The sequence below is a fragment of the Rhodovibrio sodomensis genome (assembly GCF_016583645.1).
In the GTDB taxonomy this organism is placed as follows: Bacteria; Pseudomonadota; Alphaproteobacteria; order Kiloniellales; family Rhodovibrionaceae; genus Rhodovibrio; species Rhodovibrio sodomensis.
Window position 1 is genome coordinate 1 of the sequence record NZ_NRRL01000025.1, and the last position, 52,807, is coordinate 52,807.

Consider the following 52,807-nt stretch of genomic DNA (forward strand, 5'->3'; position numbering starts at 1 on the left):
CCAAGCTCCGCCAGGGCTCCTACTTCCCGAGCTTCCTGGAACCGCGGCGCGCCACGGAAAAGGCGCTGGTCGCCGTGATCCAGGAAGCCTACGTCCACGGGATCTCCACCCGCGCCGTCGACGACCTGGTGCACGCGATGGGCGGCACTGGCGTCTCGAAGTCGGAGGTCTCGCGGCTGTGCAAGGAGATCGACGAGCGCGTCCAGGCGTTCCTGAACCGCCCGCTCGAAAGCGACTGGCCATTTGTCTGGCTCGACGCGACCTACGTCAAAGCCCGCCGCAACCAGCGCATCGTGTCGCTGGCGGTGATCATGGCGGTGGGCGTCAACACCGACGGCCGGCGCGAGGTGCTGGGCATGAAGATTGGCCTATCCGAGGCCGAGACGTTCTGGACCGAGTTCCTGCGCGAGCTCACCAGCCGTGGGCTGCGTGGCGTTCAGCTGGTCGTCGCCGACGAGCACCAGGGCCTGAAGGGCGCTGTGGAGAAGGTGCTGGGAGCCACGACGCAGCGCTGCCGCGTGCACTTCATGCGCAACGTGCTGGCCCGCGTGCCCAAGGCCCAGAAGTCCATGGTCGCCGCGATGATCCGCACGGCGTTCACCCAGGAGACGCCGGAGGATGCGCACCAGCAATGGCGTGAGGTCGCCGACCGCCTGCGTCCGCAGTTCGACAAAGCCGCCGAACTGATGGACGCCGCCGAGCACGACGTCCTCGCGTTCATGCAGTTCCCCAAGGAGCTGCGCACCAAGCTGCACAGCACCAATACCCTCGAACGGCTCAACAAGGAGGTGAAACGCCGGACCAACGTGGTCGGCATCTTTCCGAACGAAGAGGCGGTCGAGCGCCTGGTCGGCGCCGTGCTGCTGGAGCAGCACGAGGACTGGGCGGTCACCCGCCGCTACATGCCGGTGGAAACGCTCCAGGCGCTATGCCAGCCTGAGGACACCAACACTCCCCCGGCGCTCGCCGCGGAGTAGCCGCGCCCAACCCGCGGCGACATCCAGATGGCTGCCTCTGTTACACCACCCCACTGGACGCAATCTGTCTTGGTGGTGAACCGGCCTACGTATTGCCGAAGCCCCAGGCGATCAGGTTTCGCGCAGGCGCTCGAGCGCACTGTCGACCGTCAGACCGCCGTCGACCAGTTCCGCGAGTGCGAACGGGCAGGTCTCGTCCGGAAACGGGCCGGCGTCGCCGTAGTCGGCCAGCTGGTCGCGCGCGTCGCTGAGCGCGGCCTGCCACAGCCGGTCGAGGTCAATGTGCTGGCGCATGCCCGGCGAATAGGCGTCGCGCGCCTGACGCAGCTGATTGCGCACCTCCGCCAACCAATGGCCGCGCGGCTGGTCGTCCGGGCTGGCGAGCAGCTTGATCAAATGGACGAAGGCCTGCAGCAGGTGCTGGCGGGTCTTGTTGAGTTCGCTCTTGCCCAAGTCCGCCACCTCGTCCGCCAGATGCGCGACATCGAGGTCGTTCCGCCCGGCCAGACCGCGCAGCCGTGCCGCCTGATCCTGCGTCCACGTATAGAAGTCGCGCTCGTAAAGATCGCTTCTCATGCCTGGCTCACCCGCCGGACTACTTACCTGAAGGGTAGCCGGTCGGCACGGAACGTCAACTCGGAACGCGCTTCGACGGTAAACGCAGATACACCACCAAGACACGAAGCCATCGCGGCACAGAGCACGAGTATCAGACACTCGCATTTCTTTAAATTGTGTTTATACGAAATGATAAGCGCGACGCGTGCATCCATTAGGGTAGAAGGTAACTATGGCCGAGATACCGCTTACAAAATTCGTTGATTTCGTTGCGAAAGCCGGCACTCCGAAATATACGGTGGTAAAGAAAACAAAACAACTCATTGACGAAGGCTATATTCCATCAAAAGATATGTGGAAACAATTGCGAGACCGTATTGTCGAAATACATAGGAACGGGGAGCCCGTAGATGAACTTAAAAAAATCAGCGGCTACAAGGCAAACGCGAATAAGGCAAAACACTATCCAGACGCTATCAAAAACTACATAAAATGGGCTAAAGGAAAAAATATAAAATGGTTTGAACCACCAAAATCTGTCGTTAATCTATCAAATCTGAACATAAGATCTAATCCCGAGTTGGGATTAATTATCGATGGAAACTATTATGCAATAAAACTGTATTTTAAAAGCGAATATTTACCCAAGAACCGGGCATCTGTCATCAATGAAATACTACATGAGCAAATATCATATGAAAATATGCATAATTGCACACCAGCTATCTTAGACGTAAGGAAACGCAAACTCACAGATAGTGTGAGTTCAGATCCTACGACACGCACGATGTTGTACGGATAGGCAGCATCATTTCTGCACATTTTGAACAACCTCTAGTTTTCTACTTGTCGCCAAATCCCCCACCCCCCGGCGTCTCGATCACGAACACGTCGCCTTCCGCCATCTCCACGCGGTCGGTGCCGGACAGCTCCTCCACGGACCCGTCGGCCCGCTCGACCCAGTTGCGCCCGAGGGCGCCCGGTTCGCCGCCCTCCAGGCCGAACGGGGCGACCTTGCGGTGGTTGGACAGGATCGCGGCCGTCATCGGTTCGCGGAACCGCAGGCGGCGGTGGGTGCCGTCGCCGCCGGTGTGCCGGCCCTGGCCGCCGGAGCCTTGGCGGATGTGGAAGTCTTGCAGCAGCACCGGGAAGCGCCATTCCAGCACCTCGGGGTCGGTCAGGCGGGAGTTGGTCATGTGGGTGTGCACCGCGCTCGTCCCGTCGAAGTCGGGGCCGGCGCCGGAGCCGCCGCAGATCGTTTCGTAGTACTGGTAGCGGTCGTTGCCGAAGGTGAAGTTGTTCATCGTCCCTTGGGCTGCCGCCATCACGTTCGTGGCGCCGTAGAGCGTGTCGGTGATGGTCTGGCTGACCTCGACGTTGCCGGCGACGACGGCCCCCGGGTACTTGGGGTTCAGCATCGACCCCTCGGGGATCACCAGCTCCAGCGGCTTCAGGCAGCCCTCGTTCATCGGGATGTCGTCGGACACCAGGGTGCGGAAGACGTAGAGCACGGCCGCGCGCGCCACCGCCTTTGGCGCGTTGAAGTTGTCGGGGCGCTGCTGGCTCGTGCGCGAGAAGTCGATCCTGGCCGTGCGCGCGGTCTTGTCGATGGTGATATCGACCGCGACTTCCGAGCCGTTGTCGAGCGGATAGGTGAAACTGCCGTCCTTGAGCGCATCCAGCACCCGGCGGACCTGCTCCTCCGCGTTGTCCTGGACGTGGCCCATGTAGGCGTGGACGACCTCCAGGCCGAAGGTCTCGACCATCCGGCCGATCTCGCGCACGCCCTTCTCGTTGGCGGCGATCTGGGCCTGCAGGTCGCCGATGTTCTGGACGACGTTGCGCACGGGGTAGTCGCCGCTGGCGAGCAGGTCGCGCAGCGCCTGCTCCTGGAATTCGCCCCGGTCGACCAGCTTAAAGTTGTCGATCAGCACGCCCTCTTCCTCCACGCGGGTGGAGTTGGGCGGCATCGAACCCGGGGTGATTCCGCCCACGTCGGCGTGGTGGCCGCGGCTGGCGACGTAGAACAGGATCGTCTCGCCGGCCGTGTCGAACACCGGGGTGATCACGGTGATGTCCGGCAGGTGGGTGCCCCCGTTATACGGGTCGTTCAGCATGTAGACGTCGCCCTTGCGCAAGGTCCCCGCGTTCTCGCGGATCACGGTGCGCACGCTCTCCCCCATCGAGCCCAGGTGGACCGGCATGTGCGGGGCGTTGGCGACCAGGTTGCCTTGGGAATCGAACACCGCGCAGGAGAAGTCGAGGCGCTCCTTGATGTTCACCGAGTAGGCGGTGTTCTCCAGCGTCGAGCCCATCTGCTCGGCGACCGACATGAACAGGTTGTTGAACACCTCCAGCATCACCGGATCGACTTGCGTGCCGACCGCGTGTTCGCGGCTCTTCGCCTTCACGCGGTTGAGCACCAGGTGGTTGCGCTCGGTGAGTTCGGCGCGCCAGCCGGGCTCGATCGTGGTGGTCGAGTTCGGCTCGATCACGATCGCCGGGCCGTCGACCGTCTCGCCGGGCAAGAGGTCGGCGCGGTCGTAGACCGGCGTGTCGTGCCACCGGCCGTGGGTGTAGAGGCGCACGGTCTCCAGCGGCGCCAGCGGCTCGACCTCGGTGTCCGGGGTCACCACCGGGTCCTCCGCCTGGTCGGTGCGGCCGATCACCTCGGTGGAGACCGCCTCCACGATCAGCGGCTTGTCGGGCAGGACGAAGCCGAAGCGCTGCTTGTGCGCGGCCTCGAAGCGCTGGACCAGTTCGTCGCGGCTGCCGTGCTCGACCACCAGCGCGCTGTCGGTGCCGTCGTAGCGCAGGTGCACGCGCCGGACCGTCTCGATCCGGCTCTCGTCCACGCCCTGGCGCTGCATCTCCTTGCGGCCGTCGGCGCCGATCTCGTCCAGCGCCGCCTCGACCTCCGGCAGGACGTTCTCGGCGAAGCGCTTCTCCACCGCCTGCTCGCGCATCACCCGCAGGTCGGCCAGACCCATGCCGTAGGCCGACAGCACGCCCGCGAAGGGGTGCAGGAAGATCCGCGTCATCCCCAGCGTGTCGGCGATGTCGCAGGCGTGCTGGCCGCCCGCCCCGCCGAAGCAGTTCAGGGTGTAGCCGGTGACGTCGTGGCCCTGCTGGATGGAGATCTTCTTGATCGCGTTCGCCATGTTCTCCACCGCGATCCGGCGGAAGCCGTCGGCGACCTCCTCGGGCGCGCGCCTGTCGCCGGTCTCGCGCTGGATGCGCTCGGCCAGCTCGTGGAATTGCGTCTCCACCGCCTGGCCGTCCAGCGGCTGGTCGGCGCCCGGGCCGAATACCTTGGGGAAGAAGGCGGGCTGGATGCGGCCCAGCATCAGGTTGGCGTCGGTCACCGTCAGCGGCCCGCCGCGGCGATAGCAGGCCGGCCCGGGGTTCGCGCCCGCGCTGTCCGGACCGACCCGGTAGCGGGTGCCGTCGAAGTGCAGGATCGACCCGCCGCCGGCCGCGACGGTGTGGATCTGCATCATCGGCGCGCGCATGCGCACGCCCGCGACCTGGGTCTCGAACGCGCGCTCGTAGGCGCCGTCGTAGTGCGCGACGTCGGTCGAGGTGCCGCCCATGTCGAACGAGATCAGCTTCCAGAAGCCCGCCATCGCGGCCGTGCGCGCCGCGCCGACGATGCCGCCGGCGGGCCCGGACAGGATCGCGTCCTTGCCCTGGAAGAAGTGCGCGTCGGTGAGCCCGCCGTTGGACTGCATGAACATCAGCTGCACGTCGCCCAGCTCGCCCGCGACCTTGTCGACGTAGCGGCGCAGGATCGGCGACAGGTAGGCGTCGACGACCGTGGTGTCGCCGCGGCTGACCAGCTTCATCAGCGGGCTCACCTGGTGCGAGGTCGAGACCTGGGTGAAGCCGATCTCCCGCGCGACCTCGGCGACCAGGCGCTCGTGCTCGGGATAGCGGTAGCCGTGCAGACAGGCGACCGCGAGCGCGCGCACGCCCTTGTCGTAGACGGCCCTCAGGTCGCGCGCGATCTGCGCGCGGTCGGGGGCCTTCAGCTCCGCGCCCTCGGCGGTGACGCGCGCGTCGATCTCCACGACCTCGCCGTACAGCAGTTCCGGCAGGTCGATGCGCATGGTGAACAACTGCGGGCGGTTCTGGTAGGCGATCCGCAACTGGTCGCGGAAGCCCTTGGTGATCGCCAGCGCCGTCGCCTCGCCCTTGCGCTCCAGCAGCGCGTTGGTGGCGACGGTGGTGCCCATCTTGACCGCCTCGATCTGGTCGGCGGGGATGTCCTGGCCGGGTTTCAGGCCCAGGAAGTCGCGCACGCCCTGCAGCGCGGCGTCGTCGTACTGCTCGGGATTGTCGGACAGCAGCTTGTGGGTCTTGAGCTCGCCCGCCGGCGTGCGCGCGACGACGTCGGTGAAGGTACCGCCGCGGTCGACCCAGAACTGCCAGCGGCCCTCTGCCGCGCTGCGTTCACTCTCCTGCCCCGGCAGGGTCCCGGCACGCTCGCTGCGCGAGGCCATGCGCCTTGCTCCTCTCCGCCAATCTGGGACGCGTGCGGCACTCGCGGATGGCGCGGGCCACCTCCTCACCCTAGCCCTCTCCTCCCATGCGGAGGAGAGGGAACCCGCCGCGGCGCTCTGCCCGATCGCGGCGAGCGTAAACGGCCGTTACGGAGGGTCCCCGCGCCTCCAATGGGAGGAGAGGGACAGGGTGAGGAGGTTGCCGCGCCTCATGGAGAGATCGCGCGCGTCCGTTAAACCTGCGGGCTAACGGAGCAAGCTTTACGCCGCGGGTCAACGCCCGCCGGAAGGTGGCGGGATCAGTCGACGCCGACCGGGCGGCTGTCCAGCGGGGCCCACTGGTCGAACGCGGCGCCCAGGAACCCGCCGCCGTGGATCGCGTTCTCCTGCGCCACCGACCAGGCACTCGGGTGCGGCAGGTCGACCGCCATTTCGACCTCCTGGCCGTGGCTCAGGACAAAACCGCCGAGCTTCCGGGCGATCCGCTGCATCGGCACGTTGTCGGCGACGCACATCACGATCACCCGGCGCATGTGCCGGTTGGTCGCGATCGTGAACGCGCGGCGGGTCAACTCGGTGCCCAGGCCCTGGCCGCGCCAGGACGGCTCGACCGACAGACCCAGTTCGCCGGTCGCGCCGGAACTCCCGGCCGGTACCACCTCGGCGACGCCGCGCAGCGCGCCGCCATCGATCCGGCCCAGCAGGATGGTGTCCGTGAAGTCGAGCGTGTCCGCGTGGGCGGCCGCCGCCTCCGGCGTGATCGGATAGCCGAAGCGTCGGCGCCGGGACTCCGGGTCGAGCCGGGCCAGGTGGGCGCGGATCGCGGGACGGTCGGTGGGGGTCAGCTTGCGGATGTACGGCATTTTGGGGAGCGCCTAACAGCTTTTACCGGTCTCTCGTGCCCGACACCGCGGTGACCCGCGGCCGGCAGCCCTTCATGCGTCTCGGCGTTCCTCCCCAGAAACGCGCACCGGCGGGGCGCCCTTGTCGCGGCATCCGCCCCGTTGGTGGCAGGTCTAAGATAGTGTTTATTGTGCACTGCACAAGTGACCGCGGCGTTAACGTGTCATGCCCGCTGCGAATAGCGTCCTTGCTCCGCGTGTCCCGGGCGTGGAAGATGGCCGGACAGGGCCTTACGCGGCACGGCGGCCGCGGCGGATGCGCCTGGCCGGGCGCCACCGGCAGGGTCCTTGGGTAGCAAAGCACGGCGGCATGAGCATCTGATGAGCATCTGGGGCAAGATCGTGGGCGGCACCGCGGGCTTCGCGGTGGGCGGACCGCTGGGGGCCATTTTGGGCGGCCTGGCCGGGCATGCCGTCGACCGGATGCGGGACTCCACGCGCGCGTTGAGCGATCAGGACGCCGATGCCGCCGAGCCCGGCGGCCCGGAGCACCCCGAGGCCGATCACAACGCCGACGACAACACCAAGAAAATCGCCTTTACGATCGGCGTGATCGTGCTGGGCGCCAAGATGGCCAAGGCCGACGGCGTGGTCACCAAGAACGAGATCCAGGCGTTCCGGCAGGTCTTCCAGGTGCCGCCGGAGGAGATCAAGAACGTCGGCAAGGTGTTCAACCAGGCCCGGCGCGACTCCCGTGGGTTCGAGCCTTACGCCAAGCAGCTTGGGCGGATGTTCAAGGACAACCCGATGGTCCTGGAGGAGGTGCTGGACGGCCTGTTCCACATCGCCCGCGCCGACGGCGACGTGACGCAGCCCGAGCTCGACTACCTGGAACAGGTCGCCTTCACCTTCGGCCTGGACCAGGAGAGCTGGGAGCGTATCCGCGCCGCCAACGCCACCGGCGACGGTAAGGATCCCTACGAGATCCTGGGCGTCTCCCGCGAGGCCAGCGACGCCGAGGTCAAGAGCGCCTACCGCCGGCTGGTCCGGGAGAATCACCCCGACACGCTGGTCAGCCAGGGCATGCCGCAGGAATTCATCGACATGGCGAACGAAAAGGTCGCCGCGATCAACGGCGCCTACGAACAGATCCGCAAGCAGCGCGGGCTCAGGCGTTAGCGCGCGGGCGTTGGACGCCGCCCACCCCAATCCGATATGTGTGCACGGCACTGAAGCGCGTCCCCTCTCCGTCGCTCGAAGGAGACGGCCAGAGTGAGGTAGGTCTGCAGGGCCGTGCAGCTCCACGGCGCCGCTTTGACGGCCGTCGCAACGGCGGGGCCGTGAGCTACCTCCTCACCCTGCCCCTCTCCTCCCATGGGAGGAGAGGGAACGCGCGGCTGCGCCCTGCCTCCTCACCGTGGAAGAGCCGCCAAGCGATGGCGAGCAACCCGCCGCTGGTACAGTTCAAGGATGTCCGCCTCGCGCTTGGCCACGAGGTGCTGGCGGAGCATGTCGACGCGACGCTGGCGCGCGGCGACCGGGCGTGCCTGGTCGGGCGCAACGGCAGCGGCAAGTCGACCCTGCTGCGCGCGCTCGCGGGGGAGGTCGAGGTCGACCGGGGCGAGCTGTTCATCCAGCCCGGCGCCAAGACCGCGTATCTGCCGCAGCAGCCCGACCTGCCTCCGGAGCAGACGGTGCACGCCTACGTCACCGGCGGCCTGCCGGGCGACGTCGCGCACGAGGAACACCGGGTCGACCAAGTGTTGGCGCGCCTGGACCTGGAGGCCGGGCGGCGCCTGGGCACCCTGTCGGGCGGCGAGGGCCGGCGCGCCGCGCTCGCCCGCACGCTGGTGAGCGAGCCCGACGTGCTGCTGCTGGACGAGCCGACCAACCATCTCGACCTGCCCACGATCGAGTGGCTGGAAGGCGAGCTGAAGCGCTTTCGCGGCACGCTGATCCTGGTCAGCCACGACCGGGCGTTCCTGCGCGCGGTGTCGAACTGCACGCTGTGGCTGGATCGCGGCACCTTGCGGACCACCGATCGCGGCTTCGAGAGGTTCGATCAGTGGGCCGAGGAGGTTCGCCAGGCCGAGGCCGAGCAGCTGTACCAGCTGAACAAGAAGATCGCCCGCGAAGCGCACTGGGAGCACGGCGGCATTTCCGGCCGGCGCAAACGCAACCAGCGCCGGCTTGCGGAACTGCAGGAGCTGCGCCAGACCCGCGCGGAGATGCTAAAGGCCAAGCCGGGTGAGATGAGCCTGCAGGTCGCCGAGGCCGAGCGCTCCGGCAAGACCGTGATCGAGGCCGAGCGGCTCTCCAAGGGGTTCGAACGCGAAGACGGCCAGCGGGTCGAGGTCGTGCGCGACTTCTCCACCCGCATCCGCAAGGGCGACCGGATCGGCGTGATCGGCCCCAACGGCGCGGGCAAGACCACCCTGATCAAGATGCTCACGGGCGACCTGAACCCGGACAGCGGCCAGGTGCGCCACGGCACCAACCTGCAGCCGATCTATTTCGACCAGCGCCGGGAGAGCCTGGATCCCGAGAAAACGCTCTGGCAAACGCTCGCCCCCGGCGGCGGCGACACGATCGACGTCGGCGGCAAGGCCCGGCACGTCGTCGCCTACCTGAAGGACTTCCTGTTCGAGGAGGGCCAGGCCCGCCAGCCGGTCAAGGCGCTCAGCGGCGGCGAGACCAACCGCCTGCTGCTCGCCCGCCTGTTCGCCCGGCGCTCCAACCTGATCGTGATGGACGAGCCGACCAACGACCTGGACGTCGAGACGCTCGACCTGCTGGTCGAGGTGCTGGGCGACTACGACGGCACGCTGCTGCTGGTCAGCCACGACCGCGACTTCCTGGACAAGACGGTGACCAGCATCGTCGCCATGGAAGGCGACGGCCGGGTCGAGGAGTTCCCCGGCGGCTACACCGACGCGCTCAGCCAGCGCCGCGGCCCCAAGGGCGGCGCCCGGATGGGCGACAAGGCCAAGGCGGACAAGAAGGCCGGCGGCCAGAAAGCCGGTAGCCAGAGGCGGGGCGACCAGAAGGCGCCCGGCAAGCGCGGCTCCGGCGGCACGCAGGGCAAGCTGTCGTACAAGGAACAGCGCGAGCTGGACGAGCTCCCGGCCAAGATCGAGAAGCTGCAGCAGGGCATCGACGAGCTGCAGGCCAAGCTCGCGGAACCGGACTTCTTCACCCGCGATCCCGACGGCTACCAGCAGGCGACCGAGGAGCTGCAGCGCGCCCAGCGCGCGCTCGACAAGGCGGAAACCCGCTGGCTCGAGCTGGAGGAACGCCGGGAAGCGCTCGCCCAGGGCACGGGATCCTAGCGCGCAGGATCTTGGGGCACGGGCAGGGTCTGGCTGGGCCCAGCTGTGGGCTGTATCCGCGGCCCAACAGCGGTGCGGCTTTCGGATTTGGCGAAAAAACATTCTGAAAGTAACGACGTATTCTATCGAATATACGGCACTTCTTCTATTAAATGCCGTCTCAGTCATTTACGGATACTTAAATTGCGCGCGTTAGCTTTGTCCTCCCCAGCGCGGAGGATGATATGCGAGCGAACCGTTCCAACCTGAGGTCGAAACTGTTCCAGACGGTTGCGCGCTGCCTGCGGGCGCGCGACGGGGGCGCCGGTATCGTGATGGCGCTCAGCACGATCCCGCTGGTCGGCGGGACCGGGCTGGCGATCGATACCGCGCGCGCCTTTGTCGTGGAATCCCGGATGGGCAAGGCACTCGACGCCGCCGGGCTCGCGGCCGGCCGCGTGGCGCTGGAGGACCGGGTCGAGGCCGACGCCCGGGCGTTCTTCGCGGCGAACTATCCCGACGGGCTGATGGGCAGCGACATCACCGCCGCCGACATCGACATCCAGATCGATAGCAACGCCGAGTTCATCACGGTCACCGCCCAAACCTCGATGCCGACGACCTTCATGCGGATCTTCGGCAAGGACAACGTGACCGTGTCCGCCCGGTCGGTCATCCAGCGGGTCACCTCGGGCTCCGAGATCGCCTTGGTGATGGACAACACCGGGTCGATGAACGGCAGCAAGATCGACGCGATGAAGGCGGCGGCGCAGGATCTGGTGGACATCGTGTTCGGCGATGCCGAGCGCTACGACGAGCTGTGGTTCAGCCTGGTCCCCTACACCTCGACCGTGAATGTCGGGGCGTCGAACGGCGGCTGGGTCGACGGGGGGCCCAGCTTCAGCCCAACCAGCTGGAAAGGCTGCGTCGAGGCGCGCTGGGTGAGCGGCCGGGACGAGACCGACGACCCGCCGACGACCGAACGGTTCGATGTCTACCACTACCCCTCGACGCGCTGGGACACGGATCCGGACGCCGACGGCAACGAGTGGCCGGGCATCGACGACTCCCAGGCGGCCCGCAACGCCGGCACCGGGCCCAACCTGGGCTGCGGCCCGGCGATCACGCCGCTGACGCGCGAGCGCTCGGAGATCACCGACGCGATCGACGAGATGGCGGCTTGGCACCGCGGCGGCACCACCAGCAACCTCGGCCTGGTCTGGGGCTGGCGCACTCTGTCGCCGCGCTGGCGCGGCGTCTGGCCGGGCAGCGTCTGGCCGGTCGACTACGGCGACGAGCAGGTCAGCAAGGTCGCGATCGTGCTGTCCGATGGGCAGAACCAGTTCTTCGACTACGACAAGGACGACGACTACGTCTCCGACTACACCGGCTATGGCCGGATCGGCGAGACCTTCATGCCCGGCGCGACCGACGAGGACGACGGTCTGAGCACGCTCGACGGCAAGTTCGCCAAGGTCTGCGACCAGATGAAAAGCCAGGGGATCACGATCTACACGATCACCTTCGGCGGCGGCGCCAGCGGCGGGCCGATCCGCGATCTGTTCCGCACCTGCGCCAGCGACCCGGGCAACTACTTCCACGCCCCCGACAACGCCGATCTGGCGCCGGCGTTCCGGACGATCGGCCAGGAACTCGCCAACCTGAGGATCGTGGAATGAGACGGCCGGGCCGGCGGTTGCGCCGCCTGCGCCGCGTGCGCCGCGACGACAGCGGCGCCAGCGCGCTGGAGTTCGGTCTGATCGCCCTGCCCATGGTGCTGCTGATGGGCGGCCTGCTGGAGTTCGCGGTCCTACTGACCACGGCCTCGATGCTCGACAGCGCGTCGCTGCAGGCCGCGCGGTACGGCGCCACCGGCGCCCAGCCAGCCAGCGGGACGCGCGAGGAGATGATTCGCCGGATCATCGAGCAACGGACCTTCGGCCTGGTCCGCATGGACCGGCTGCGGATCGACACCAAGGCGTATCAGAGCTTCGAGCGGATCGATCAGGCCGAAGGCTTCGACGACGCCAACGCCAACGGCCAGTACGACACGGGCGAGACCTTCAACGACGTCAACGGCAACGGCGGCTGGGACGCAGACCAGGGCACACCCGGGCTGGGTGACGCAGAAGACATCGTGGTCTACGAAGTCCGCTACCCGTGGCCGGGCATCACCGGGCTGATGCAGCCGATCGTCAAGGATATCGAGCTGTCCAGCTCCGTTCCAATCCGCAACGAACCCTACGACATCCAATGACCCGGAACCTGCGCCGATTGCTGAGATCGACGCGCGGGGCCGCCGCGATCGAGTTCGCGCTGGTTCTGCCGATCCTCGTGATCACCGTGCTGGGCACCGTGGAAATCGGCCGGTACGTCCAGCTGTACATGAAGGTCCAGAACGTCGCCGGCAACGTCGGCGACATCATCAGCCGGCCGGAGCAGGTCTCGGCGAGCGACCTGTCGTCGCTGTTCTCGGCCTCGCCGGTGCTGATGAACCCGTTCGAGGCCGGGCCGAAACTGCGCATCATCGTCAGCGGCGTGGTCGTGCCGTCGCAAAACGACCCGCCCGAGGTCGCCTGGCAGTCGGCCGGCGGCGGCAGCCTGCCGGCGGCGAGCACCGTCGGTGCGGTCGGCGGCGTCGCCAACATCCCCGGCGGGCTGGTCACCTTCGGCGGCGAGGCGCTGATCGTCGCCGAGACGGTGTACGACTACGACCCCTGGCTGCTGGGTATCGTACCCGACCAGCTGGTGCGCGAGACCGCCTATTTCCGGCCCCGGCGCGGCACGCTCGCGACCATGAACTAAGCCCGTGCGAACTGGGCCCCTGCGAGCCGAGCTTCGGCCAACCGGGCCCCGGCCGGATGCCCTACTCCGCGGCGACCTGGCCCGGCAGCTGCGGCCCCTCCTCGATCGACAGCAGGGAGGCGTTGCCGCCGCTCGCGGTGGTGTCGACCGAGAGCGCACGCTCGTGGACAAAGCGGTGCAGATAGGCCGGGCTGCTCGCGACCGGCTGGCCGGCATCGGCGGCGCCGTCGCCGGACGGCGTCGGCCGGAAGCAGACCAGCGTGCGGATCGCCCCGTCGAGCTCAGCCAGCCGGGCGTTCACCGCGGCCGCGCTCGCCCGGTTGCCGGCGAGCGCGGTCAGGTGCACCGGCTCGGCCGTCAACAGCGCCTCCAGCCCGGCGTCCTGGCCCGGCTCGATCGCCTGCACGGCGTAACCCGGCACGCCGGCGTCGTGCAGCACGCGGGCGACCGCCGCCGCCGCGCCCTCGGCCTCGGCCCACAGCAGCGCGGTATTGCCGGCGGCAAGCGCCGCGCCCGCCTGCGCGATCAGCGCACTCAGCTGGGACGCCGTGTCGTCGCCGGCCAACGCCAGGCAGGCGACCGTGCCGCGCGGCCAGAACGCCAGCTCGTTGCGCTCCCCGGTCGGACCCGGCATCTGCCGCGGCTCGGCCAGCTCGTCGGCCGCCTGCGCGGCGTAGACCCGCAGGTAGGCCGCGCCCGCCTGGGCGTCGCCGGCGTCCTTCAGCTTCTGCAGCGGCTTGGCGCCCGCATCGATCGCGTCGGCGGCGCGCTCCAGCACCGCCGCGCGCTCGGCGACCGGCGGCAGCCATTCGTGGCCCTGCTTGCCGAGCGTCCTGACCGCCTGGTCGAGCGACTTGCGGGCGATCAGCGGCGCCTTCAGATCGACCGGGGTACCGGCCGCATCCGCAGGTGTGGCGACGGCGCCGTCGCCCCCCGTCTCGCGCACGAACCGTTCCAGATAGAGCGGGCCGCCCGCCTTCGGGCCGGTGCCCGACAGGCCCTGCCCGCCGAACGGCTGGACGCCGACGATCGCGCCGATCTGGTTGCGGTTGACGTAGCAGTTGCCGACGCGCGCGCGCTCGTACACGCGCTTCCACATTTCGTCGATCCGGCTGTGCACGCCCATGGTCAGGCCGTAGCCGGTCCGGTTGATCGCATCGACCACCTGGTCCAGCCGGTCGGCCCGATAGCGCACGACGTGCAGCACCGGGCCGAACACCTCGCGCTCCAGCCGGTCGATCCGGTCGATCTCGAACGCGGCCGGGGTCACGAAGCTGCCGTTGTCGGTGCCCTGGCCCAGGCGCGCCCGGCGGACCTCCTTGGCGTCGCCCAGCATCCGCTTGATGTGCTTGTCGATGGTCGCCTGCGCGCCGTCGTCGATCACCGGGCCGACGTCGGTCGACAGCAGCTGCGGATCGCCCACCCGCAGCTCGTCCATCGCGCCGGAGATCATTTCCAGCGTGCGTTCCGCGACGTCCTCCTGCACGTAAAGCACGCGCAGGGCCGAACAGCGCTGGCCGGCGTTCTGGAAGGCGGAGACGACGACGTCGCGGGCGACCTGCTCGGTCAGCGCGGTCGAATCCACGATCATCGCGTTCTGCCCGCCGGTCTCGGCGATCAGCGAGGGGATCGCTGCGCCGTCGCGGCCGGCGAGCGTGCGGTTGATCCGCCGCGCCGTCTCGGTCGAACCGGTGAAGCAGACGCCGGAGATCCGCGGGTCGCGGGTCAGCGCGCCGCCGACGCGCGCGCCGTCGCCCGGCAGCAGATGCAATACCTCCGGCGGAATGCCGGCGCGATGCAGCAGCCGGACCGCGCGAGCGGCGATCAGCGGGCTCTGCTCGGCCGGCTTGGCGAGCACGGCGTTGCCCGCCACCAGCGCGGCGACAACCTGGCCGTTGAAGATCGCGAACGGCAGGTTCCAGGGGCTGATGCAGGTGAACACGCCGCCGCCCCGCATCGAAATCCGGTCGCCAGCGCCCGCGGGGCCGCGCACGCGGATCTCGCCGGACAGGGTCTGGCGCGCCTGCAGGGCGTAGTAGCGGCAGAAGTCGATCGCCTCGCGCACCTCCGAGACCGCGTCGTTCAGGGTCTTGCCGACCTCCGCCACGAGCAGGCCGAGGATGCTCGACATCTCCTGTTCCATCAGGTCGGCGGCGCGCTCCAGGCAGGCGGCGCGTTCGCCGACCGGCTTGGCGGCCCAGTCGCCCGCCGCCTTCTGGGCGGTGGTGAGCGCACGCTCGATCTGGTCGTCCGTCGCTTCCGTCACCTCGCCCAGCACCCGGGCGCGGTCGTGCGGCATCACGGTCTCGCGCCCATCCCGACCGGCCGCGGCGTCGCCGCCCACGATCGGGCCGGCGGTCCAGCGCTCGCGCAGGACCTTCTGCATGTCCTGCCTGAGCGCATCCAGCTGCACCAGGTCGGACAGGTCGACGCCCTTCGCGTTCACCCGGTTCCCGCCGTAGATGTCGCGCGGCAGCGGAATCCGGGGATGCGGCGCGCGCGCGAGGCCGCGCACCGCGCGCACCGGGTCGGCCACGATCTCCTCGACCGGCAGGGACTCGTCCTGGATGCGGTTGACGAACGAGCTGTTGGCGCCGTTCTCCAGCAGCCGCCGGACCAGGTAGGCGAGCAGGTCCTCGTGCTGGCCGACCGGCGCGTAGATCCGGCAGCCCGCGCCGACCTGGTCGTGCTCGATCACCCGCTCGTACAGCTCCTCGCCCATGCCGTGCAGACGCTGGAACTCGAAGTCGCGGCTGTTGCCGGCGTATTCCAGCACGCTCGCGATCGACTGCGCGTTGTGGGTGGCGAGCTGGGGATAGAACGCGTCCGTGTTGGCGAACAGCTTGCGCGCGCACGCCAGGTAGGAGACGTCGGTGTTGGTCTTGCGGGTGAACACCGGGTAGTCCTCCACGCCCTGCTCCTGGGCGCGCTTGATCTCCATGTCCCAGTAGGCGCCCTTGACCAGGCGCACCATCAGCCGCCGCTCGTGCCGGCGCGCCATGTCGGCAAGCCAGTCGAGCAGGGAATAGGCGCGCTTCTGGTAGGCCTGCACGACGACGCCGAAGCCCTGCCAGGCCTTCAGGTCCGGATCGCCGGAGATCGCCTCGATGCAGTCCAGCGAGATGTCCAGGCGGTCGGCTTCCTCCGCGTCGATGTTCAGACCGATATCGTAGCGCGCCGCTTCAACGCACAAGGCACGCAGGCGCGGCATCAGCTCGTCCATCACCCGGTCGTGGTTGGCGACCTCGTAGCGCGGGTGCAGCGCCGACAGCTTGACCGAGATGCCCGGGCCGTTGATCGGGCCCTTACCGTCGGCCTTGGCGCCGATTTTCTGGATCGCGTTCTTGTAGTGGTCGAAGTAGCGCCGGGCGTCGGCCATCGTCCGGGCGGCCTCGCCCAGCATGTCGTAGGAATAGCTGTAGCCGCGCTTTTCCCAGGCCTGCGCCCGCTCCAGCGCGGTTTCGATGGTCCGGCCCATGACGAACTGCCGGCCCATGATCTTCATCGCCTGGTTGACGCTTTCGCGCACCACCGGCTCGCCCAGCCGCGCGATCAGGCGGCGCAGCGCGTAGTCCGGCCCATGGCCGCGCGCGTCGTGCATGCGCACCACCTGCCCGGTCATCATCAGGGCCCAGGTGGAGGCGTTGACGAACAGCGAGCGGGAGTGGCCCAGGTGCTGCTTCCAGTCCGCCGAGCCCAGCTTGTCGCGGATCAGCCATTCGCGCGTGTCGTCGTCCGGAATACGCAGCAGCGCCTCCGCGATGCACATCAACAGCACGCCTTCCTGGGTGGACAGGCCGTATTCGTGCAGGAAGGCGTCGATCCCGCCCTGGTGCGCGGTCTCCGCGCGGACCGCCTCGACCAGCTGGTGGGCGTAGCTCTGGACGTTCTGCCGGCTGCTCTCCGGCAGGTCGTCCAGCGCGCCCAGCAGGGTTTCGATGCAGGCCGTCTCGTCGCCGCGGTAGTTGGCGTCGACCCGGGCGCGCAGGGCGCCCCGGCTCCCCAGCGGCGTCTTGAAGATCATCTTCTCGGGCATGGGCTTACCGTTCGTGCTGTCTGCAAGGCGGTGCCCGCCCCGGGCCGAACGGGCCCGGGGCGGGTCGGATCCGTCCACGGCGCAAAGCGCGCCGTGGGGCTCACATGGAGCTCTGGCCGGTCGCCGGCACCCCGGCGGCTGCCAGCGGATCGTCGTAGCCGTGGCCACTAAGGTCCTTGATCGTTTCGCCGCTGTCACGCCATTCCGCCATTTCGGCCGGCGTGGCCTTGGGCGAGAACAGCCCGGTCACGGCGTAGAAGACGCCGATCACCGGCGCCGTCCAGCAGGCGAACGCGAGCGGGATGTAGAGCAGGTTCTCGAAGTTCCCGTTGCCGACACCCAACGCCAGCGCGCTGATGACGAAGGCGCCGCCCGCGTTCCACGGGATCAGCGGCGACATCAGGGTACCACCCTCCTCGACAGCTCGCGACAGGTTGAGGGTGGAGTAGCCCATGCCGCGGTAGACCGGCGCGTACATCCGCCCGGGCAACGCGATCGACAGGTAGGGGTCGCCCGCCACCAGGTTGGTCGCGATCGAGGTCCCGATCGCCGAGGTCTGGACGCCGGCGAAGCTGCGCACCTTGGTCATGATCACGTTGATGATCGTCTCCAGGCAGCCGGTCCGCTCCAGGGCGCCGCCGAAGCCGAGCGCGATCAGCACCAGCGAGATCGTCCACATCATCGACTGCACGCCGCCGCGGTTGAGCAGGCTGTCGATTTCCGAGACGCCGGTGGAGATCGAATAGCCGCCGTTGGCGTACTGGAAGACGTCGTGCATTCCGGCACCCTGGAAGAACACCGCCATCACGCCGCCGACGACGACACCGGCGAACAGGGAGGGGATCGGCGGCTGCTTGCGCACCGCCAGGAAGATCACCAGCAGGGCCGGCACCAGCATGATCGGCGAGATCCAGAAGTTCGCCTGCAGCGCGCCGGTAATCGCCTGGATCTTCTCGAACGAGGTCTGCTCCGCGTCGATCAGGGTGAAGCCGACGCCGGTATAGATCGCAAGCGCGATCAGCATCGCCGGCACGGTGGTCGGCATCATGTTCTTGATGTGGTCGAAGAGATTGGTGCCGGTCACCGCGGGGGCGAGGTTGGTGGTGTCCGACAGCGGCGAGACTTTGTCGCCGAAGAACGCGCCGGAGACCACGGCCCCCGCGGTCCAGTACGTCGGAATGCCGAAGCCGGCGCCGATCCCCATCAGCGCAAGGCCGACCGTACCGACCGTGCCCCAGGACGTGCCGAGCGACAGCGACACGACCGCGCACAGGATCATCGCGGCCGCCAGGAAGATCTCGGGCGACAGGATGGTCAGGCCGTAATAGATCAGCGAGGGCACGGTGCCGCTCGCGATCCACACCCCGATAATCATGCCGACCGTGATCAGCACCGAGACCGACGGCAGGGAGACATGGATGACGTGGAACACCCCCTGCTCGATCGACGGCCACTTGTGACCGAGCTTGAGACCGACCAGCCCGGTGATCGCCAAGCCGATCGCCAGCGGGATGTGCGGGGTGAAATCGCCGAAGTAGAACAGCTGCAGGCCCAGCACGGCCAGTGTCAGTAGCACCGGCGTAAGCGCCAGCCAAATCCCGGGCGCGCGCGGCGCCGCGTCGGATGTACTCACGTTTCCCTCCCGAAAAAGACCAATATTAAGTGGGCGCCGGCGGCTTCCGCCGCGCGGCCAAGCCCACGAACCGTAAATCTTAAAACTGACGCGGTCACCTGCCGGTCTGAATAATAGTCTCACTTGTTCCCGCGCTCGCCGGCGCGCCGTCATATTCGTCTTCGACATAACGGCGTCGGCCGGCAGACGCGCCGGCGCGCAACTTGGACCGGCCCCGCACCGCGCGGGCATCGGCTCGATCCGGATGTTTGGCCCCCAAAAAATCACGACGCGCCAGCCGTTGACCGCGCCGGCGCGGCGCACATTTCGGTTTCATGACAAACCGGTTACTCACCCCCATGTCGCGCGCCGCGCGCAGGCCCATGTCGCGCGCCGCGCGCAGGCCCATGTCGCGCGCCGCGCGCCGGTCGCTGCGCGCCGGGATGCTGCCCGGCCTGGTCGCCTGCGCGGCGGCGGTTTACGCCGCCGGCGCGCTGTGGGCGCACGACCTGCTGTTCGCGCTGAGCGCGTGTGCCGGCTTCGGGCTGATGGCGGCGCTGGTCGTCCCGGGCGCGGTCCGGCACCACCCGCACGCCCGCTTCGGCGCGGCGAACCAGGTCACGCTCGCCAGAGGCACCGGCACGGCGCTGTTGGCCGGGCTGATCGCGGCGCCGGACGTGCTGGGGACGCACGCCGCCGCGGTCTGGCTGCCGTTCGCCGGCGCGGCGGCCCTGCTGCTGCTGGATCTGTGCGATGGGGCGCTGGCGCGCCGGCAGGGCCTCGCTTCCGCTTTCGGGGCGCGGTTCGATCAGGAGGTCGACGCGGCGGCGATCCTGGTCTTGAGCGCGCTTGCGGTCGCGATCGCCGACGCGCCCTGGTGGACGCTCGGCATCGGGGCGCTGCACTACCTTTACCGCCTCGGCGGCTGGCTGATCCCCGCGCTCGCCCGGCCGCTGCCGTATTCGCTGCGCCGGCGGATCGTCTGCGGCGTGCAGATCGCGGCGCTCGGCGCGCTGCTGGCCCCGCCGACGCCGGCCGGCTGGAGTGCCGTCCTCACGACGGTCGCGCTGGTCGCGCTGACGTTGTCGTTCCTGCGCGACGGGCTCTGGTCGCTGACCCGCGGCGCGGCGTTTACGCCGGCGCGACGGCCGGGCGCCGGCGCCTGAGTACCGCCGCCGCGCCCGGCAGACCGCTGACCAGCATCGCCACTCCGTACATCAGGCCGGCCGCGACGCCGGCCTCGGGGGCGAGACCGACGGTCGGCCACAGCAGCGCCGCCGCGCTTTCCCGCAAGCCCCAGCCGCCGACCGAGATCGGCAGGACGAGCGCCAGCAGCGTCAGCGGAATGACCGTGATCCACGCCTGCACCGGCAGGGCCGGCCCGACCGCATCGGCCGCCAGGGCAAAGGCGGCGATCAGGCAGACGGCCACGGCTAGATTGAGCGGCAGCTGCATCCGCCATGCCCCCGCGCCGAGCAGCGCGGCGCGGCCTTCGGGCACCAACGCGGCGACCCCCAGGCGCCAGCGCCGCGGCCCGATCCGCGTGCCGAGCGCGAGCGCGACCAGCAGGATCAGGATCGCGACGCCCAGCGCGGCCGCCGCGCTCGCGACCCAGGACGCATAGCCGCCGGGGATCAGCAGCGGCCACAGCGCCAGCCCCAGGCCGGCAATGGCGAAGAACGCCACCTGCCCGGCGAACCGCTCCAGCACGACCGCCCGCAGGGCGCGCCCGGCACCGCCGCCGCCGGGCAGCGCGGGCAGCCGGCGGGCGTGGCGCAGCGCCCGGACCGCGTCGCCCGACACGCCGCCCGGCAGCAGCTGGTTCAGCAGCAGGCACAGATAGTACTCCGCGCACGCCGCCGCCCAGCCGAGCGGTAAGCCGAGCCGGCGGGCGACCAAGCGCCAGCGCGCCGCCGACAGCAGCACCTGGAGCTGCGCCGCAAACAGCAACCCGGTAACCGCCAAGGGGTCGGCCCCGGCCAGCAGCCGCGCCGTTTCGCCTAGCTCGATGGTCGCCGCGAGCCCGGCCACCAATGCCAGGCTGCCGGCGATGCGCAGCACCGGCCGCCAGCCGACGCACCGGCGCCGGGAGGTGGAGGATGAAGCCATCCGCGTTGCCGTCCGTTACGGTGAGGTTACATTTGAACAACGAAGCTCGCGGAAGTGGATACGCGATGGCGCCGGCATTGGATGACCCGTCGACGGGTCGCCAGCAGGGACGGAGACAACGCACCCCGCGCGCGGCCTGGCTGCGCGCGCTGGCCGGGCTGGTCGTCCTGCACCTGCTGCTGGTCGCCCCCAACCAGCCGGCCGCGCTGACGCTGGAGGCGCTCCGCCTGGTGCCGCTGGAACTGCCGGTGCTGGCGCTGGTGCTGGTGCTGCTGCCGGGACGCTGGGGCCTCGCCGCCGCCGGGCTCGCCGCGGCGCTGCTGACCGCGGCGACCGCGCTGAAGGCGGCCGACCTGATCGCCTACGCCGGGTTCGGCCGGGCGGTGAACCCGGTGACCGACCTTGCCCTGCTCGGCCCGGCCTGGGACTTCACCACCGACATGCTGGGGCCGCTCGGCGCCGGCCTCGCCGCGCTCGCGGTCCTGACCGGCATGCTCCTGGTCGCCGGCATGGCATGGTGGGCGGCACGCAGCCTGGTCCGGCTGCCGGATGCGGCTGGGCGGCGACCGGCGGTGGCCGCGGCGGCAATACTGGCGCTCGGCGTCACGACAGCCGAAGGCGTGCAGCGCCTGAGCGGCGCGGACACGCGCACCGACGCCTTTACCAGCAGCCTGATCGCCTGGCGGATCGACAACGGCCTGCAGACCTGGCGGGCGTTCCAGAGTTTCCAGGCCAAGCTGCGCGCCGGCGCCGGCCGGGACGCGACCAACGCGCACACGCTGGCCAGGCTGCAGGGCCGCGACGTCCTGCTGGTGTTCGTCGAATCCTATGGCCGAAGCGCGCTCGCCCAGCCGCGCTACGCCCGCCAGCTGGCGCCCGCGCTCGACCGGCTGGCCGCGGCCGCCCAGGCGCGCGATTACGCGGTCCACTCCGCCTGGCTGGAGGCGCCAACGGTCGGCGGCAGCAGCTGGCTGTCGCACGCCAGCCTGCTGTCCGGCCTGTGGATCGACAGCCAGGCGCGCTACGACGCGCTCACCGCCTCCAACTGGCCGACCCTGATCGACCGGTTCGAGGCGGCCGGCTGGCAAAGCCTCGCGGTCATGCCGGCGATCACCGGACCGTGGCCGGAAGGACGGGCGTTCGGCTACGACCGGCTGCTGGATGCCGAGGCGCTGGACTACGCCGGGCCGGCGTTCAACTGGGTGACCATGCCGGACCAGTACACGCTGGCCGCAATGCAGCGGAAGGCCCTGTCGGATCCGGGCGACCGGCCGGTGTTCGCCCAGGTCGCGCTGATCTCCAGCCACGCGCCCTGGACGCCGATCCCGGAGGTCGTGCCCTGGTCCAGGATCGAGGACGGACAGCTGTTTGCCCGCTTCGTCGACGGCCAGGACCCGCCTAGCGTGGTCTGGCAGGACAACGAGAAGGTGCGCCGGCTGTACGGCCAGGCGCTGGCCTATTCGCTCGACAGCGTGGCGAGCTTCGTGCGCCACCGGCTGGCCGAGGGCAGCGTCGTGCTGCTGCTGGGCGACCATCAGGCGGCGCCGCTGGTGACGGGGCCCGACGCCGGGCGCGCGGTGCCCACCCACCTGATCGTGCCGCAGGAGCTGCGCGACGGCGCCCGGGCGCTCGGCTGGCCCGCCGGGGTGCGGCCGCCGGACGACGCGCCCAGCTGGCGGATGGACAAGCTGAAAGGCCGGCTGCTGGACGCCCTCTCGACCGGCACGGAAACTCCCGTCGCCGCCGGCCGGCCCGAGCGTGGGAGCGCGGGCGACGGCGGCTGAGACCCAGCCCCGGTTCTGTAAAGCCACCACGGTTGATCGACCGGTGCGCGTGCTGGCTCCCATGTCGGCTGGGTGCGGCAACACGGCCGGGCAAACGACGACAGACGGTCCATCAAGCCTACGCCGCGGGCAACGCAACAAAACGCGAGGGGGAGGCGAACGCCATGTCACGGACCTGGATCGTGTGGTTCTGGATCATCCTGGTAATCGTGTTGGCCACTGCCGCCCTGACCAGCGCACCGTTCGAGCTGTTCGGCTGAACACGGCCGACCCCATCGGCCGAGCGATCGCCGCAAATCAGTCGATCCGTTTCGCCAACGCCGGGATCGGGAAGTAGGCGGCGGCGTCCGGGTGGGTGTGCCACGCCCGCTCCGTCCGGTCGCCGTCCAAGAACTTGACGCAGACCGATTGGCAGCTCTGCTGCACGGCCAGCCGGTCCGCGGCGTCGAACAGCGCCTTAACCGGCGCACGTTCGCCTGCAAGTCCAAGCGCGCAGAAATCGTCGACCATCAACGTCCGGCCAAGGGCGAGCGTGGTCCAGGGGCTGTAGGTAAAGGCGCCGTAGACGTACCGGTCACCGGCGGTCAGCACGATCGCGCCGGCCACCGCGCCGTGCGTCCGCGCGCCCGCAAGCACCCGGTCGATGTGCGTCAGCCACGCGTCCAGGGAAATATCTGGGCGAACGGCCTCCACCAATGCGAAAGTGCGCCGGGCATCCTGCCGTGTCATTTCTCTGGCGACAAAAGGAGCGCTCATGCGCGGCCATCCCGAAGTCGTCATACTCTGAACCGGTTCAACCAAGCCGACGCGTGACAGGGGGTCCACGATGACCGGGCCAAGTTCCACGTGCCCGCCTGCGACCGGTGCCAACGCCGGCGCACGGCGCCCGGTCCGGCTCGACGCCCTGCCCCTGCTGCAAACGCTCGAAGGTACGACCCGCGCTGCCGTCGTCAAGGCGCTCACCGTTGCTACGGTCCGAAAGCACGAGCAGATCATTCAGGAAGGCGCGCCCGCCCGCACGGTCACCATCGTCGTCGACGGCGTGGTCATGGTTTGGAAGCGTCGCAGCGCCGCCGACACGCAGATCACCGGCTTTCTGTTTCCCGGCGACCTGCTGGGCACGCTGGTGGGCGACCGCTACCTCTACAGTGCGCGCGCCGTGATCGACGGCAGACTGGCCCAGGTGACGCGTGCGCATCTGGCCGAGCTGGCGGAGCGCCACCCCGACCTGCGGCACGCGCTTTACCGCAACGTCGCCAGCGACTTCGCGCTGGTTCAGGATCAGTTGCTGATCCTGGGCGCGATGAGCGCGGTCGAACGGGTGGCGACCGCGCTGCTGCAGTTCGAGCGCCGGCAGCAGGCCCGCGGGATGGGCCAGGGTGTGCCGGTCTGGCTGCCGATGCGCCGCACCGACCTCGCCTCCTACCTGGGACTGGAGCTGCCGACCTTGAGCCGGGCGTTCAGTCGGCTGCGCCGGGAAGGCGTGATCGCCAGCCCGTCGACCACCGACGTCACCATCCGCGACCGCGACGCACTGATCCGGGTAAGCTGCGACGCCTAGACCCGGCTTGCCGCCGCCGACCGCGAGCAGGGCGCCGTGGCGCGCCGCCGACCGGTGGACGTCCAGCCCCAGGTCCGCGACCGCCCGGTCGAAGGCGACGCGGTGGCCGTCGCGCTCGCTTTCCGCCAGCCCGCCGCACAGGCGAACAGCGGCGCGGCGCGCAGCGCGGTCCGCCTCTCACGTCAGCGGAAGTGCGCCGGCGCGAGATCGCCGGCCGCATCCACGTCGGACAGGGTCTCGAGCGTGCGCCAGCCAAGCCCCGCGCGGTCCAGGTTCGCGATCGTATCGCGCAGGGCGTGCGGGCCGCTCCAGCGCACGCCCTTAAACGGCGGGCGTTTGCGCGCCCGGGCGCCGAGCCCGACCAGCCAGTAACCGCCGTCGTCCGCCGGGCCCAGCACGGCGTCGCCGCCGTCCAGCCCCGCGAACGCCGCCGCGACCTGCGCCGGGCCCAGATCCGGGATATCGCTGCCCACCAGCACGACCGGACCCGGCGGCAGGGTGGCCATCGGCCGTGCCATCCGCCGGCCCAGATCGCCCGGGCCTTGCGGCATGGCGCGGACCCGCGCGCGGCCGGCACCGGGCATCCAGCGCAGATCGCCCGCGGCCCGGTCGGGCGTGACCGCCAGCCAGGTCGTCCAGCGCGGATCGGGCGCCAGCCGGCGCAGCAGCCGGGCCAGCATCAGCCGCTGGAAGCGCCAGGCGGTCAGGTCGCCGGCCCCGCGCGCGAGGCGCCGCTTGCCGACCCCGACCTGCGGCCGGCGGGCGAAAATCACCAGATGGCGGCGGCACGACGCGGCGGACATCCGGGCTCAGCCGTACAGACGGCGCACCAGCCGCAGCGGCACGCCCAGCAGGTACAGCCCCAGCACGCAAAGATTGCGCGCTGGGCGCGCCCACCAGCCGCCGCGGCGGTAGCGGGCCGCGCTGGTCACCGCCCGCGCGTCCAGCAGCCGGATCCGCCGGCGGCCCAGCCGGCGGACCAGGTCGACATCCTCCATCAGCGGCAGCGCGCGGTAGCCGCCCACGGCGTCGTACAGCGACCGCGCGATCACCAGCCCCTGGTCGCCGTACGGCAGTCCGAACCGCCGCGCGCGCCAGTTCGCCAGCCGGGCGACCCGCTCCGCCCCGTCCGACACCTCGTCGAACGCCAGCCGGAACGCAGCCGCCGTCCGTGCCCCGGAGCCGGATCCCAGATGCGCGGCGAGCGTCCGCTCCCAGCCCGGGGCCAGGCGCGTGTCCGCGTGCAGAAACAACAGCCAGCCGCCGCATGCGGCAGCCGCTCCGGCGGCCAGCTGGGTACCGCGGCCGGCCGGGGCCGCGACCACGATGGCGCCGTGCTCGCGGGCGATCCGCTGCGTGCCGTCGGTGGAGCCGCCGTCGGCGACGATCACCTGATCGACCGCGCCGGCCGCCCGCGCCCCGCGCAGCGCGCCCAGGCAACCCGGCAGGCGCGCCCGGGCGTTCAGGGTCGGGATCACCACCGACAGGGTGTGCGCCGGATCGCTCGGCCGGGCTGGCGACACGCGACCGGGAGCCGTGGCGCACGCGTGCGCGCCGCGCGCGGCCCCGGGCGGAACGGGCTCGGCCGCGGCGGGATCGGCCGCGGCGGGATCGGCGGTGGCGGTCGCTGCTGTGGCTGACTGGGTCATGGCGGCTTCGCTGATAGCACGATCGTGACCGCGCGTCTGCCGCCCGCGGGCTCCCCTCGGACCCGCGGGCATGCTAGGCGGTGCGGCCATGCCAGCCGTTCCCGATCACGCTACCCTGACCCGCGCCTTGCGCGACCACCCGCGCTTTGCCGACCTGGGCGACGACGAGCTGCGGCCGATGGCCGTCAAGGGCCTGGCGCACGACCACTTCCGCGTGGGCACGCGCGGCTGGGTCTTGCGGGTGCCCAAGCAGAGCCAGTTCGCGCTGTCAGCCGCCGACAACCTGTGCTACCAGGCCGCCTGCTTCGAGCGGGTCAGCACGAGCGGGCACGCGCCCGAGCTGGCCGCCGTCCTGCCACCGGACCAGCGCCTGCCGATGGGCGCGCTGGCGGTGCGGGAGATCGTCGGCCGCCCGCCCCGCCTGCCCGACGATCTACCCGCCCTCGCCACCGCGATGGCCCGGGTGCACGGCCTGCCCGTGCCCGAGGCGGACGCGCGCGCGCCACTCGCCGACCACACCGACGCGGTCGCCGGCGCGCTGGCGGAGATCGAGGCGCAGGCCGCCTACCTCGAGGTGGCCGATCTCGACCCCGCGGCCCGGGCGGAAATCGCCGACGAGCTGGCCTGGGCGCGCGATTTCGCGGCCCGCGGCAGCGGTCGGCACCAACCGGTGCGCCTGGTGCTGACCGACACGCATCCGGGCAATTTCCTGATCGACGCGGACGGCCGGGCCGTGATCGTCGATCTGGAGAAGGCGCTCTACGGCTCGCCCGGAACCGATCTCGCCCACGCCACGCTGTACAGTTCGACCACCTGGGACCCGGACACGCACGCCGACCTGTCGGTCGGCCAGCTGGGGGCGTACTACCGGCACTACCTGGAGATCGTCGGGCCGGAGCTCGCCGCGCGGATCCGCCCGTGGCTGGTGGCGATGCGCCGGATCACCTTCCTGCGGGCGATCACCTGGTGCGTCATGTGGTCGGTCGAACACCGCCGCGCGGCGCGCGCGGACGCCGGGGCAAGCGGGCGCGACTGGTCGGCGGAGAACACCGATCCCGCCCTGATCGCCCATGTCGCCGACCGGGTCGGCGAATACCTGCGCCCGGCGACGCTGCGGCGGATGCGCGCCGAATGGCGGAAGGCGCCGGGCCTGGACGCGGAACTGGGCGACTAGAGCAAAATCCATGAAGGTCGAGCTGACCTTCATCGTGAATCTTGCTCTAACTGCTGGCAGAGAGAGCAAGATTCAGCTGAAAGGTGGCTTCGCCTTTCAGCATCTTGCTCTAGACCATCAATCTCCCGTGAGGGCGGCTGACACCGGCCGTTGCCGGCAATAGCTTGGGGTGGGCTAGGCCGTTGGACACACCACCGACTTTAAGGGGAGCGACGATGACGATATCCCGGGCGCGCACGGCCCCAGCCGGCGCGATGGCGGGCCGTACGCTGCTGGCGGGCCTCGCGTTGGCGACCGGCCTGACAGTCGCGGGGCCCGCGGGGGCCGACGACGGCGTGATGAGCTACGACACCGCGGTCGCGCGGGCCGAGGGCCAGACGGTCTACTTTAACGCCTGGGGCGGCGATCCGCAGGTCAACCAATACATCGATTGGGTTGCCGAGCAGGTCGACACCCGCTTCGGCATCGACCTGCGCCACGTCAAGCTGTCCGATACGGCGAACGCCGTCACCCGCGTGCTGTCGGAAAAGACCGCCGGGCGCGACGAAGGCGGGTCGATCGACCTGATTTGGATCAACGGCGAAAATTTCGCCAAGATGAAGCAGAACGATCTGCTCTACGGCCCGTTCGCCGACAAGCTGCCGAACTGGGACTTGGTCGACTTCGACGAAAAGCCGACCACGAAGATCGACTTCACCATACCGACCGACGCCTACGAGGCGCCCTGGGGCATGGCGAAGTTCAACTTCATTTACGACAGCGCCTGGATCGATCCAGCGGACACGCCCGAGAGCATGCAAGAGCTGGCCGCCTGGGCCGAAGCGCATCCGGGCCGGCTGAGCTACCCGGCCCCGCCGGACTTCCTGGGCACGACCTTCCTGAAGCAGGCGCTGATCGAGCTCACCCCCAAACGCGATCTGCTGCAGGAGCCGGTCAAGTCGGATGCGCAGTTCCAGCGCGTCACGGAGCCGCTCTGGGCGTTCCTGGACGAGCTGCACCCGCATCTGTGGCGCGACGGCAAGGATTTCCCGAAGAGCGGGCCGGCGCAAGTGCAGATGCTGAACGACGCCGTGCTCGACATCGCGCTGTCGTTCTACCCCTCCCAGGCCTCCGGCCTGATCCAGGAGGGGCGTCTGCCGGAGAGTGCGCGCACCTTCGTGTTCGACAGCGGCATGATCGGCAACACCCATTTCGTCGCGATCCCCTACAACGCCGCGCACAAGGCGGGCGCGATGGTGGTCGCGAGCTTCCTGATGAGCCCGGAAGCCCAGGCGCGCAAGGCCCGCCCGGAGGTCTGGGGCGATCAGACCGTGCTCGACGTCGACGAACTGGCGCCGCAGCAGCGGCGGCTGTTCCAGCAGATCGACCGGGGCAAGGCGACCCTGAGCCCAAGCGAACTCGGCCCCACCCTGCTGGAGCCGCATCCGACTTGGATGACCCGGATCGAGCAGGGATGGCAGAAGCGCTACGGCAGCTGACGGGGGCGCTCTAACTGGGCAGCTGCCGGTGCGCCGTCGCCGGGCCAGAACGCCGAGCCAGAACGACGGGCCAGAACGACGGGCCAGAACCGACCGCTCCGGCGACCGGGCCCGGCGTGGCGACGGCGGACCGACGCAGGTGGCCCGTCTCCGCGCAACCTGCGGGGTATGGCCTTCGCTCACACCAACACCCGGGCGGTCGACGCCGCGGCGGACGAGGGCAACCCGTCCGAATCTCGCTTACACCCAGTAAGCGTCTCCCGGGCCCGCCTGCGATCCCGAGGTCTCGAGCCGGACATCCAACCGCCGGGCGACCCGTTCCGCTGCGATCCGGCACGGGCCGCCGCGGGGACAGGGATGTCGGCCGACCAAGCATGTCTCGGCGACCCGGTTGAAAATCAGCCGCCCCGCGTCGGCCTGCCCTTCGTCGAGCAGCCGTTCGGCCTCCGCCATCAGGTACTCGCACGTCTTGGGTCCGTCCCACGGCATGGCGGAATCGTATCAGCCTTATTATTGTATGCAAGCACACGCGAATCTGTATGCACTCGGATCAATCGTCACGCAACGCGCGGCGGGGAGGGGTCACGGCCCTGCCGGCGGGCCGCTCAAAGATCGAGCCGGAAGGTCCCGACGCCCTCCGGCCCGCGATTGCTCGGACATTGTGCGGTCGGCGCCGGATCACCGCCGACGGGCGATCCGTTCTCGGTGCCCGACTCACCGGTGCGTCGGCGGCGGGGTCACGCCGCAGCACCTGAGATACTCCTTGAGATCGTCGCCGGTCACGATGCCGCCTTCGCGCTGCAGGGTCTCCAGCTTCCCCTTCAGCTCCTCGACCTCGCGCTTCAACCGGTCGATCTCGGCCTGGAGCTCCTCCTTGCTCGGCTCGCGCGACATGCCCGCCCCCGTTTGCGCCTGACTTTACCCTCCCGGCTGCGCATACCCGGGCGTGTACCCGACGTCAATTACACAAATCAACCATGGGAAATTCAACCAATAGGAGGCGGGCTCGATCGCCGCGCCCTTGTCGCCTGGCACGCCGCCGGCGCGGTTGGTTCAGCGGCGTCGGGGGTCGGCCGTCAACGCAAACGTCACGCCCGTGGAAGCCACGGCTGGTACATTCGCCGGAGATGTGTTGCAATTCCAAGGTATCAGACGTGTTGCAAGGCCGATAACGATGACGATGTTTCCGCGAAAACAGGTTGGTATCCCACAGTTCGCCGCGTTGATCATGGGGACCGCGTTGATGGCTGCGATCCCGGCCGACGCCCGCGGGAACGGCTATCCGACCGAGGCACGCGTCGATTACGTGCTCGGCTGCATGGCCGCCAACGGTCAATCCCGGCTGGTCATGCGCAAGTGTTCGTGCAGCATCGATTATATCGCCGAACAGATGAGCTACGACGACTACGTCGCGGTCGAGACGGTCAAGCGGCTACGCTTGCAGGGCGGCGAGCGCACCTCGATTTTCCGGGATTCCGAGGCGGCGAACACGCTTGTCGACGCGTTCCGTCGCCTTCAGGTCCAGGCCGATCTGGAGTGCTTCTAGAGCAAGATGCTGAAAGGTGAAGCCACTTTTCAGCTGAATCTTGCTCTCTCTTCAAGCAGATCTAACGTGTTGAAGCTGGGGCACGGTTCACGCTGAAAGGCGGTCCGGCTATCAGCGATCTGGCTTGTCTAGGCCTGGCAAGCGGGACACCGGTCAACGGACCGGCGCCTCGCCATTTAGCCCCGTCTCCGCTAATCCCTTCGCCGCGATCCCGAACTCGGGTTCAGTCCCCGGCGATCACCCTTGGCCGCCGGCCGGCGCCCAGTGCTGCTGGAACGTGTTGTTTTTCGAGTCCGTCACCGAGACGGCAAAGCCGTCCACCCGCTCCGGCGTGAAGGTGAAGCGCAGCGTCGGGTTTTCGCTGATCGAGATGTCCGTCTTGGCGCGGATCAGGGTCTGCCCGGCGTAATCGACCGCGATCCCCTCGACATAATGCGCGGGGATGTAGCTGCGGTGGATCTGGTCGTATTGCATCCCGGAATAGTTCGGGTGACGGATCATGACTTGTGCGGTGACCGGCTGGCTCCGCCGGGCGTCGCCGCTGGTGCGGATCCGGATCTGGCCCAGGTTGGCCATCGCCTCCTCCGGGTCTTTCATCGCCGGGGCCGAACAGCCGCCCGACGCCTTGACGAACTTGCTCGCGCGCAGCAGCCGGCCGTCCGCCATTTCGGCGATCGCGCGGATGTAGGTGTAGCTCTGCACCCGCACGCGGGTCGAGAACTTGCCGATCCGCTGGCTCGGGAACGCGAAGCGGCCGGCGAGCGGCACCGGGTTGCGCTCCACCAGCAGCGTGACCGCTTCGATCCGCTGGTCGGAGTCCGGGCCCAGCTTACTGATCACTTCGACCGGCACGAGCGCGGCATCGTGCGCCCGGTCGGGCGCTTTGACCGCCAGCACCGCGCTGCCGTCGCCGATCTCACGGTCGCCGAAGTACATCGGCTTGACCGCGTCCCACTGGTTGTACTCGATGGACTGCTGCGCCTGGCCGCCCTGCGGCACCAGAGCGATCGTGGCGGCGGCGACCATCGCGGCCGCAATGAGCCTGAGACCGGGCATGGCGTTTCCTTCCCTGTGCTTTGCTTCGTTTTGGTTCGTCTCGTTTTGCTTAAGTCGGGGCAGCCGACCGTCGCACGGCCCGTGCCGGTCAGTTCCATTCCAGTTCGGCGTAGGCGGTGGTGACGTTGCGGGCGTGGTACTGCTCGAACAGCGCCCAACGTCCGGCCTCGCTGCGCCCGGCCGTCGCGACCGCCTGCTCGATCGTGCCGAAATCGTCCAGCACCGCCCGAACGCCGGATACCAGCGCGCGCAAGTAGCGTTGCTGATCGTCCAGCGCGGCCGCCCAGCTGGACGCCGCGCGTCCGTGCCCGGGCAGGATCGTGCTGGCGGGCCGCGCCCGCAGCCGCTCCAGGACGTCCAGCCAGCCGAGCACGCTGCCGTCCACGGCCGGAACCCGGGTGCGGAAGACCAGATCGCCGGCCCAGAAGGTGCCGGTCGTCGGGTCCAGGACCGAAAGATCGTTGTTGGTGTGGGCCGTCGGCCAGGCGGTCAGCTCCAGCGTGCGGTCGCCCAGGTCCAGCTGCCGCGTCGCCTCGACCGCGATATCGGTCTGATAAAACCGCGCGCGCTTCGCCGCGGTCGGGCCGACGCGCGCCTTCAACTGGCCGAGGTAGGTATCGCTGCGTGCCCTGAGCGCGGCTTCCAGGCGGGCATGCCCGACGATCGCGACGGCGCCGTCGTCCCCGGCCGTGCGCAGGGCCACGTTGCCGAACACGTGGTCTGGGTGCATGTGGGTATTGATCAGATAACGGATCGGCCGGTCGGTGGTCCGGCGCACCGCCTGAAGCAGCCGCCGTCCGACGGCCGGACTGCCGCCGCTGTCGATCACGGCGACACCGCTTCGCCCGACGACGAAGCCGCAATTCGCGATGTCGCCGGCGTTCCCGGCGTCGGTCATTTGGTGCGCGCCGTAGTGCACGAAATGCCCCGGCGCGACCTCGCTCACCGGCAGCGGCCCGGCTTGCGCGCCGGCCGGCCACGATAGCCCCGACAGCGCCGCCACGGCGCCGGTGGCGATCGCCGCACGGCGGGTCAGCGGTGGCCACACGGCGTCGGTCGCCGCGTCGGCACCTTGCGGTCCCAGCACCGGTCGACGGCTTCCATGGCGCGGGTTTGCTCGCATGCGCGCGTCCATTGGCCAATGTAATCGACAAGTGTACCATGTTCATACAGTGCTGCGAAATTCACAAGATCCTGGTCGGGGAGCGGTCGGATGCGCCTATTTCTCATCGCATGTGCAATATTTTTCGCCGCGACGGCGCGCGCCGCCTGGGCCGACGACACCGCGTCGACCGGAACCGCGACAGTCGTGTTCGGCTTTGAACTGCAAGACACCAGCGGGGAACCGCATACCGACGCGCTCGACCGGCGGCTGCAGGCGGCGACCGAGGTCCTGCGGCAGGGTCTGGATGCCCGTGCGCGCTACGCGGTGGTCAGCCTCGACGGCCACGCCGACGCGATCGCCCAGGCGGGCTACCTCGCCGGATGCAACGGCTGCGAACTGGCGATCGCCCGCAAGGCCGGCGGGCAGTACTCGGTGCGCGGCCTCGTGCACAAGGTGTCGACGCTGATCCTGTACATCGAAGTCTCGGTGACCGACGTCGAAAGCGAACGGGTGGTCTGCCACGGCAGGGTCAGCATTCGCGGGGACACCGAACAGGCGTACCGCCGCGGTGTGCGCTTCCTGATCAAGCAGCATCTGAGCGCCCCGCCGGAAGCCAAGACCTGCTGAGCGACACGCCGCCTGCCACCGGCGCAGAGGCTGGCGCACGACGCGTGCCCGTTGTCGTTAGAGCAAGATGCTGAAAGGTGAAGCCACCTTTGGGCTGAATCTTGCTCTCCCTTCGAGCAGTTAGCGCAAAATTCACGATGAAGGCCGACTCGAGCTTGATCGATTTTGCTCTAGCTCGCGCCCGGCCCGCGCCGGGCCATCACGCCCCGCCCCGGATCGTAGCCGAGCACGGCCAGCCCCATGAAGACGCCGAAGCAGCCGGTGACGACCGCCAGCGATTGCCCGTTGATCTCCAGATACAGCGCGTAACGGATCAGCTCCACCGCGTGGGTGAACGGGTTCCAGGAGGCGATGTGGTATAGCAGTGCGCTGGACTCGTTGATCCGCCACAGCGGATACAGCGCCGAGGACGCGAAGAACATCGGGAAGATCACGAAGTTCATCACCCCCGCGAAGTTCTCCAGCTGCTTGATGACGGACGACAGCAAGAGTCCGAGCGCGCCGAGCATGACCGCGCTCAGCAGCAAGGCCGGGACCGCGGCGAGGTAGCCGAGCGGCGGCGGCTCGATCTCCCACAGGTAGGCGATCGCCAGGAACGTGTAGACCTGCAGCAGCGAGACCAGCGATCCGGCGAGCAGCTTGGACGACAGCAGATACCAGCGCGGCAGCGGGCTGACCAGCAGGGTCTTCATGCTGCCCATCTCCCGGTCGTAGACCATCGACAGGCTGCTTTGCATGCCGTTGAACAGCAGGATCATCCCGAGCAGACCCGGGGTGATGTAGGTCTCGTACAGGATATACGTCTCGTACGGCGGGATGATCGAGACGCCCAGGATCGCCCGGAAACCGGCGGCGAAGATGAACAGCCAGACCAGCGGGCGTACCAGGGCGGCCAGGAAGCGCGTGCGCTGATGCACGAAGCGCAGCGCCTCGCGCTCGACGATGCCGAGCAGGCAGCGCAGATAGACGACCGGGCTCATCCCGCCTCCACGCCGGTCAGCTTCTGGAACGCGCCGGCGACCTCGTCGGTGCCCTGCGCCCGGCACAGCTCGCGGGCCCGGCCGTCCATCTCCAGCCGTCCCCGGTGCAGCACCAAGAGCGGATCGTCGGGATCGACCTCGTCGATCAGGTGGGTCGCCCAGAGCATCGCCACCCCGTCTTCCCGGCACAGCTTGCGGGCGTAGCTGAGCAGGGCCGTCCGGCTGTCGACGTCCAACCCGACGGTGGGTTCATCCAGCAGCATCAGCTGCGGGCGGTGCAGCAGCGCGCGGGCGATCTCGATCCGCCGGCGCTGGCCGCCGGACAGCGCCCGGACGCGGTCGTTCAGCCGGTCGGCCAGCCCGATCCGCGCCAGCTCGCGCTCGGAACGCTCGCGGATCTCCCGGCGCGACAGGCCGTGCAGGCGCCCGTGGTAGCGCAGACTCTGACGCACGGTCAGGTCCTGGTCCAGGGTCGGCTGCTGGAACACGACGCCCAGCCTGGACAGCGCCTGGCTGGACTGCCGGGCGACGTCGTAGCCGAAGATCCGGACCCGGCCCTGACGGGCCACGAACAGCCGGGTGATCAGCGAAAACAGGGTGGTTTTCCCGGCCCCGTTCAGGCCCAGCATGATCGTGAAGGTGCCGGGCGCGATGCGGAAACCGATGTCGTCGACGGCGACCCGGTCGCCGAACGCGTAGCGCACGTTGTCGACCTCAAGGGCCGCCGTCTCGGCATCGGGTTTGTCAGACGTTAGGCTCACGGTTTGATCGCGACCCCCCACGGCAGCCGCCCGACCGGGATCGACTTCAGCACCTTGCCGTCCTCCAGGTCGATCACCGACAGGTCGCTGCTGACGCCGTTAGCACTGTACAGCCGGTCCTCCTGCGGCGACATCGCCATGTGCCAGACCCGCTGGCCGACCAGGTAGTAATCCAGCACCTCGTAGGTCTCCTGGTCGATCACGGCAACCCGGTTCGACGGCCCCATGGCCACGTAGGCGCGCTTGCCGTCCTCGGTCAGCTCGATCCCGACCGGCTGGATCGCTTCCTTGGGGATGCCCCGGATGTCGAAGTTGATCGTATGCTTGATCTTCCGGGTCGCGTCGGAGATCACGCTGACCGTGCCGCCGATTTCCGCGGACACCCAGATCTCCTCGCCGTCGCTGGTGTACTGCGCTTCGCGCGGGCGGCTGCCGACCAGGATGTTGTGGGTGATCTCCATCGCGTCGGTGTCGATGAAGTGGGCCATGTTCGTGGTCTCGGAGGTGTTCACCAGCGTCTTGCCGTCGGGGCTGATCCCCATGCCCTCCGGTTCGACGCCGACCCGGACCTCGGTGACGATCTTCTGCGCGTCGATGTCGGTTACCGTGACCTTATTGTCGTCCTCGTTGGCGATATAGAGGTAGCGGCCGTCGGGGTCGAGCACGAACAACTCCGGGTCCGGGCCGGACGGCAGGGTGCCGACCACCTCGTAGGTCTCGGTATCGATCACGTCGATCCGGTCGTCGTCGCCCACGCACACAAACAGTTTCGAATGATCCTGGCTGAGCGTGATGCCGCGCGGACGCCGTCCGACATCGATCGTCTCGACCACCTCCAGGGTCTCGCTGTCGACGACGCTGACCGTGTTGTCGCGCTCGTTGGAGACGAAGATGGTGTAGGCGTGGCCGGGCTGCGCGGCGAGCAGCAAGCCGGCAAACGCCGCGGCGGCGAGCAGTTTGGATAGCATGAGCGAAGACCTCCCTGTGGTAGCTTGGTTTTTCTTGGCCCGCGCGGCTTAGCCTAGAGCAAGATGCTGCAAGGTGAAGCCACCTTTCCGCTGAATCTTGCTCTCTCTTCAAGGCGTTAGAGCAAAATTCACGATGAAGGCCGACTCGACCTTCATCGATTTTGCTCTAGTCGAAGCCGCACCGGCTTTCCGGCTTGTCGTAGCCGAGTGTGTCGAGCTCCGTGCGTTCGTGCAGGAAGCCCGGCTGCGGCGACACCGACACAAGGATGCGCGGTCCCGCCAGCAGGATGCGGTGGCGCAGCTGGTTGTTCCAGCTGCGCACCGTGTGCTTGATCCCCTTGTAGCCCTGAAGTTCGAAGTCGTTGCCGCGCATGAACGCTTTCAGCTCCGCGGGCGCGGTCGTCTCGGTCCGGCTGACCGCCTCGCCGATCGCCCGGACGGCCAGCCAGTTGGTGTAGTCGCGCGGGGTCATGAACCGGCCGGCCTGCTCCTCGAACCGGTTCTGCAGCTGGGTGCCGCCCCACTGCTCGTGCACCCGCGACCAGACCGTCGTGCGCAGCCCCTGCGTGCCGGCGACCGGACGCGGATCCGCGGTCCGGTGCGGCAGATATTCGCCGAACTTGTCGGCCGGGTCCGCGACCACCAAGACGTCATAGTCGTCCACCCCGCGGGTGAAGCGCGTGACCTCCTCCTGCGCGATCGCCGCCCCGCTCTCGTCGCGCCGGTTGGCGTAGTCGAACGTCCAGGTCTTCCGCGCGACCACGTTCAGGCGGAAGCGCTTGGCCGCGCGCATGAACGACTCCGCCCAGCGCTTGTCCTGGTCCGTCCGGCCGACCACCAGGAACACCTCCGTCCACCGCTTGCGCTGCAGATACTGCGCCAGCGCGTCGGTCAGCATGGCGTTGCTGGGCGCCGCGTGCAGGACGTTGGCGTTGCACGCCCGGGTGCGCAACCGGTCCTGGTACGACCGGGCGTTGACGATCAGCGCGTCCGACGCCGCGTCCAGCGCCGCCAGCGCCAGCAGGTCGTCGGCCCTGAGGTCGGCGACGATCAGGCGCGCGCCGTCGTTCAGCACCGGCCGCAGGGTCTTCGCGAGCGAGCCGTCCTCCGGCACGGTGACTTCGCGCAGCTCGTAGGCGTGGCCCATGAACCGGCCGGTCGTGGCGTTGTCGCTGAGCCCCAGGCGGGCGCCCTGGACACCCAGATCCTCCGCCACCGGTTCGAGCAGCGTGAGCGGAATGTGCGGCGGCCCGTCCCGGGTGACGTAGACGATCGGCACCTCGAGCGTGTCCTGCGCGGCGGCGGAACCGGCCGTTGCCGCGACCGCCGTCCAGATCCCGAAAACGGCGAGCGCGCCCGCCGTCAGCTTGCGTCCGAGCCGGCTAAACAGCATCGCGCTGTCCCTCCCCTTGTCGTGTCATCTCCCGCCGCCGACCGCGCGGGCCGCGGGCTCCGGTTCGACAGCGGCGGACGCCGCGGGTTCCCGCAGCCGGTCGCGGAACCGGCGCACCATCTCCGGGTCCTGGCGGTCCGCCGGCCTCAGGTCGACCGCGACATCGCGCGCGACCGCCGCTGGCTGGCCGGCCAGCATGACGATCCGATCGGCCAGCCGGACCGCCTCGTCGACGTTGTGCGTGACGAACAGGATCGTGCCCCCGGTCCGCTCCGCGATCTCGCGCAGCAGCTGGCGCAGGTCGTCCGCCGTGGCCTCGTCGAGCGAGGCGAACGGCTCGTCCATCAGCAACAGGTCGGGCGCCACGCAGAACGCGCGCGCCAGCGCCGCCCGGCGCGCCATGCCGAGCGACAGCTGCCGCGGATACAAGGGTCCGGCATCGGGCAGGCCGACGCGCGCCAGCCAGGCCTGGGCGGCCGCGCCCGCGTCGTCGCGGGCACCCATCGCCAGTTCGACGTTGTGCGCCACCGTGCGCCAGGGCAGCAGGCGCGGTTCCTGGAACATATAGCCGATCGCCGGCGCCGCGCCGCCGGCCAGCCGGCCCAACTGCCGGTCGCCGTCGAACTCAAGGTCCAGCCCGGCAGCGATGTTGAGCAACGTGGTCTTGCCGCAGCCGGACGGCCCGGCGATCGCCAGGAACTGGCCGGCGGGCACGGACAGCGCGAAGTCGTCGAACACCGCGACCGGCGACCCGTCGTGGCGCGGATAACGCTTGGCGCGGATGGCGAGCTTCAGGTCGCTCATCGTTGCCACCGGCTGATCCGCTTCTCCAACGGCTGCAGCACCGCGAATTCGATCGCGAGCACACAGACGATGAAGGCGATTGAATAGGCGAGCAGGCTGTCGATCCGGAACAGCTGGAAGTACAGCTGCAGCTTGAAGCCGACGCCGTTGCTGCGGCCGAGCAGCTCGACCACCAGCACGATCTTCCAGATCAGCGCCAAGCCGTTGCGCGTCGACGCCAGCAGGTAGGGCGCCAGCTGCGGGACCACCACGTGGCGCAGCGTCTTCCAGCGGCCGAAGCGGTAGACCCGCGCCAGTTCGGCGTAGGCGGGGTCCAGCACGCGCGCACCCTCGCGCATGTTGACCGCCACCATCGGCGTCTTGTTGATCGCGACGGCCAGCACGGCCGCGGTTTCCGTCAGGCCGAGCCAGACGTAGCACAGGATGATCGTCACCAGCGCCGGCACGTTCAGCAGCACCAGCAGCAGGCCGTCGGCCAGCCGGTTGACCGTCGGCCACAGGCCCATCGCGACGCCGACGGCGCAGCCGGCCAGCATCGCCAGCACGAAGCTGACCGCGACCCGGCCGAGCGTGACCCCGACGTGGAACAAAAGCTCGCCCGCCGCCACCTGGCGCAGCAGCTCGCCGGCGACCTGCGCCGGTCCCGGGAACAAGGCGTCGCCCACCAGGACCGCGGCCAGGCCCCACAGCCCGATCAGCCCGACGAGCGACGCCGGTCGGTGCCAGCGCTCGCCCAGAAAGGCGGAGCGGGCGGGCGCTTCAGTACTCGAGGCCATCCCAGAAGGTCCCCGGTGCCAGGCGCTGACTGGCGCCGACGAGCTCGCGCCCGCCCAGCTCGCGCAGGATGTCGAACAGCTTGCGTGCGGACTCCCGCTCGGCCGGACCCCAGGTGCGCGGGATGCCGGCGCGGAACCCGGACCGCAGCGCGCGCAGCTGAGCGTCGCTGTCCGGCTGGATCAGCGGGCGCAGGCGCGTCCACGCGTCGTCGCGGGTGCGCAGGATCCGCTTGGCTTCCCGGGACGCGGCCAAAAAGCCATCGACCGCCGCCCGGTTGCGCTCGGCCCAGCCAGCGTCGAACACGTAGCCCAGCATCGGGACGTCGCCGGACAGGCCCAGACCCTCGATGATCTCGCCGACGTCGATCACGCGGCGATAGCCGTCCGCCTCCAGCCGGGCGGCGTAGTGCCAGTAGGTCAGCACCGCATCGATCCGTCCGCGGCGCATCTGCTGGCTCATCAGGGGCGGCGCGCCGTATATCGTCTCGGTCGTTTGCCCGGGGTCGCGGAGGTCCCGGCGCATCGCCAGGGCGCGCAGCAGCAGCCAGTTCTTGTCCAGCGGCCCGCCGACAATGCCGACCTTGCGCCCGGCGAGATCCGCCAGGCCGTCGATCCCGCTGTCCGGCCCGGCCATCAGCGCGCCGATCGCGCGCGAATAGGGCGCGAACGTCAATTCCGAGCCTTCCTGGCGGCGCCGCGAGACCCACAGCCAGTCGGCCACCGCGACGTCGACCCGGCCGCTCTGCAGGGCGATCTTGGTCGCGGTCGGGTTGGCCAGCTCGACCACCTCCAGCTCCACCCCGTGCGCCGCGGCGAGACCGTGGTGCTGGATGGTGTCGACTTCCCAGGACACGGTGCCGTCGGCCAGCACGGCCACGCGGACCGTCTCCTGCGCCGCGGCGGCGCCGGCGCCGAGCGCGACCAGCCCGATCGCGGCCGCGGCGCGGCGCAGCATCCGCCCTGCCCGGCACGCCAGACGACCGGCCATCGCGGTCACCCCGCCCGCTGCAGGGTACGCGCAAGGTCGCCCAGCCGCTGCTCCATCAGCGTGGGCTGCTCGCACAGCGCGCGGATCGACTGGCGCCGCTCCTCGAACACCTGGCGGGTGATATCCAGTTGCTGACGCGCGCGCTGGATCGCGGCCTGGTCCGGCTGGTCGGCCGACAGCTGGGTGTCGAGCTGGCGTAGCAGCTCGGCAATCCGATCCATCGCGTTCTGCTGGCCGCGGCTGTAGGACTTGATCGCGGCGATCGCCTCGCGCCGGTCCTCCTGGATGCGCTCGAACAGCCCGGCGAAAATCTTCGCTTTCGCCGTCTCGTCGACCGGGGCGTGGCGGTCGAGGTAGCTGCGCAGCCGTTGCTTCGCGGCGTCGCGCGCAACCGCCAGCCGGGACAGCGCGCCGACCAGCTGGGCCCGCTCTTGGTCCGCCCCCCAGCTGTCGAAATACGGCTCGGGCGACGGACCGGTCCAGAGCAGCTGATACGACAACTCGGGCACCAGGACCTGATTGCACGGCCAGTTCTCGGGCGCATCCTGGGCAGCATGGGCGGGCGGACCGCCAAGCCCGGCGGCGATCGCGCCGGCCGCCGCCAGCGCCGCCGCGCTAGCGCGGAATCTCGCCCACGGGCGCCACGCGCTCGAGTTCGTGCCCCGCCTCGCGCCAGGCCGCTGTGCCGCCCGGAAACCAATAGACCTCGGAATATTCATAATGCAGGGCTCGCTTCGCTGCGTTCCAGGACATCCAGCAGTTCGGCTTGCAGAAGATCACCAGCGCTCGGGTCTTGTCGCCGCCGGTCAGCCGGCGCAGCTGCTCCCGGTAATAGGCGTCGGTCCCGGCTGGAATGTCGCCGCGGCCGACATTGGGCAGCCAGTGCGCCGTGGGCAGGCTGGACTTGGTCGGCGGGTTCCACTGCGTCCGGTCTTCCGGCCGGGGCGGGGTCGGGATGACGTCGATGAAGACCGCGTCTCCGCCTGCCAGCAACGCCGCGGCGCGCGCCGCGTCGATCGTGGTCGCGCCGGGCAGACGCTCGGGCACCGGGGCGCTGTAGTCCGACATCCGGTAGCCGTCGGGCAGCGGCACCTCGCTTGCGGCCTGTGCGGTTGCCCCGGCGGGCGCAGCTGCGCTCCCCAGGCTCGCGGCGAGGAACAGCCCGGCGATCAGGCTGCGGCCCAGACGCTGCCCGCTGACGATCATTGCGACACCTCGATCAGCCTGCCGTCGTCATCGACCAGCGGAATGTGGTAGCCCGCCAGCAGCTGCCGGATGGTTCCGCGGTTGGCGCGGATGAAGTCGTTCAGCTGGTGCTTCCAGGCGAGTTGGCCGCGGCGTACGCCCATGGTGATGGCGAAGCTCAGTTGCGTGCCCACGGTTTCGTTGACCAGCGGCACGACGGTCAGCGGCGTGTCCAGCTGGGCCGCCTCGTAGCCTGCGATCGGCCCCCAGACGATGGCCGCGTCCACCACTCCCTTGGCGACATCGATGACAGCCTGTTGCGCCGGCTTCCGGCTCCGCGTGTCGGTGGTGAGCTGATACGGCCTCAGCTTGGTGTAGCCGTGGGCGCGCAACAGCGATACGGCGGGCGTCTTCTCGACCACGCCGTAGCGCAGATCGCCGGCGATCGGATGGTCCAGGCTGTCGATTTCGATGCCGAGATCGCTGCGGTACACCAGGGTGTAGACCGAGCGGTAGTACGGGTTGGTGTTGAGCACCATCTCGTTCTCGGCGTTGATGCTCAGGACCACGTCGCAGGTCCGCTTGTTCAGCGTGTTGCGCACGAAGCCCATGGTCTGCGGCCACCACTGGTACGCGACCGGGATCCCCAGGTGATCGCCCAGCATCCGTGCCAGGCGGTTCTCGTAGCCTTGCCCCTGGCGGTTGGAGTAGGGCAGCAAGTTGGCGTCCGCGCAGACGCGCAGCGTATCGCGCTCGTCGCGCTCGACGGACTGGGCGCGGGCCTGCCCGGTCCCCAAGACGACGATGGCCAGGACGCCGGTCGCCAGGACGCGCAGGCCGGCAACCACGACGTGGGCCGCGCTGGGGACCCGAACTGCGGCCCGAACTGCGGCCCGGCCCGCCGCCCGCCCGCCAGGCCGCCTTGGCGCCAGCGTTTGCGGTTCAGGGATGAACGACATGGTCTAACGGATGCGTTCGGGCCGTCCGGGACCGATCGCGCCGTCGGCCCGGGCTTGCAGATAGCCCCAGATGTCGTTGATGTGCTGGATGACGTTGGGATTGGTCCCGAACGCCGGCATCACGCGGTTGCGGCTGCCGCTTTCGATGTTCTTGCCGTTGACCACGACGTTGACGAATTCCGCGTAATCCAGTTGCTCCACGCTATCCATCAGGGCGGGGGCAAAGCTGGATCCGGTCCCGCTCGGGCCATGGCAGCGCGCGCACGCGCCGCCGTAGCGGCGGTAGCCGTTGTAGGTCTCGAAGTCCACCTTGCCGTCGCGGATGTTGTAGGGATTGGTCTGCGGGTCCAGCGCCGGGAGATCGGCGGTCTTGCCGTCCGCGCTTGCAACCGAGGCGGTCGCGCACAGCAGCGCGCTTAGAACAACGTATTTAGGCAGCTTGAGGGGCATCGTTTCACCAATAGAACCCGATTGATTGCGGTCTCCGGGAACGCACGCGGCACAGGCGCACCGCCGGCCGCACGCGAGGGGTCAGGGGGCCCGCGACCGGGCCACCCTGACCGTTCCCGTGGTTGGACTGGCCGGCGCCGGATTACCGGCTGGCGAGTTCCTCGGGCAGCTTGAACACCGTCAGCACACCACCGAGCTGGGTGTACTGCGACAGCTTCGAGTGCGCGCCCACGGCGCCCAGACCGGCCTGCGGATCGGTCAGACCGGCGGCCATGCCGATCCCCGGCCAGCCACCGACACCCGAGAGAACGGCGATGTGCTGCGCGCCGTCGTGCACGTAGGTGTTGATGTTGCCGATGATCCCGGACGGGGTCTTGAACTTCCACAGGATCTCGCCGGTCTGCATGTCGGCCGCCTTCACGTAGCCCTCGAGCGTGCCGTAGAAGACGACGTTACCGGCCGTCGCGAGCGCGCCGCTCCAGACCGCGAAGCGCTCCGGAATCGACCACTTGATCTCGGCCTTGATCGGGTCCCAGGCGATGAAGTTGCCCATGCCGCCGTGGGAATTCGGGGCTGGGAACATCGACACGGTCGCGCCGACGTACGGCTGCCCCGCGACGTACTGCACCTGGTAGGGCTCGTAGTCCATGCAGATATGGTTGGTGGGCACGTAGAACAGGCCGGTCTCCGGCGAGTAGGTCGCCGGTTGCTGGTCCTTGGTCCCGAGCGCCGCCGGGCAGATGTTCTTGGTGATCGTGTTGGTGCCCTGGGCGAAGGTCGACTTCTCCTCGTTGACCTGCGGCCGCCCGGTCTCCATGTCGACGTGGCTCGCCCAGTTGACCGTGGGATCGTACTTCTCGGCCGACAGCAGCTCGCCGGTGACCCGGTCCAGCACGTAGGCGAAGCCGTTGCGGTCGAAGGTGACCAGCAGCTTGCGCTGCTCGCCGTCGATCTCACGCTCGATCAGGATGTTCTCGTTGACGCCGTCGTAGTCCCACTCGTCGAACGGCGTCTTCTGATACACCCACTTCGCCTCGCCGGTGTCGATATCGCGGGCGAAGATGCTCATCGACCACTTGTTGTCGCTGCCCTTGCGGGTGCCGTCGACAGCGCGCTGCTCGGGGTTCCAGACACCCGGGTTACCGGTCCCGTAATAGACCGTCTCGGTCTCGGTGTCGTAGGTGAACCAGCCCCAGGTGGTGCCGCCGCCGCGCTTCCATTCGTCGCCCGGCCAGGTCTTCACGCCGAGGTCCTGCTCGCCGATCGGCTCCCCCATCATCGTGGTCTCTTCGGGGTCGATCTTGACGTCCGCGTCCGGCCCGGTTGACCAGGCGCGCCAGGCCATCGACCCGTCGTCGATGTTGTAGGCCGTCAGGTGGCCGCGCACGCCGAACTCGCCGCCGGAGATCCCGACCAGCACCTTGTCCTTGGCGACGACCGGGGCCGCGGTCAGGCTCTCACCCTCGGTGTGGTCGCCGTTTTCCACGCTCCAGACCGGCTCGCCGGTCTTGGAATCCAGCGCGACCAGGGTGTTGTCCGCCTGGGCCAGGAAGATCTTGCCGTCGGCGTAGGCGATGCCGCGGTTGACGGTGTCGCAGCACATTACCGGGATCACGTCCCGGGGCTGGCGCGGCTCATACGCCCAGATCACCTCGCCCTGGTTGTCGAGGTCCAGCTTGTAGACCTTGTTCGGGAACGGGGTGTGGATGTACATGGCGTCGCCGATCACGATCGGGCCGCCCTCGTGGCCGCGCAGCACGCCGGTCGAGAACTGCCAGGCGACCTGCAGCTTACCGACGTTGGATTTATCGATCTCGTCGAGCTCGCTGTAGCGGTGGCCCTTATAGTTGCCGAGCTGCATGGCCCAATTGCCGGACTTGCTTTGCAGCTTCTCGACTTCCTCGTTGGCCTGGGCGGGGATCCCGACGCCGAGCACGGCGACGCATCCCGCGGCCGTCAATAGCCGTCGCATCTTCATGAGCCTCTACCTCCTCTGTTGGACCGGCCCTTATTATTCTTGTCCGGCGCGCGTCTGGCGCAAAACGGGTCCGGCACTCACACAACCGATGCCGCCGGCAACAAGGTCACCAAACCGTTGTCATCGGCCTAATCGCCAGTCATTCGTGGCATCGCACAAATTTTCATGTAGCGTTCTTATTGCAGTGCAGCAAAAACCTGCCTGTATGACCAAGATATCATAAAAGAATTGTGGGGCAAGATTGATTATAAGCGCAGTTTACCCCGAAACGGTGCTGGAATTCACTGGGGCCGTTCCGGCTGACATTCCGACGCGCAAGAATGCCGGATCGGCTGCCTGGGACCGCCGTCCACCCCTCTTGGGGTAAGTGGAAATCCCGGAAGGCCGAACCGGCCTGCTGGCTGAATTTCGCTCTAACTGCTTGGAGAGAGAGCAAGATACCGCTGAAAGGTGGTTGCACCTGTCAGCGGTATCTTGCCCTACCCGCCACTGGCGCTGCCGACGACGTCCTTCTGGCGCAGCGTCCGATAGCGGAAGCGGTCGGCGCCGGCGGTGGACTCGCCCTCCGCGAGCGCGACCATCCGGTCGTGGTGCGGGGACAGGCCGCAGGCCGGGTCGGTCGCCGCCGCGTCGCCGGTCAGCGCGAACGCCTGGCAGCGGCAGCCGCCGAAGTCGATCTCCCGCCGGTCGCAGGAGCGGCACGGCTCGGGCATCCAGGCGGTGCCGCGGAAGCGCTGGAACGCCGGCCCGTCCGCCCAGATCTCCGGCAGGCGGCGCGCGCGCACCGTCTCGAAGGTCATGTCGGTGATGCTCTCCGCCGCGTGGCACGGCAGCACCTTGCCGGTCGGCGTGACGTTCAGGAACTGCCGGCCCCAGCCGCCCATGCAGGCCTTCGGCCGCTTGGCGTAGTAGTCGGGCACGACGTAGTCGATCGCGAGCACGCCCTTGAGCCGCTCTTCGGCCGCGGCGACCACCTCGTTGGCGCGCGTGACCTGCTCGGGCGTCGGCATCAGCGCCGCGCGGTTGGCGTAGGCCCAGCCGTAATACTGCGTGTGCGCGACCTCCAGCCGGCGCGCGCCCAGCTCGACCGCGAGCTCGATGATCTCGTCCAGATGGTCCAGGTTCTGCCGGTGCACGACCGCGTTGACGGTGAGCGGCAGGCCGGCTTCCCGAATCAGCCCGGCGACCTCCAACTTTTTCTGGTGCCCGCCGGCGTAGCCGCCGATCCTGTCCGCCGTCTCCGCCCGGCTGCCCTGGATCGACAGCTGCACGTGCTCCAGCCCGGCCTCGGCGAGCGCGGCCAGCCGGGCCTCGTCCAGCAGCACCCCGGCGGTGATCAGGTTGGTGTAGATCTCGTTCGCCCGGCAGCGCGCGATCAGCTGCTCCAGGTCGCGGCGTACCACCGGCTCGCCACCCGACAGGTGGATCTGCAGCACCCCCATCGCCGCGGCGTCGTCGATCACCCGCAGCCACTCGTCGGTCGCAAGCTCCGCTCGCGCGCCCGACAGCTCCAGCGGGTTCGAGCAGTAGGGACACATCAACGGGCAGCGGTGGGTCAGCTCGGCCAGCAGGCCCAGCGGCGGCCCGGGCGGCGGGGTCGGCGGCGGGGTCGGTTCGGTCATGACGCCGGATCTCCCGCTGGTGTGATAACTGCTCGCCGTCCGGGGCCGCGCGGACGTGCGCGGGGCGGCGTTTTACACAAGGCGACCGCCTGCGCCCGTCGGCCGTCGGTGGCGGCCACGCAGCAGCCAGGCACCGCATCACGGCCCGGCCCAAGCGCACCTGACCGAGTAACGCTCCCCGACCGGCCCGGCTCTCTACCTCACGCGCGTCACACGCGCACGCCAGTCCAAAACGGATGTCGCGGGCCCGCCGCGCATCAACCTGGCGCGGGCGGAGGCCGCGGGCGGCCGGTTTCGACCGCCCGCGTTCCGCGCCCACCGGGCAAGATCGCGCCGGCGGCTTAGCGACCGCCCGGGTGATCTCCGCCCGATCGCCCGGACGTCAGGGCAAGCTTGGAGACAAGCTTGGAGGTGAAGGTGGGTTGGACCTTCAGCGCTCGACGCCTTAGCGGCTGCTCTGGGCGCAAGCGTAAGCGTTGATCTCCATGCCCACGGCGATCTCAACGACTTTCGGGGCCGTCCACGTCTTCTTCATGACTGTTTACCTCCCAATCCATGATGAGGGTCGACGTTAGCAGCGAAACGACTGGGCCGCAAACAACACCGGGAGACGCGGTACACACGTGCGGACGTTGCCGTGCACGGCGCGCCTACAGCCCCAGCGCCTGGGCGTGGTGGCGCAGGTGGTCTTCGACGAACGTCTGGATGAAGTAGTAGCTGTGGTCGTAGCCCGGCTGACGGCGCAGGCGGTAGGGCTGGCCGGCCTGCTCGGCGGCCTGTTCGAAGCGCTCCGGCTGCAGTTCGCGGGTCAGGAACTGATCCGCCTCGCCCTGGTCGATCAGGATCTCGGCCTCGCTCGCACCCGACTTCACAAGTTCGCAGGCGTCGTGGCGGGCCCAGGCCGCGCGGTCGTCGCCCAAGTAGCCCCGGAACGCCTTGTCGCCCCAAGGCACCTGCGTCGGCGCCACCACCGGGGCAAAGGCGCTGCAGCTCCGATACAGCTGCGGGTGCTTGAGGTGCAGGGTGAGCGCGCCGTGGCCGCCCATCGAATGGCCCATGATCCCGCGGCGCCGCGGGTCGATCGGGAAATGCGCGGCGATGATCTCCGGCAGCTCGGAGGTCAGGTAGCTCTCCATCCGGTAGTGCTGCGCCCAGGGGGCCTGCGTGGCGTCCAGGTAAAAGCTGGCCGCGCTGCCGAAGTCGTAGGCGTGGTCCGCCCCCGGCAGGTCGACGCGCGGACTGGTGTCCGGCATCACCAGGACGAGGCCCAGCGCCGCCGCGACGCGCTGGGCGCCGGCCTTGATGGTGAAGGTTTCCGGCGTGCAGGTCAGGCCCGCCAGGTAGGTCACCACCGGCAGCCGCGTACCGTCGCCCGCCTGCGGCGGGGTGTAGACCGCAAAGCTCATGTCGCAGGCGCACGCCTCGGAGCGGTGCCGGTAGAATCCCTGCACGCCGCCGAAACACAGCTGCTCGCTCACCGTCTCGATGGCGGTCATGCGTCTGTTCCCTTCACGGGGTTGGCTGGAAGTGCGGGGCGCGCGGCGATCAGTAGACCACGACCGAGCGGATCGACTTGCCCTCGTGCATCAGCTCGAAGCCGTGGTTGATCTCGTCGAGCGACAACGTGTGGGTGATCATCGGGTCGATCTCGATCTTGCCCTGCATGTACCAGTCGACGATCTTCGGGACGTCGGTGCGCCCGCGCGCGCCCCCGAAGGCGGTGCCCTTCCAGGTCCGCCCGGTGACCAACTGGACCGGCCGGGTGGCGATCTCCTCGCCCGCGGCGGCGACGCCGACGATGATGCACTCGCCCCAGCCCTTGTGCGCGCACTCCAGCGCCTGGCGCATCAACTTGACGCTGCCCACGCATTCGAAGCTGTAGTCCGCACCGCCGCCGGTCAGCTCGATCAGATGCTGCACCAGGTCGCCGCCGACTTCCTTCGGGTTGACGAAGTGGGTCATCCCGAAGCGCTCGCCCCAGGCCTTCTTTTCGTCGTTCAGGTCGACGCCGATGATCTTGTTGGCGCCGACCATGCGCGCGCCCTGGATCACATTCAGGCCGATCCCGCCCAGGCCGAACACCACGATATTCGACCCCGGCTCGACCTGCGCGGTGTTGACCACCGCGCCGATCCCGGTGGTGACGCCGCAGCCGATGTAGCAGACCTTGTCGAACGGCGCGTCCTGGCGGATCGGCGCCAGCGCGATCTCCGGCAGCACGGTGTAGTTGGAGAAGGTCGAGCAGCCCATGAAGTGGTGCAGCTTCTTCCCGCCGATCGAGAAGCGCGAGGTGCCGTCCGGCATCACCCCCTGGCCCTGCGTGCCGCGGATCGACTGGCACAGGTTGGTCTTGGGGTTGAGGCAGTACTCACACTCCCGGCACTCGGGCGTGTACAGCGGGATCACGTGGTCGCCCTTCTTGAGGTGCCGCACCTCCGGACCGACGTCGACCACGACGCCCGCGCCCTCGTGGCCCAGGATCGACGGGAACTGGCCTTCCGGGTCGGAGCCCGACAGGGTATAGGCGTCGGTGTGGCACAGGCCGGTCGCCTTGATCTCGACCAGGACCTCGCTGTCCTTCGGGCCCTCCAGATCGACCTCGGTGACCTCCAGCGGCTTACCTGCCTCGTACGCGACCGCGGCACGGGTTTTCATGACCCAACCCCCAACATATTTGAAGTGTGTTTATGCCGGCTAACCTGCCACACGGGCGACGGCCGTCCAACGCCTAATATCCGCCCGATCCCAGGCGCCCGGGAATCGCGACCGGCCGCCCACACGTGAGCCTTGCCGGGGTCGCGCGTGCGCCGGCCGTGGGCGGCCGCGCCCCGGCCAGCAGTCCGGCGCGTACAGCTAGAGCAAGATGCTGAAACGTGAAGCCGCCTTTCAGCATCTTGCTCTCTCTTCAAGCAGTTAGGGCAAAATTCACGATCAAGGTCGGCTCGATCTTGATCGATTTTGCTCTAGGTGATGTCGTCGACCGTGTCGAAGCCCTCGAACCGCGGGCGGTCGAGGTAGATGTGCTTGTGGTCGCCGGCGTTGGCGTGCGCCTTGCGGAAGGCTTCCGAGCGGGTCCAGGCCTCGAAGCTCTCCCGGTCAGTCCACATGGTGTGCGAGGCATACAGCGTGTAGTCGTCCGTCTGCGGGCCGCGCAGCATGCGGAATTCCAGAAACCCGGGCGTGCCCGCCAGCTTGGACTCGCGCTGCCGCCAGATTTCCTCGAACTCCGCCTCGTGGCCGCGCTTGACCTGAAACCGGTTCATGGCGATGAACATGACGGCGGCTGGCTCCCTCGTTACCGACGTTGACAGCTTGGCAGAGCGCGGCGGCGGGTGCCCTCTCCCTCACTGGAAAGAGCGGGACAGGGTGAGGTCGCTCTGCACGGTCGTGAAACCCGCCGGCGCCGCCTTAACAGCCGTCGGCGCGTCGAACGCCGCGGGCGATCACCTCCCCCTGTCCCCTTTCCTCCCTTGGGGGAGGAGAGGGGACCCGCCGGGATGCCATGGCCTCTCGGACGAAAACCTAACCGGGCAGGCGTGCGCGGCCTAGAGGTCGCGGGCGTCGAGTTCGGACTTGAGCGCGCGCACCCGGAACTTCACGCCCGGCTGGTGGGGGTGGATCTGCAGCGACGCCTCGAATGCCTCGAGCGCCATTTGCGGCTGGTCGAGCGCGAGGTAGCACAGCCCGCGCCCCGAAAGCGCGCCGAAGTGGCGCGGCTCCAGGGTCAGGGTGCGCCGGATGTCGGCGAGCGCCCGCTGGTAGTTGCCGATCTGGTAGTTCACCGTGGCCCGCGCGTTCCACGCCTCGGCGAAGTCGGGCGCCTTGCGCACCGCGTCGTCGAAGGCGATCAGGGCACCGGTCAGGTCGTCGTCCTGCAGCGCCTCCCGGCCCTGGCGCAGCAGCGCCTCGACGTAGCCGCTCGGGTGCTGGAACCAGATCGACCAGATCCGCGCGGCGATCGCCTGCGCCTGGCGGCGGCTGTCGGCGGCCTCGAGGCGGTCGAACAGGCCGTCCAGGCGCGGGTCGTCCTGATCCGCCTGGACCGGTCCGGCGCTTAGAAGTGACAAGATCAAGGCAACTGTTGAGAGACGTCGCATAGTCATCGATTATGGCGCGCTGGCGGGCGCTGGCCAGCCCCGATTTCCCGATCGCGCCCGCCGCGGCGATCACACCTTATCGCCTGCCTGCAACCAGTCAGGGTAGCGAACCGGCCGACATGAGCGAGCGCGAGCCCACGCCCGACCAGGTGTTTCCGCGCGACTACCGCGATGCGCGCAGCCGCTTCCTGCGCGCAAGCCGCGCCCACGACGGCGTTCTGGAAGAGTTGATGAACCCGGCGACCGCGCCCGACGGCAACCCGGTGTTCACCGACCTCGCCTGGCACGGGCCGGCTGAGGCCGACCGGGTGCTGGTGACGATCTCCGGCACTCACGGCACCGAAGGTTATCCGGGCACGGCCGCCCAGCTCGCCTGGCTGACCTCCGGCGGCCTGCCGGACGACGTGGCGCTGCTGCAGGTCCACGCGCTCAACCCCTACGGCTACGCCTGGACCCGGCGGGTGACCGAGGGGAACGTCGACCTCAACCGCAATTTCGTCGACCACGACCGGCCGCACCCGCAGAACCCGGGGTTCGAGGCGCTGTTCCCCTACCTTTGCCCGCGGACCTGGGACGAGGAGACGATCCAGCGCTGCGACGCGGAGATCGAGCGGTTCGCCGAACAGCACGGGACCCACGCCCTGCAGAAGGCGATCTCAGGCGGGCAGTACCAGCACCCCGACGGCATCTTCTACGGCGGCACCGCGCCGGTCTGGTCCAGGCGAACGCTGGAGACGGCGGTCGACGGCGCGCTCGGGCACGCGCGCCGGGTCGCGGTGATCGACCTGCACACCGGCCTCGGCCCCTACGGCCACGGCGAGCGGATCGTGCTGCACGACCCGAACGGCGCGGCCTACCGGAACGCCCAGGCGTCGTTCGGCGACGACTTCGCCTGCCCGGCCCTGGGCAACTCGGTCGCGACGGAACTGCCGGGCACGGTCCTCGAAGCGATCGAGACGCGCCTGCCGAGCGTCGATCTGGTCGCGACCGCGCTTGAGTTCGGCACGGTGCCGACGCCGGAGGTCCGCCGCGCCCTGCGCGCCGACAACTGGCTGCATCTGCACGCGCCCGAGGGGTCGCTGGAGGGCGAGACCGGGCGCAAGATCAAGACGGAGCTGCACCGGGTGTTCGTGCCCGACGACGAGGACTGGCGCCGGGCGGTCCTCAAGCGCTCGCTGGAGACGTTCGACGCCGCCACGCAGTGGCTGCGGCGGGGGTAGACGGCGGGTTGCCGCCGCTGGCGTAAACGGGCAGGCGCGCCCGTGAAGGGTCCTTCGACACGGGGCGCCTGGGGTGCCCCTACTCAGGATGAAGAGTTAGGCTTTTCAGGCCCTTCCATCCCATCATGGTACCTTGGGCAAAAGCCCGGGCGCGCGGCAGGGCGCGGTCCGACGCCCTCCAATCGGTAGTTGTCGGTGCGGTAGGGAGATTTCGGCTCAGGTCGGCGCCCGGGCTCGGATGAGGTCGGGCAGCGGCGGGACGTCCGGGGCGTCCGGGATCGCGAGCCGATCGCCGAGGTAATCCCAGAACGAGACGCCCAGCTTGTCGCAGGTGGTCATCAGACCGAGGAAACCGTCCCGGCAGTCGCGTCCGCGGTCGCTGACGGTGCCGCCGGAGAGCTTCCGGCGGGTGACCTGGCAGCGGATATCGCGCTCCGAACCGTTGGTGTGCAACGGGATCTCCGGCCGCTCCAGGACGGTAAGCAGTTCGTTCTTCCGCGCGTGCAGCCGGCGCAGCAGCCGGTCCAGCGGGGCGAGCCCGGTACGCCGGTTGAACAGCCGGTCGAACCGCTTCTTGAGCTGCGCCTTCCGCCGGGCAGTGGGCGCCTCGGCGTAGAGCTTCAGGTCGGCGTAGAACCACCAGATCAGCCGGCGGACCCAGTCGACGGCCTTGCGCTGGGCAGCGTTGAAGGTATCCAGGCCGTTGACCAGACGCTCGGTATGGACCCAGCAGAGTGCGTGGTTGCCCACCCGGAACTGTCCCGCGTCATCCGAGAGGATCACCGCGTCCAGCAGCAGGCCGTGCTCGATCACCGCGCCCCAGAGCGCGCCTTCGGTGGTGATGCGCACCGGATCGGGCTGCACGCGCGCTTGGTCCAGGCCAAGCGCGCTCAGGTGCGCCTGCCAGCTGGCCGCATCCGGGAAGTATCTCGGTCCCTGGGCGAGCCGGGCGATCACCCCCTCCGGCAGGTTGCGCCCGCGCATGTAGGCGAGCGCCTCGGCGTTAATGACGTAGTCCGTGTGGCCGGCGCGCAGCAGTTCCAGGAAGTTCTGCCTGCTTTTGGAAAAGCGCGTGAGGAAAGCGGTGAACCGGTCGTCGCCGATCTGGGTGCAGTAGCCGTTGCGCGCCAGATGCCGGGCGCCGGTGTCGTCGACGCTGATCCAGGAGGCCGTCGCCAACCCGGCGTGCAGCACGTCCTGGGATTCGGTGAGGAAGTTCTTGGCATCGGTGTCGTCGAGCAAACGGCGCACCTGCCGGCGGTCGATGTCGATGCCCAGATCGCGCAGCTGCGTGGTGAGCCGCGGGATGGTCATCTGCCCGCGGTGGTACAGCGCCACGATCAGGCGCCGCAGATCGCCGCCGTAGTGGCCCTGGACGTGACCCGGCAGGTCCGCCGTGAGCGTACGCCCATCGGGGGTCAGCCAGCGCTCGCGGCGATACCGAACGGTGCGCGCCTGGATCACCAGCTCCTGGACGACGTGATCCTGATAGCCCTTGAACCGTGACCCAGTGGGCAGACCGGCCGGCTGCAGATGGCGGTCCTCGTCGATGGTCAGGCGGCTGCGTTTGCTGCCACGCCCGGGCTTCTTGCTCTTGGCCTTCGGCTTCCCGGCGCCGCGGCTCTGCGCCTTCTCCGCCATACCGCTCGGCTTCACATCGGGCCGCGGCGGCTTGCCCTTGAGCCGGGCGTTCTCGTCGCGCAACGCGGCGTTCTCACGCTCCAGCGCGTTCACCCGCTCAAGGAGCGTCTGCACCAACTCCTTGAGGTCCTCGTGCGAGGCGTTGTCCAGATCTGGCGGGACGTCGGCCATACCCCGATGCAACCAGAGTAGAGTCCTGAAGACAACCCGTGATGAGTCTCGCCTTACGCAGCGCCCGGGAAGATGCCCCAGTTAC

The 52,807-nt window shown here is 69.1% G+C and carries 48 protein-coding genes; 15 read left to right on the forward strand and 33 right to left on the reverse strand.

The features are described 5' to 3' along the window. Positions 1 to 977, forward strand: a 977-nt coding sequence (locus CKO28_RS10960; RefSeq protein WP_200340821.1) for an IS256 family transposase, incomplete at its 5' end; no start/stop codon positions are given. A gap of 111 nt (positions 978 to 1,088) precedes the next feature. Here CKO28_RS10960 and CKO28_RS10965 read toward each other — a convergent pair. After that, positions 1,089 to 1,553, reverse strand: a complete 465-nt coding sequence (locus CKO28_RS10965) for a DUF29 domain-containing protein (RefSeq protein ID WP_200340822.1) — start codon at positions 1,551 to 1,553, stop codon at positions 1,089 to 1,091. A 214-nt stretch (positions 1,554 to 1,767) separates the two neighbouring features. Between CKO28_RS10965 and CKO28_RS10970 the strand changes: the two genes are divergently transcribed. Further along, positions 1,768 to 2,337, forward strand: a complete 570-nt coding sequence (locus CKO28_RS10970) for a hypothetical protein (protein ID WP_200340823.1) — start codon at positions 1,768 to 1,770, stop codon at positions 2,335 to 2,337. Positions 2,338 to 2,377: 40 nt separating this feature from the next. Here CKO28_RS10970 and CKO28_RS10975 read toward each other — a convergent pair whose 3' ends face one another. Both CKO28_RS10975 and CKO28_RS10980 read right to left on the reverse strand, forming a co-directional pair. After that, entirely contained in the window at positions 2,378 to 6,037 is a 3,660-nt protein-coding gene (locus tag CKO28_RS10975; protein WP_200340824.1) for a hydantoinase B/oxoprolinase family protein, read from the reverse strand. Between the two features lie 299 nt (positions 6,038 to 6,336). Further along, positions 6,337 to 6,900 carry a GNAT family N-acetyltransferase gene (locus tag CKO28_RS10980; protein ID WP_200340825.1) on the reverse strand — a complete coding sequence of 188 codons (564 nt, stop codon included), beginning with the start codon at positions 6,898 to 6,900 and terminating at the stop codon, positions 6,337 to 6,339. 360 nt (positions 6,901 to 7,260) lie between these two features. Here CKO28_RS10980 and CKO28_RS28860 point away from each other — a divergent pair, with 360 nt between their 5' ends. The 5 genes from CKO28_RS28860 (at position 7,261) to CKO28_RS11005 (ending at position 12,992) form a co-directional block, all read left to right on the forward strand. Continuing rightward, positions 7,261 to 8,058 carry a TerB family tellurite resistance protein gene (locus tag CKO28_RS28860; RefSeq protein ID WP_200340826.1) on the forward strand — a complete coding sequence of 266 codons (798 nt, stop codon included), beginning with the start codon at positions 7,261 to 7,263 and terminating at the stop codon, positions 8,056 to 8,058. A gap of 257 nt (positions 8,059 to 8,315) precedes the next feature. Further along, complete coding sequence (locus tag CKO28_RS10990) at positions 8,316 to 10,208, forward strand: ATP-binding cassette domain-containing protein (protein ID WP_200340827.1); 1,893 nt, start codon at positions 8,316 to 8,318, stop codon at positions 10,206 to 10,208. Positions 10,209 to 10,432: 224 nt separating this feature from the next. Beyond that, positions 10,433 to 11,866 carry a pilus assembly protein TadG-related protein gene (locus CKO28_RS10995; protein ID WP_200340828.1) on the forward strand — a complete coding sequence of 478 codons (1,434 nt, stop codon included), beginning with the start codon at positions 10,433 to 10,435 and terminating at the stop codon, positions 11,864 to 11,866. Continuing rightward, complete coding sequence (locus tag CKO28_RS11000) at positions 11,863 to 12,444, forward strand: TadE/TadG family type IV pilus assembly protein (RefSeq protein ID WP_200340829.1); 582 nt, start codon at positions 11,863 to 11,865, stop codon at positions 12,442 to 12,444. Before CKO28_RS10995 ends, CKO28_RS11000 begins: the two co-directional genes overlap by 4 nt. Then, entirely contained in the window at positions 12,441 to 12,992 is a 552-nt protein-coding gene (locus CKO28_RS11005) for a TadE/TadG family type IV pilus assembly protein (protein WP_200340830.1), read from the forward strand. Before CKO28_RS11000 ends, CKO28_RS11005 begins: the two co-directional genes overlap by 4 nt. A 61-nt stretch (positions 12,993 to 13,053) precedes the next feature. Here the strand turns inward: CKO28_RS11005 and putA are convergent, their stop codons facing one another. The 3 genes from putA to CKO28_RS11020 form a co-directional block, all read right to left on the reverse strand. After that, entirely contained in the window at positions 13,054 to 17,028 is a 3,975-nt protein-coding gene (putA, locus tag CKO28_RS11010; protein WP_242480492.1) for a bifunctional proline dehydrogenase/L-glutamate gamma-semialdehyde dehydrogenase PutA, read from the reverse strand. A 100-nt stretch (positions 17,029 to 17,128) separates the two neighbouring features. Beyond that, on the reverse strand, positions 17,129 to 18,661 hold the full coding sequence (gene nhaC / locus CKO28_RS11015; RefSeq protein WP_200340831.1) for a Na+/H+ antiporter NhaC: 1,533 nt from the start codon (positions 18,659 to 18,661) through the stop codon (positions 17,129 to 17,131). Positions 18,662 to 18,755: 94 nt separating this feature from the next. Continuing rightward, on the reverse strand, positions 18,756 to 19,049 hold the full coding sequence (locus CKO28_RS11020; protein ID WP_200340832.1) for a hypothetical protein: 294 nt from the start codon (positions 19,047 to 19,049) through the stop codon (positions 18,756 to 18,758). On the opposite strand from CKO28_RS11020, the gene CKO28_RS11025 reads away from it, so the two are divergent. Further along, the gene (locus CKO28_RS11025; RefSeq protein WP_200340833.1) at positions 19,048 to 19,806 is read left to right on the forward strand and encodes a CDP-alcohol phosphatidyltransferase family protein; all 759 of its coding nucleotides are present in this window, start codon (positions 19,048 to 19,050) and stop codon (positions 19,804 to 19,806) included. The genes CKO28_RS11020 and CKO28_RS11025 overlap by 2 nt on opposite strands. On the opposite strand, the gene CKO28_RS11030 is transcribed toward CKO28_RS11025, so the two are convergent. Further along, on the reverse strand, positions 19,772 to 20,749 hold the full coding sequence (locus tag CKO28_RS11030) for a lysylphosphatidylglycerol synthase transmembrane domain-containing protein (protein WP_200340834.1): 978 nt from the start codon (positions 20,747 to 20,749) through the stop codon (positions 19,772 to 19,774). The two genes, CKO28_RS11025 and CKO28_RS11030, sit on opposite strands and share 35 nt — an antisense overlap. A gap of 65 nt (positions 20,750 to 20,814) precedes the next feature. Here CKO28_RS11030 and CKO28_RS11035 point away from each other — a divergent pair, with 65 nt between their 5' ends. Then, positions 20,815 to 22,533: a sulfatase-like hydrolase/transferase gene (locus CKO28_RS11035; protein WP_200340835.1), complete on the forward strand. Its 1,719-nt coding sequence runs from the start codon at positions 20,815 to 20,817 to the stop codon at positions 22,531 to 22,533. Positions 22,534 to 22,830: 297 nt separating this feature from the next. Here the strand turns inward: CKO28_RS11035 and CKO28_RS11040 are convergent, their stop codons facing one another. Beyond that, complete coding sequence (locus tag CKO28_RS11040) at positions 22,831 to 23,289, reverse strand: hypothetical protein (RefSeq protein WP_200340836.1); 459 nt, start codon at positions 23,287 to 23,289, stop codon at positions 22,831 to 22,833. 70 nt (positions 23,290 to 23,359) lie between these two features. On the opposite strand from CKO28_RS11040, the gene CKO28_RS11045 reads away from it, so the two are divergent. After that, on the forward strand, positions 23,360 to 24,094 hold the full coding sequence (locus CKO28_RS11045; RefSeq protein WP_200340837.1) for a Crp/Fnr family transcriptional regulator: 735 nt from the start codon (positions 23,360 to 23,362) through the stop codon (positions 24,092 to 24,094). A gap of 182 nt (positions 24,095 to 24,276) precedes the next feature. On the opposite strand, the gene CKO28_RS11050 is transcribed toward CKO28_RS11045, so the two are convergent. Further along, positions 24,277 to 24,897 carry a TIGR04282 family arsenosugar biosynthesis glycosyltransferase gene (locus CKO28_RS11050; protein WP_200340838.1) on the reverse strand — a complete coding sequence of 207 codons (621 nt, stop codon included), beginning with the start codon at positions 24,895 to 24,897 and terminating at the stop codon, positions 24,277 to 24,279. Between the two features lie 6 nt (positions 24,898 to 24,903). Next, the gene (locus CKO28_RS11055; protein ID WP_200340839.1) at positions 24,904 to 25,743 is read right to left on the reverse strand and encodes a TIGR04283 family arsenosugar biosynthesis glycosyltransferase; all 840 of its coding nucleotides are present in this window, start codon (positions 25,741 to 25,743) and stop codon (positions 24,904 to 24,906) included. An 88-nt stretch (positions 25,744 to 25,831) separates the two neighbouring features. On the opposite strand from CKO28_RS11055, the gene CKO28_RS11060 reads away from it, so the two are divergent. Continuing rightward, entirely contained in the window at positions 25,832 to 26,917 is a 1,086-nt protein-coding gene (locus tag CKO28_RS11060) for an aminoglycoside phosphotransferase family protein (protein ID WP_200340840.1), read from the forward strand. Positions 26,918 to 27,132: 215 nt separating this feature from the next. Next, a complete protein-coding gene (locus tag CKO28_RS11065; RefSeq protein WP_242480493.1) occupies positions 27,133 to 28,395 on the forward strand; it encodes an ABC transporter substrate-binding protein in 1,263 nt (420 codons plus the stop codon). A 240-nt stretch (positions 28,396 to 28,635) separates the two neighbouring features. On the opposite strand, the gene CKO28_RS11070 is transcribed toward CKO28_RS11065, so the two are convergent. Together CKO28_RS11070 and CKO28_RS11075 are read right to left on the reverse strand one after the other, a co-directional pair. Beyond that, positions 28,636 to 28,884: a hypothetical protein gene (locus CKO28_RS11070; protein ID WP_200340841.1), complete on the reverse strand. Its 249-nt coding sequence runs from the start codon at positions 28,882 to 28,884 to the stop codon at positions 28,636 to 28,638. A 225-nt stretch (positions 28,885 to 29,109) separates the two neighbouring features. After that, entirely contained in the window at positions 29,110 to 29,289 is a 180-nt protein-coding gene (locus CKO28_RS11075; protein WP_200340842.1) for a hypothetical protein, read from the reverse strand. A 349-nt stretch (positions 29,290 to 29,638) separates the two neighbouring features. Here CKO28_RS11075 and CKO28_RS11080 point away from each other — a divergent pair, with 349 nt between their 5' ends. Next, complete coding sequence (locus tag CKO28_RS11080) at positions 29,639 to 29,941, forward strand: hypothetical protein (RefSeq protein WP_200340866.1); 303 nt, start codon at positions 29,639 to 29,641, stop codon at positions 29,939 to 29,941. Positions 29,942 to 30,178: 237 nt separating this feature from the next. On the opposite strand, the gene CKO28_RS11085 is transcribed toward CKO28_RS11080, so the two are convergent. Next, on the reverse strand, positions 30,179 to 30,997 hold the full coding sequence (locus CKO28_RS11085) for a quinoprotein dehydrogenase-associated SoxYZ-like carrier (RefSeq protein WP_200340843.1): 819 nt from the start codon (positions 30,995 to 30,997) through the stop codon (positions 30,179 to 30,181). A gap of 88 nt (positions 30,998 to 31,085) precedes the next feature. Next, positions 31,086 to 32,084 (reverse strand): quinoprotein relay system zinc metallohydrolase 2, encoded by a 999-nt coding sequence (locus tag CKO28_RS11090; RefSeq protein WP_338050105.1) that lies wholly within the window; start codon positions 32,082 to 32,084, stop codon positions 31,086 to 31,088. Between the two features lie 126 nt (positions 32,085 to 32,210). Here CKO28_RS11090 and CKO28_RS11095 point away from each other — a divergent pair, with 126 nt between their 5' ends. Then, the gene (locus CKO28_RS11095; protein WP_200340845.1) at positions 32,211 to 32,729 is read left to right on the forward strand and encodes a DUF3280 domain-containing protein; all 519 of its coding nucleotides are present in this window, start codon (positions 32,211 to 32,213) and stop codon (positions 32,727 to 32,729) included. A gap of 170 nt (positions 32,730 to 32,899) precedes the next feature. On the opposite strand, the gene CKO28_RS11100 is transcribed toward CKO28_RS11095, so the two are convergent. The 18 genes from CKO28_RS11100 to CKO28_RS11185 form a co-directional block, all read right to left on the reverse strand. Then, on the reverse strand, positions 32,900 to 33,709 hold the full coding sequence (locus CKO28_RS11100; protein WP_200340846.1) for an ABC transporter permease: 810 nt from the start codon (positions 33,707 to 33,709) through the stop codon (positions 32,900 to 32,902). After that, entirely contained in the window at positions 33,706 to 34,470 is a 765-nt protein-coding gene (locus CKO28_RS11105) for an ATP-binding cassette domain-containing protein (RefSeq protein ID WP_200340847.1), read from the reverse strand. The genes CKO28_RS11100 and CKO28_RS11105 overlap by 4 nt, the downstream gene beginning before the upstream one ends. Beyond that, the gene (locus tag CKO28_RS11110; protein WP_200340848.1) at positions 34,467 to 35,438 is read right to left on the reverse strand and encodes a PQQ-dependent catabolism-associated beta-propeller protein; all 972 of its coding nucleotides are present in this window, start codon (positions 35,436 to 35,438) and stop codon (positions 34,467 to 34,469) included. The genes CKO28_RS11105 and CKO28_RS11110 overlap by 4 nt, the downstream gene beginning before the upstream one ends. 166 nt (positions 35,439 to 35,604) lie before the next feature. Continuing rightward, complete coding sequence (locus CKO28_RS11115) at positions 35,605 to 36,831, reverse strand: type 1 periplasmic-binding domain-containing protein (protein WP_200340849.1); 1,227 nt, start codon at positions 36,829 to 36,831, stop codon at positions 35,605 to 35,607. Positions 36,832 to 36,855: 24 nt separating this feature from the next. Further along, positions 36,856 to 37,635 (reverse strand): ABC transporter ATP-binding protein, encoded by a 780-nt coding sequence (locus tag CKO28_RS11120; RefSeq protein ID WP_200340850.1) that lies wholly within the window; start codon positions 37,633 to 37,635, stop codon positions 36,856 to 36,858. Then, a complete protein-coding gene (locus CKO28_RS11125; RefSeq protein WP_200340851.1) occupies positions 37,632 to 38,411 on the reverse strand; it encodes an ABC transporter permease in 780 nt (259 codons plus the stop codon). The genes CKO28_RS11120 and CKO28_RS11125 overlap by 4 nt, the downstream gene beginning before the upstream one ends. Then, entirely contained in the window at positions 38,395 to 39,399 is a 1,005-nt protein-coding gene (locus tag CKO28_RS11130; protein WP_200340852.1) for an ABC transporter substrate-binding protein, read from the reverse strand. The genes CKO28_RS11125 and CKO28_RS11130 overlap by 17 nt, the downstream gene beginning before the upstream one ends. A 5-nt stretch (positions 39,400 to 39,404) precedes the next feature. After that, positions 39,405 to 39,908, reverse strand: a complete 504-nt coding sequence (locus CKO28_RS11135) for a TraB/GumN family protein (RefSeq protein ID WP_200340853.1) — start codon at positions 39,906 to 39,908, stop codon at positions 39,405 to 39,407. 106 nt (positions 39,909 to 40,014) lie between these two features. Further along, positions 40,015 to 40,605 (reverse strand): rhodanese-like domain-containing protein, encoded by a 591-nt coding sequence (locus CKO28_RS11140; RefSeq protein WP_200340854.1) that lies wholly within the window; start codon positions 40,603 to 40,605, stop codon positions 40,015 to 40,017. Then, positions 40,602 to 41,432, reverse strand: coding sequence for a quinoprotein dehydrogenase-associated putative ABC transporter substrate-binding protein (locus tag CKO28_RS11145; protein WP_200340855.1), 831 nt, complete (start codon positions 41,430 to 41,432; stop codon positions 40,602 to 40,604). The genes CKO28_RS11140 and CKO28_RS11145 overlap by 4 nt, the downstream gene beginning before the upstream one ends. 114 nt (positions 41,433 to 41,546) lie before the next feature. Beyond that, entirely contained in the window at positions 41,547 to 41,993 is a 447-nt protein-coding gene (locus CKO28_RS11150; RefSeq protein ID WP_242480495.1) for a c-type cytochrome, read from the reverse strand. Positions 41,994 to 42,135: 142 nt separating this feature from the next. Then, the gene (locus CKO28_RS11155; RefSeq protein WP_200340856.1) at positions 42,136 to 43,971 is read right to left on the reverse strand and encodes a methanol/ethanol family PQQ-dependent dehydrogenase; all 1,836 of its coding nucleotides are present in this window, start codon (positions 43,969 to 43,971) and stop codon (positions 42,136 to 42,138) included. Between the two features lie 479 nt (positions 43,972 to 44,450). Further along, positions 44,451 to 45,593, reverse strand: coding sequence for a pyrroloquinoline quinone biosynthesis protein PqqE (gene pqqE, locus CKO28_RS11160; RefSeq protein ID WP_200340857.1), 1,143 nt, complete (start codon positions 45,591 to 45,593; stop codon positions 44,451 to 44,453). A 445-nt stretch (positions 45,594 to 46,038) separates the two neighbouring features. After that, on the reverse strand, positions 46,039 to 46,128 hold the full coding sequence (pqqA, locus tag CKO28_RS11165; protein ID WP_200340858.1) for a pyrroloquinoline quinone precursor peptide PqqA: 90 nt from the start codon (positions 46,126 to 46,128) through the stop codon (positions 46,039 to 46,041). A gap of 115 nt (positions 46,129 to 46,243) precedes the next feature. Continuing rightward, positions 46,244 to 47,089 carry an S-formylglutathione hydrolase gene (gene fghA, locus CKO28_RS11170; RefSeq protein WP_207168801.1) on the reverse strand — a complete coding sequence of 282 codons (846 nt, stop codon included), beginning with the start codon at positions 47,087 to 47,089 and terminating at the stop codon, positions 46,244 to 46,246. 49 nt (positions 47,090 to 47,138) lie between these two features. Further along, entirely contained in the window at positions 47,139 to 48,248 is a 1,110-nt protein-coding gene (locus CKO28_RS11175; protein WP_200340859.1) for an S-(hydroxymethyl)glutathione dehydrogenase/class III alcohol dehydrogenase, read from the reverse strand. A 308-nt stretch (positions 48,249 to 48,556) separates the two neighbouring features. Beyond that, positions 48,557 to 48,868 (reverse strand): heme-degrading protein HmuQ, encoded by a 312-nt coding sequence (gene hmuQ / locus CKO28_RS11180; protein WP_200340860.1) that lies wholly within the window; start codon positions 48,866 to 48,868, stop codon positions 48,557 to 48,559. Between the two features lie 270 nt (positions 48,869 to 49,138). Beyond that, entirely contained in the window at positions 49,139 to 49,660 is a 522-nt protein-coding gene (locus CKO28_RS11185; RefSeq protein WP_200340861.1) for a tetratricopeptide repeat protein, read from the reverse strand. 149 nt (positions 49,661 to 49,809) lie between these two features. Between CKO28_RS11185 and CKO28_RS11190 the strand changes: the two genes are divergently transcribed. Then, positions 49,810 to 50,910 carry a M14 family metallopeptidase gene (locus CKO28_RS11190; protein ID WP_200340862.1) on the forward strand — a complete coding sequence of 367 codons (1,101 nt, stop codon included), beginning with the start codon at positions 49,810 to 49,812 and terminating at the stop codon, positions 50,908 to 50,910. A gap of 216 nt (positions 50,911 to 51,126) precedes the next feature. Here the strand turns inward: CKO28_RS11190 and CKO28_RS11195 are convergent, their stop codons facing one another. Then, positions 51,127 to 52,722, reverse strand: coding sequence for an IS66 family transposase (locus tag CKO28_RS11195; RefSeq protein WP_200340863.1), 1,596 nt, complete (start codon positions 52,720 to 52,722; stop codon positions 51,127 to 51,129). Positions 52,723 to 52,807 lie beyond the last annotated feature (85 nt).

What these genes read in the sequence shown, in the direction of transcription:
- CKO28_RS11115 (WP_200340849.1), bottom strand. Translation starts at nt 36,831, where the DNA reads ATGCTGTTTAGCCGGCTCGGACGCAAGCTGACGGCGGGCGCGCTCGCC.
- CKO28_RS11050 (WP_200340838.1), bottom strand. Translation starts at nt 24,897, where the DNA reads ATGTCCGCCGCGTCGTGCCGCCGCCATCTGGTGATTTTCGCCCGCCGG.
- CKO28_RS11030 (WP_200340834.1), bottom strand. Translation starts at nt 20,749, where the DNA reads ATGGCTTCATCCTCCACCTCCCGGCGCCGGTGCGTCGGCTGGCGGCCG.
- CKO28_RS11075 (WP_200340842.1), bottom strand. Translation starts at nt 29,289, where the DNA reads ATGTCGCGCGAGCCGAGCAAGGAGGAGCTCCAGGCCGAGATCGACCGG.
- pqqA (WP_200340858.1), bottom strand. Translation starts at nt 46,128, where the DNA reads ATGAAGAAGACGTGGACGGCCCCGAAAGTCGTTGAGATCGCCGTGGGC.
- CKO28_RS11155 (WP_200340856.1), bottom strand. Translation starts at nt 43,971, where the DNA reads ATGAAGATGCGACGGCTATTGACGGCCGCGGGATGCGTCGCCGTGCTC.
- CKO28_RS11080 (WP_200340866.1), top strand. Translation starts at nt 29,639, where the DNA reads ATGGCTGCGATCCCGGCCGACGCCCGCGGGAACGGCTATCCGACCGAG.
- CKO28_RS11120 (WP_200340850.1), bottom strand. Translation starts at nt 37,635, where the DNA reads ATGAGCGACCTGAAGCTCGCCATCCGCGCCAAGCGTTATCCGCGCCAC.
- CKO28_RS11130 (WP_200340852.1), bottom strand. Translation starts at nt 39,399, where the DNA reads ATGGCCGGTCGTCTGGCGTGCCGGGCAGGGCGGATGCTGCGCCGCGCC.
- CKO28_RS11125 (WP_200340851.1), bottom strand. Translation starts at nt 38,411, where the DNA reads ATGGCCTCGAGTACTGAAGCGCCCGCCCGCTCCGCCTTTCTGGGCGAG.
- hmuQ (WP_200340860.1), bottom strand. Translation starts at nt 48,868, where the DNA reads ATGTTCATCGCCATGAACCGGTTTCAGGTCAAGCGCGGCCACGAGGCG.
- CKO28_RS11140 (WP_200340854.1), bottom strand. Translation starts at nt 40,605, where the DNA reads ATGATCGTCAGCGGGCAGCGTCTGGGCCGCAGCCTGATCGCCGGGCTG.
- CKO28_RS11035 (WP_200340835.1), top strand. Translation starts at nt 20,815, where the DNA reads ATGGCGCCGGCATTGGATGACCCGTCGACGGGTCGCCAGCAGGGACGG.
- CKO28_RS10990 (WP_200340827.1), top strand. Translation starts at nt 8,316, where the DNA reads ATGGCGAGCAACCCGCCGCTGGTACAGTTCAAGGATGTCCGCCTCGCG.
- CKO28_RS11095 (WP_200340845.1), top strand. Translation starts at nt 32,211, where the DNA reads ATGCGCCTATTTCTCATCGCATGTGCAATATTTTTCGCCGCGACGGCG.
- CKO28_RS10995 (WP_200340828.1), top strand. Translation starts at nt 10,433, where the DNA reads ATGCGAGCGAACCGTTCCAACCTGAGGTCGAAACTGTTCCAGACGGTT.
- CKO28_RS11060 (WP_200340840.1), top strand. Translation starts at nt 25,832, where the DNA reads ATGCCAGCCGTTCCCGATCACGCTACCCTGACCCGCGCCTTGCGCGAC.
- CKO28_RS11025 (WP_200340833.1), top strand. Translation starts at nt 19,048, where the DNA reads ATGTCGCGCGCCGCGCGCCGGTCGCTGCGCGCCGGGATGCTGCCCGGC.
- CKO28_RS10975 (WP_200340824.1), bottom strand. Translation starts at nt 6,037, where the DNA reads ATGGCCTCGCGCAGCGAGCGTGCCGGGACCCTGCCGGGGCAGGAGAGT.
- fghA (WP_207168801.1), bottom strand. Translation starts at nt 47,089, where the DNA reads ATGACCGCCATCGAGACGGTGAGCGAGCAGCTGTGTTTCGGCGGCGTG.
- CKO28_RS11070 (WP_200340841.1), bottom strand. Translation starts at nt 28,884, where the DNA reads ATGCCGTGGGACGGACCCAAGACGTGCGAGTACCTGATGGCGGAGGCC.
- CKO28_RS11150 (WP_242480495.1), bottom strand. Translation starts at nt 41,993, where the DNA reads ATGCCCCTCAAGCTGCCTAAATACGTTGTTCTAAGCGCGCTGCTGTGC.
- CKO28_RS11100 (WP_200340846.1), bottom strand. Translation starts at nt 33,709, where the DNA reads ATGAGCCCGGTCGTCTATCTGCGCTGCCTGCTCGGCATCGTCGAGCGC.
- CKO28_RS10980 (WP_200340825.1), bottom strand. Translation starts at nt 6,900, where the DNA reads ATGCCGTACATCCGCAAGCTGACCCCCACCGACCGTCCCGCGATCCGC.
- CKO28_RS11190 (WP_200340862.1), top strand. Translation starts at nt 49,810, where the DNA reads ATGAGCGAGCGCGAGCCCACGCCCGACCAGGTGTTTCCGCGCGACTAC.
- CKO28_RS10965 (WP_200340822.1), bottom strand. Translation starts at nt 1,553, where the DNA reads ATGAGAAGCGATCTTTACGAGCGCGACTTCTATACGTGGACGCAGGAT.
- CKO28_RS11175 (WP_200340859.1), bottom strand. Translation starts at nt 48,248, where the DNA reads ATGAAAACCCGTGCCGCGGTCGCGTACGAGGCAGGTAAGCCGCTGGAG.
- CKO28_RS11195 (WP_200340863.1), bottom strand. Translation starts at nt 52,722, where the DNA reads ATGGCCGACGTCCCGCCAGATCTGGACAACGCCTCGCACGAGGACCTC.
- CKO28_RS11085 (WP_200340843.1), bottom strand. Translation starts at nt 30,997, where the DNA reads ATGCCCGGTCTCAGGCTCATTGCGGCCGCGATGGTCGCCGCCGCCACG.
- CKO28_RS11040 (WP_200340836.1), bottom strand. Translation starts at nt 23,289, where the DNA reads ATGAGCGCTCCTTTTGTCGCCAGAGAAATGACACGGCAGGATGCCCGG.
- CKO28_RS11000 (WP_200340829.1), top strand. Translation starts at nt 11,863, where the DNA reads ATGAGACGGCCGGGCCGGCGGTTGCGCCGCCTGCGCCGCGTGCGCCGC.
- CKO28_RS11020 (WP_200340832.1), bottom strand. Translation starts at nt 19,049, where the DNA reads ATGGGCCTGCGCGCGGCGCGCGACATGGGCCTGCGCGCGGCGCGCGAC.
- CKO28_RS11110 (WP_200340848.1), bottom strand. Translation starts at nt 35,438, where the DNA reads ATGCTATCCAAACTGCTCGCCGCCGCGGCGTTTGCCGGCTTGCTGCTC.
- CKO28_RS11005 (WP_200340830.1), top strand. Translation starts at nt 12,441, where the DNA reads ATGACCCGGAACCTGCGCCGATTGCTGAGATCGACGCGCGGGGCCGCC.
- putA (WP_242480492.1), bottom strand. Translation starts at nt 17,028, where the DNA reads ATGCCCGAGAAGATGATCTTCAAGACGCCGCTGGGGAGCCGGGGCGCC.
- CKO28_RS28860 (WP_200340826.1), top strand. Translation starts at nt 7,261, where the DNA reads ATGAGCATCTGGGGCAAGATCGTGGGCGGCACCGCGGGCTTCGCGGTG.
- CKO28_RS11045 (WP_200340837.1), top strand. Translation starts at nt 23,360, where the DNA reads ATGACCGGGCCAAGTTCCACGTGCCCGCCTGCGACCGGTGCCAACGCC.
- CKO28_RS11055 (WP_200340839.1), bottom strand. Translation starts at nt 25,743, where the DNA reads ATGACCCAGTCAGCCACAGCAGCGACCGCCACCGCCGATCCCGCCGCG.
- CKO28_RS11065 (WP_242480493.1), top strand. Translation starts at nt 27,133, where the DNA reads ATGACGATATCCCGGGCGCGCACGGCCCCAGCCGGCGCGATGGCGGGC.
- CKO28_RS10970 (WP_200340823.1), top strand. Translation starts at nt 1,768, where the DNA reads ATGGCCGAGATACCGCTTACAAAATTCGTTGATTTCGTTGCGAAAGCC.
- pqqE (WP_200340857.1), bottom strand. Translation starts at nt 45,593, where the DNA reads ATGACCGAACCGACCCCGCCGCCGACCCCGCCGCCCGGGCCGCCGCTG.